48 protein-coding genes (1 of these 48 running past the window's edge) are annotated in these 57,671 nt (G+C 53.2%); 22 read left to right on the forward strand and 26 right to left on the reverse strand.

The features are described from left to right. On the reverse strand, positions 1 to 1,486 hold a 1,486-nt coding region (locus ACO2Q8_RS26430; protein WP_423347900.1), incomplete at its 3' end, for a ligand-binding sensor domain-containing protein. 154 nt (positions 1,487 to 1,640) lie between these two features. On the opposite strand from ACO2Q8_RS26430, the gene ACO2Q8_RS26435 reads away from it, so the two are divergent. The 3 genes from ACO2Q8_RS26435 (at position 1,641) to ACO2Q8_RS26445 (ending at position 4,084) form a co-directional block, all read left to right on the forward strand. Next, the gene (locus ACO2Q8_RS26435) at positions 1,641 to 2,630 is read left to right on the forward strand and encodes a glycoside hydrolase family 5 protein (protein WP_423347901.1); all 990 of its coding nucleotides are present in this window, start codon (positions 1,641 to 1,643) and stop codon (positions 2,628 to 2,630) included. A 104-nt stretch (positions 2,631 to 2,734) separates the two neighbouring features. Then, the gene (locus ACO2Q8_RS26440; RefSeq protein ID WP_423347902.1) at positions 2,735 to 3,211 is read left to right on the forward strand and encodes a hypothetical protein; all 477 of its coding nucleotides are present in this window, start codon (positions 2,735 to 2,737) and stop codon (positions 3,209 to 3,211) included. A 111-nt stretch (positions 3,212 to 3,322) separates the two neighbouring features. Continuing rightward, positions 3,323 to 4,084, forward strand: a complete 762-nt coding sequence (locus ACO2Q8_RS26445) for a TssN family type VI secretion system protein (protein ID WP_423347903.1) — start codon at positions 3,323 to 3,325, stop codon at positions 4,082 to 4,084. Positions 4,085 to 4,091: 7 nt separating this feature from the next. Here ACO2Q8_RS26445 and ACO2Q8_RS26450 read toward each other — a convergent pair whose 3' ends face one another. The 17 genes from ACO2Q8_RS26450 to ACO2Q8_RS26530 form a co-directional block, all read right to left on the reverse strand. Then, positions 4,092 to 5,888, reverse strand: a complete 1,797-nt coding sequence (locus ACO2Q8_RS26450) for a type VI secretion system Vgr family protein (protein WP_423347904.1) — start codon at positions 5,886 to 5,888, stop codon at positions 4,092 to 4,094. Positions 5,889 to 5,891: 3 nt separating this feature from the next. After that, a complete protein-coding gene (gene tssD, locus ACO2Q8_RS26455) occupies positions 5,892 to 6,398 on the reverse strand; it encodes a type VI secretion system tube protein TssD (protein WP_423347905.1) in 507 nt (168 codons plus the stop codon). 16 nt (positions 6,399 to 6,414) lie between these two features. After that, a complete protein-coding gene (gene tssD / locus ACO2Q8_RS26460; RefSeq protein ID WP_423347906.1) occupies positions 6,415 to 6,786 on the reverse strand; it encodes a type VI secretion system tube protein TssD in 372 nt (123 codons plus the stop codon). A 19-nt stretch (positions 6,787 to 6,805) separates the two neighbouring features. Beyond that, positions 6,806 to 7,354 (reverse strand): type VI secretion system tube protein TssD, encoded by a 549-nt coding sequence (tssD, locus tag ACO2Q8_RS26465; protein ID WP_423347907.1) that lies wholly within the window; start codon positions 7,352 to 7,354, stop codon positions 6,806 to 6,808. A gap of 21 nt (positions 7,355 to 7,375) precedes the next feature. Next, positions 7,376 to 7,774, reverse strand: a complete 399-nt coding sequence (tssD, locus tag ACO2Q8_RS26470) for a type VI secretion system tube protein TssD (RefSeq protein ID WP_423347908.1) — start codon at positions 7,772 to 7,774, stop codon at positions 7,376 to 7,378. 62 nt (positions 7,775 to 7,836) lie between these two features. Beyond that, positions 7,837 to 8,394, reverse strand: coding sequence for a type VI secretion system tube protein TssD (tssD, locus tag ACO2Q8_RS26475; protein WP_423347909.1), 558 nt, complete (start codon positions 8,392 to 8,394; stop codon positions 7,837 to 7,839). 27 nt (positions 8,395 to 8,421) lie between these two features. After that, positions 8,422 to 8,799: a type VI secretion system tube protein TssD gene (gene tssD, locus ACO2Q8_RS26480; protein WP_423347910.1), complete on the reverse strand. Its 378-nt coding sequence runs from the start codon at positions 8,797 to 8,799 to the stop codon at positions 8,422 to 8,424. Between the two features lie 30 nt (positions 8,800 to 8,829). Further along, positions 8,830 to 10,191, reverse strand: coding sequence for a DUF5458 family protein (locus tag ACO2Q8_RS26485; RefSeq protein ID WP_423347911.1), 1,362 nt, complete (start codon positions 10,189 to 10,191; stop codon positions 8,830 to 8,832). 142 nt (positions 10,192 to 10,333) lie between these two features. Continuing rightward, a complete protein-coding gene (locus ACO2Q8_RS26490; RefSeq protein ID WP_423347912.1) occupies positions 10,334 to 10,780 on the reverse strand; it encodes a hypothetical protein in 447 nt (148 codons plus the stop codon). 43 nt (positions 10,781 to 10,823) lie between these two features. Then, on the reverse strand, positions 10,824 to 11,126 hold the full coding sequence (locus tag ACO2Q8_RS26495; protein WP_423347913.1) for a PAAR domain-containing protein: 303 nt from the start codon (positions 11,124 to 11,126) through the stop codon (positions 10,824 to 10,826). Between the two features lie 3 nt (positions 11,127 to 11,129). Continuing rightward, complete coding sequence (locus tag ACO2Q8_RS26500) at positions 11,130 to 13,676, reverse strand: ATP-dependent Clp protease ATP-binding subunit (RefSeq protein ID WP_423347914.1); 2,547 nt, start codon at positions 13,674 to 13,676, stop codon at positions 11,130 to 11,132. A 19-nt stretch (positions 13,677 to 13,695) separates the two neighbouring features. Beyond that, positions 13,696 to 14,616 (reverse strand): hypothetical protein, encoded by a 921-nt coding sequence (locus tag ACO2Q8_RS26505; protein WP_423347915.1) that lies wholly within the window; start codon positions 14,614 to 14,616, stop codon positions 13,696 to 13,698. A gap of 136 nt (positions 14,617 to 14,752) precedes the next feature. Beyond that, a complete protein-coding gene (locus ACO2Q8_RS26510) occupies positions 14,753 to 15,910 on the reverse strand; it encodes a hypothetical protein (RefSeq protein WP_423347916.1) in 1,158 nt (385 codons plus the stop codon). Between the two features lie 16 nt (positions 15,911 to 15,926). Further along, on the reverse strand, positions 15,927 to 16,859 hold the full coding sequence (locus tag ACO2Q8_RS26515) for a hypothetical protein (protein WP_423347917.1): 933 nt from the start codon (positions 16,857 to 16,859) through the stop codon (positions 15,927 to 15,929). Positions 16,860 to 16,870: 11 nt separating this feature from the next. Beyond that, on the reverse strand, positions 16,871 to 18,733 hold the full coding sequence (locus tag ACO2Q8_RS26520; RefSeq protein ID WP_423347918.1) for a type VI secretion system baseplate subunit TssF: 1,863 nt from the start codon (positions 18,731 to 18,733) through the stop codon (positions 16,871 to 16,873). 3 nt (positions 18,734 to 18,736) lie between these two features. Continuing rightward, positions 18,737 to 19,168: a GPW/gp25 family protein gene (locus ACO2Q8_RS26525; protein WP_423347919.1), complete on the reverse strand. Its 432-nt coding sequence runs from the start codon at positions 19,166 to 19,168 to the stop codon at positions 18,737 to 18,739. A gap of 6 nt (positions 19,169 to 19,174) precedes the next feature. Then, positions 19,175 to 20,101, reverse strand: a complete 927-nt coding sequence (locus ACO2Q8_RS26530; RefSeq protein WP_423347920.1) for a hypothetical protein — start codon at positions 20,099 to 20,101, stop codon at positions 19,175 to 19,177. 765 nt (positions 20,102 to 20,866) lie between these two features. Between ACO2Q8_RS26530 and wecB the strand changes: the two genes are divergently transcribed. From wecB to ACO2Q8_RS26620, 18 genes are all read left to right on the forward strand, one after another. Next, on the forward strand, positions 20,867 to 22,006 hold the full coding sequence (gene wecB / locus ACO2Q8_RS26535; protein ID WP_423347980.1) for a non-hydrolyzing UDP-N-acetylglucosamine 2-epimerase: 1,140 nt from the start codon (positions 20,867 to 20,869) through the stop codon (positions 22,004 to 22,006). A gap of 95 nt (positions 22,007 to 22,101) precedes the next feature. Continuing rightward, positions 22,102 to 24,432 (forward strand): SLBB domain-containing protein, encoded by a 2,331-nt coding sequence (locus ACO2Q8_RS26540; RefSeq protein WP_423347921.1) that lies wholly within the window; start codon positions 22,102 to 22,104, stop codon positions 24,430 to 24,432. Beyond that, positions 24,432 to 25,538, forward strand: coding sequence for a lipopolysaccharide biosynthesis protein (locus ACO2Q8_RS26545; protein ID WP_423347922.1), 1,107 nt, complete (start codon positions 24,432 to 24,434; stop codon positions 25,536 to 25,538). The genes ACO2Q8_RS26540 and ACO2Q8_RS26545 overlap by 1 nt, the downstream gene beginning before the upstream one ends. 77 nt (positions 25,539 to 25,615) lie before the next feature. Continuing rightward, positions 25,616 to 26,938, forward strand: coding sequence for a lipopolysaccharide biosynthesis protein (locus ACO2Q8_RS26550; protein ID WP_423347923.1), 1,323 nt, complete (start codon positions 25,616 to 25,618; stop codon positions 26,936 to 26,938). Between the two features lie 29 nt (positions 26,939 to 26,967). Further along, the gene (locus ACO2Q8_RS26555; protein ID WP_423347924.1) at positions 26,968 to 27,750 is read left to right on the forward strand and encodes an FkbM family methyltransferase; all 783 of its coding nucleotides are present in this window, start codon (positions 26,968 to 26,970) and stop codon (positions 27,748 to 27,750) included. Between the two features lies 1 nt (position 27,751). Then, a complete protein-coding gene (locus tag ACO2Q8_RS26560) occupies positions 27,752 to 28,723 on the forward strand; it encodes a glycosyltransferase family 2 protein (RefSeq protein WP_423347925.1) in 972 nt (323 codons plus the stop codon). Continuing rightward, positions 28,724 to 29,938: a glycosyltransferase family 4 protein gene (locus ACO2Q8_RS26565; RefSeq protein WP_423347926.1), complete on the forward strand. Its 1,215-nt coding sequence runs from the start codon at positions 28,724 to 28,726 to the stop codon at positions 29,936 to 29,938. It abuts the gene before it with no gap. Between the two features lie 3 nt (positions 29,939 to 29,941). Further along, positions 29,942 to 31,078, forward strand: a complete 1,137-nt coding sequence (locus tag ACO2Q8_RS26570; protein ID WP_423347927.1) for a glycosyltransferase family 4 protein — start codon at positions 29,942 to 29,944, stop codon at positions 31,076 to 31,078. Continuing rightward, entirely contained in the window at positions 31,075 to 32,427 is a 1,353-nt protein-coding gene (locus tag ACO2Q8_RS26575; protein ID WP_423347928.1) for an O-antigen polymerase, read from the forward strand. The genes ACO2Q8_RS26570 and ACO2Q8_RS26575 overlap by 4 nt, the downstream gene beginning before the upstream one ends. Then, a complete protein-coding gene (locus ACO2Q8_RS26580) occupies positions 32,393 to 33,559 on the forward strand; it encodes a glycosyltransferase (RefSeq protein ID WP_423347929.1) in 1,167 nt (388 codons plus the stop codon). The genes ACO2Q8_RS26575 and ACO2Q8_RS26580 overlap by 35 nt, the downstream gene beginning before the upstream one ends. 28 nt (positions 33,560 to 33,587) lie before the next feature. After that, positions 33,588 to 34,322 carry a hypothetical protein gene (locus ACO2Q8_RS26585; RefSeq protein WP_423347930.1) on the forward strand — a complete coding sequence of 245 codons (735 nt, stop codon included), beginning with the start codon at positions 33,588 to 33,590 and terminating at the stop codon, positions 34,320 to 34,322. Between the two features lie 265 nt (positions 34,323 to 34,587). Beyond that, entirely contained in the window at positions 34,588 to 36,501 is a 1,914-nt protein-coding gene (asnB, locus tag ACO2Q8_RS26590; protein WP_423347931.1) for an asparagine synthase (glutamine-hydrolyzing), read from the forward strand. Continuing rightward, entirely contained in the window at positions 36,498 to 38,675 is a 2,178-nt protein-coding gene (locus ACO2Q8_RS26595; RefSeq protein WP_423347932.1) for a bi-domain-containing oxidoreductase, read from the forward strand. The genes asnB and ACO2Q8_RS26595 overlap by 4 nt, the downstream gene beginning before the upstream one ends. Beyond that, the gene (locus ACO2Q8_RS26600; RefSeq protein WP_423347933.1) at positions 38,672 to 40,231 is read left to right on the forward strand and encodes a heparinase II/III domain-containing protein; all 1,560 of its coding nucleotides are present in this window, start codon (positions 38,672 to 38,674) and stop codon (positions 40,229 to 40,231) included. Before ACO2Q8_RS26595 ends, ACO2Q8_RS26600 begins: the two co-directional genes overlap by 4 nt. Then, complete coding sequence (locus tag ACO2Q8_RS26605; protein ID WP_423347934.1) at positions 40,228 to 41,475, forward strand: glycosyltransferase family 4 protein; 1,248 nt, start codon at positions 40,228 to 40,230, stop codon at positions 41,473 to 41,475. The genes ACO2Q8_RS26600 and ACO2Q8_RS26605 overlap by 4 nt, the downstream gene beginning before the upstream one ends. Next, on the forward strand, positions 41,408 to 42,343 hold the full coding sequence (locus tag ACO2Q8_RS26610; RefSeq protein ID WP_423347935.1) for an NAD-dependent epimerase/dehydratase family protein: 936 nt from the start codon (positions 41,408 to 41,410) through the stop codon (positions 42,341 to 42,343). Before ACO2Q8_RS26605 ends, ACO2Q8_RS26610 begins: the two co-directional genes overlap by 68 nt. 2 nt (positions 42,344 to 42,345) lie before the next feature. Continuing rightward, positions 42,346 to 43,587 carry a glycosyltransferase gene (locus ACO2Q8_RS26615; RefSeq protein ID WP_423347936.1) on the forward strand — a complete coding sequence of 414 codons (1,242 nt, stop codon included), beginning with the start codon at positions 42,346 to 42,348 and terminating at the stop codon, positions 43,585 to 43,587. Next, a complete protein-coding gene (locus tag ACO2Q8_RS26620; protein WP_423347937.1) occupies positions 43,565 to 44,557 on the forward strand; it encodes a UDP-GlcNAc--UDP-phosphate GlcNAc-1-phosphate transferase in 993 nt (330 codons plus the stop codon). The genes ACO2Q8_RS26615 and ACO2Q8_RS26620 overlap by 23 nt, the downstream gene beginning before the upstream one ends. Positions 44,558 to 44,985: 428 nt before the next feature. Here ACO2Q8_RS26620 and ACO2Q8_RS26625 read toward each other — a convergent pair whose 3' ends face one another. The 4 genes from ACO2Q8_RS26625 to ACO2Q8_RS26640 all read right to left on the reverse strand — a co-directional run bounded on the left by ACO2Q8_RS26625 (position 44,986) and on the right by ACO2Q8_RS26640 (position 52,299). Then, positions 44,986 to 46,572 carry a capsule assembly Wzi family protein gene (locus ACO2Q8_RS26625; protein ID WP_423347938.1) on the reverse strand — a complete coding sequence of 529 codons (1,587 nt, stop codon included), beginning with the start codon at positions 46,570 to 46,572 and terminating at the stop codon, positions 44,986 to 44,988. A gap of 19 nt (positions 46,573 to 46,591) precedes the next feature. After that, positions 46,592 to 49,954 carry a C25 family cysteine peptidase gene (locus ACO2Q8_RS26630; RefSeq protein WP_423347939.1) on the reverse strand — a complete coding sequence of 1,121 codons (3,363 nt, stop codon included), beginning with the start codon at positions 49,952 to 49,954 and terminating at the stop codon, positions 46,592 to 46,594. 474 nt (positions 49,955 to 50,428) lie between these two features. After that, complete coding sequence (locus tag ACO2Q8_RS26635; protein ID WP_423347940.1) at positions 50,429 to 51,730, reverse strand: hypothetical protein; 1,302 nt, start codon at positions 51,728 to 51,730, stop codon at positions 50,429 to 50,431. A 107-nt stretch (positions 51,731 to 51,837) separates the two neighbouring features. After that, on the reverse strand, positions 51,838 to 52,299 hold the full coding sequence (locus ACO2Q8_RS26640; RefSeq protein WP_423347941.1) for a sugar 3,4-ketoisomerase: 462 nt from the start codon (positions 52,297 to 52,299) through the stop codon (positions 51,838 to 51,840). A 210-nt stretch (positions 52,300 to 52,509) separates the two neighbouring features. Between ACO2Q8_RS26640 and ACO2Q8_RS26645 the strand changes: the two genes are divergently transcribed. Then, entirely contained in the window at positions 52,510 to 53,448 is a 939-nt protein-coding gene (locus ACO2Q8_RS26645; protein WP_423347942.1) for a sensor histidine kinase, read from the forward strand. Between the two features lie 9 nt (positions 53,449 to 53,457). Here ACO2Q8_RS26645 and ACO2Q8_RS26650 read toward each other — a convergent pair whose 3' ends face one another. The 4 genes from ACO2Q8_RS26650 to nirB all read right to left on the reverse strand — a co-directional run. Beyond that, positions 53,458 to 54,147 carry a response regulator gene (locus tag ACO2Q8_RS26650; RefSeq protein ID WP_423347943.1) on the reverse strand — a complete coding sequence of 230 codons (690 nt, stop codon included), beginning with the start codon at positions 54,145 to 54,147 and terminating at the stop codon, positions 53,458 to 53,460. Further along, positions 54,144 to 55,604 (reverse strand): ATP-binding protein, encoded by a 1,461-nt coding sequence (locus tag ACO2Q8_RS26655; RefSeq protein WP_423347944.1) that lies wholly within the window; start codon positions 55,602 to 55,604, stop codon positions 54,144 to 54,146. The genes ACO2Q8_RS26650 and ACO2Q8_RS26655 overlap by 4 nt, the downstream gene beginning before the upstream one ends. A gap of 9 nt (positions 55,605 to 55,613) precedes the next feature. Then, positions 55,614 to 55,967 carry a nitrite reductase small subunit NirD gene (gene nirD / locus ACO2Q8_RS26660; RefSeq protein ID WP_423347945.1) on the reverse strand — a complete coding sequence of 118 codons (354 nt, stop codon included), beginning with the start codon at positions 55,965 to 55,967 and terminating at the stop codon, positions 55,614 to 55,616. A gap of 131 nt (positions 55,968 to 56,098) precedes the next feature. Next, positions 56,099 to 57,671 carry the 3' portion of a nitrite reductase large subunit NirB gene (gene nirB, locus ACO2Q8_RS26665; RefSeq protein WP_423347946.1) on the reverse strand. It continues 965 nt past the right edge of the window, so only the last 1,573 of its 2,538 coding nucleotides appear in the window; its start codon lies beyond the right edge, outside the window; its stop codon occupies positions 56,099 to 56,101.

Here is a 57,671-nt window from a genome sequence, read left to right on the forward strand (position 1 = left end):
TATTGTTCCGATGTAAAGCCGTGATCGTGGAATCGGGCCAGTACGGCAGCACCCGGCCCGTACGGGTGTCGATGACCCGCAGCCCTTCGTCGTTGTTGCCCACCCAAAGCCGCCCCCGGCGGTCCATAAAACCGTGGTCGACAAACGGCACCGAGAACAGGCGGCTCGTCCGCTGGCCCGCCGGAGTTCGGACGAAGCGCCCGGCTTTCGGGTCGTACACCAGCACGCCGTCGCCCTTGTAATCCCAGCGTCGCAGCCCGATCCAGAGCCGTCCGTCGTCGGGTTGCTCGATCCACATGGTTTCGGGAGCTTCGTCGGGGTAGCGGATCAGCGTGAACCGGTTGGTCGGGCGGTGCCAGCGCAGCAGCCCTGTGTGCGACAGGCCGAGCCAGAAGGTTTGCCCGGACGTATCGCTGCGGTCGGCGGCAATGACTTTGACAACGACCGGCTGGCGAACCAGCGCGGGCGGCAGGGCAACGGTCCGGATCAGGTTATCGCGGGCATTGTATTTCAACACGCCGTCGGAGGTGCCGACCCACAGAATACCGGTTTCTGCATCCGCGTACAGGGTGTTGACGCAGAACGGTTCCGGCCGAACGTCCGTCAACCTGAAAAACCGGTTTTGTTCCGGCCGGAACACCAGCAACCCTTTTTCGTCGCCCACCCACAACAGCCGCCGACCGGTTTCGTCGCGGCCTTCCTGTACACACAGAACCCGGTTGAGCGGTTCGGGACTCCTCAAAAAGGTGTATTGTTCGGTTCGCGGATCGACCCGCAGCAGCCCTTCCCCGTACGTGCCGATCCACAGAATGCCTTCCGAATCGACACAGCCCCGACTCAGGTACAGCAAGATCCGCCGTTTCGGATCGGGGCAGTCGATGCCCAGCACGCAGACGAAGCGATTGGCCCGGCGGTCGAAGCGAAACAGACCGTTATCGCTGCCGATGGCCCAGAGCGTATGTTGTGCATCTTCCACGAACCCGAGGGCTTTCAGCCCGAAATAATTGGTTTGCCGGAAGGGATACTGCTGCACGACGCCCGTGCGGAGATTGATGCGCCCGACGCCCTTGGTGTCGCTGAACCAGCCGTCGCCGTTTGAATCCAGAAACAAATAACCGGTGGCTTTGGGTGTGTTGGGAATGGCGGTTAACCGAAGGGCATTCGGGTCGATGCGGCAGATGCCCTGCCGATCGCTGGCTACCCACATCCGGTTGGCCGAATCGGCCGCCAGGCCCGTAATCAGGTACGTTTCCGGAAACAGAAACGGTCGGAAGCTGACGCCGTCGTACCGGGCCGGACACCGGCGGGTGCCAAACCACAGAAAGCCCTTGCGGTCTTTGGTAATGCTGTACACCGCACTCCCGGGCAGACCGTCTTTGACCGACAGGTGCTCAAAGGTAATGTTGGGAGCCTGGGCACGCAGATTGGGCGTGCCCGCCAGAAGGCTTAGCCAGCAAATGAGGACGGTCGATAAACGCTTTTTCATAACCGGATGGCCTACTCTATAAAAGTAACCGATTAGGGCGGTTTTAACCAATGATTTGTAACCGCTTGGTAAATAGATGGAAAAGAGGGCTGAAGTATTGAGTGAAAGGCTGGATTTTTACCGTCATTGCTTGCCATCAACCTCACTTCTGCTCATGGACTTATTGAATCCGCCCGCCAAACCCGGCTTTTTCGTGCAGGGTCGGTTTTTGCACGATGCCTCCGGCCACAAGGTCACGTTACGGGGCGTTAACAAAATGAACTTCTGGATGGACCGAACCGGCGCTTCGTTCCCCGAAATTGCGCAGACCGGGGCCAATTGCGTCCGGCTTGTCTGGAAAGCCCGGGAAGACAACGGCCAGCCCACCCCGGCCGCCGAACTCGACCACCTGATTACGCAGTGTGTCGCGCAGAGAATGATTCCGATGGTGGAGGTTCACGATGCTACCGGCGACTGGAGCAAGCTGGGTGAGATGGTGGCCTTTTGGCTACGCGCCGATATCCTGGCCGTGATTCAAAAGCACGAGCAGTATCTGCTGGTGAACATTGCCAACGAATGCGGGGACGATCAGGTCACGGACGCGCAGTTTACGGAAGGTTACGAAAACGCGGTCCAGCAACTCCGGCAGGCCGGTATTCGCACCACGCTGGTGATCGATGCGGCCGATTGGGGCAAAAACCTCGAACAACTGGTGCGGGTAGGGCCGGGGCTGATTCAGGCCGACCCGGAACATAACCTGCTGTTTTCGGTGCATACCTACTGGCCGATCCTGTTCGGAGCCACACCGGAGTTCATCCGCGACCAGTTCGACGCGGCTGTTGCGGCCGGTTTGCCGTTCATCGTGGGCGAGTGGGCTGCTTTTGGGGCCTTTGCCGGGGGCGAAAGCATCTGCGGGCCAAGCGGGCGCATTGAGTATCAGGCCATTCTGTCCGAAACAAACCGGCTCGACATCGGCTGGCTGGTCTGGGAGTGGGGGCCGGGAAACGAGGGCGGGGGCGACCCGCTCTGTACGATCATGGACATGACCACCGACAGCCGGTTTGTCAACCTGAAACCGTGGGGGCGGGAGGTGGCGCTGGAGCATCCGCTCGGAATTCAGCAAACCGCCGTTCGGTCGCCGTTTCTGTTGAACCTGATCGATTGAAAAACCGGTTGCCGTTTGCTCAGTGGGTATAAAGGGTTATGGACAAAGGGTTAGAGATTGGGGAAATTTGAGGGAACCATACGGGAAATTCCCACAAGCGCACCATGAAAAACCGCACCCTGTACCGGCGATTGCTGCTGGCTGGCCTGCTGCCTTTGTTCAGTCTCGGTTTTGCGCCGAACACTCCGCCCGATGTAACCGGCGCCTGGCGGATGACCGCTCACCGGATTAATCCGCCGATGGACGGTATTACGGACCTTTACACGCATTTCAAAGACCTCTACGGCGGTTGCCGGGAGGATATGGGGCTTACCCTGAATGCCGATGGAAGCCTGAAAATGACGCCTGTGAAGGGTTGCCAGAATCCGCTGGGGAATATGATCATGAAAGCGGCTTCGAAGTTTATGCCGTCGGGCAAAGCCTCCTGGGAAACCAGCGGGACCAAAATCGTTTTGCAGGATGGGAAAGGCCAGCGCAAAGAGTATGACCTGCAACTCAACGGAACCACCATGCAGTGGGGCTTCGATGAAACCGACAAACAGACCACCGTGCATCATACCGTCGAATTCCGGCGCGAATGAGCGCAAGGCTCCGGTCGGCGTCCAAAACCAGTTGGGGGATCTGTCGTTCCCGCCGAATGGCCGCCGACCGTCCGTTGTCAACGTTGTAACTACCCAAAATCCATTCCGCCAATGCCCATTTTATCCATCGTCAAACGATCTCCGGGGCTGCTGTACTGCATTGTGATCGGCCTGGGGCTGGGTGCATTGGGTCTGGCAGGTACCCTGGATGGCGCTGCTTTTCAATCCTATTATTTGCTGGCCCAGGTGCTGGCGCTGGGCCTGGGCGTGTTGCACCCGTGGCTGGGCAGGCGGTTTGCTCCTGCGCTGTTGGCGACGTTTGGACGGGGTTTTCTGGCGACGGCGGGCATTCTGTTGCTCGCCGTCGGTTTTGCGCTGGTGCTGCTTCGGCAAACCGGTCATCTGGCCGACCGCTGGCCGTTCGTGACCAGCCTGCTGCCGTTTCTGATTCCGTTTCTGGTGGTACAGGCTTACCGGTATTACCGGCTTATTCCACCTGCCGACTACCGAAAGTGGTATTATCCGGTTAACGGCGACATGCCCGACCTGGATCTGCTCGACCTGTCGAAAATCCTGGTCATTCAGTTTGAGTTTCACAAGACGACGGAGGATGCCAACTTCACTAACTTTAAGGCCAAAGCGCCCGTCTCCATGACGCTCGGCGACCTTTTTCTGGTGTTCATCAACGATTACAACGAGCGGACACCCGCCAGCCCGATTCAGTATACCGACCAGGCCGGTCGGCCGTATGGCTGGGTGTTTTCGCGAAAAACCGCCTGGTGGAAGCCACGCCGGTACCTCGATCCGGGTCTTGATTTCAACCAGAACCAATTGGCTGACAACGACACGATCCTGGCGATGCGGGCGGCTTAAAACCGGGTTAGTTGAGCATAATGACGCCCCCTTTCACTTCCACCATCGCGTCGCCTTTCAGCGAGGTTTGCGTTCCTTCGAGCGAAAGCTGGGCGTTGGCCTTGATTTTGGCCGTTGCGTCAGCTTCTGCTTCGATCTGAGCGCCTTTGATCCCGACGCTGGCGGTGCCTTCAATCGTCACGGCATTGCGGGCCTTGAGTTCAAGGTTGTTTTGCGCTTCGAGTGTCAGGTCGTTGGCGGCTTTTACCTGAATATCGTGCCCGGCAATGACGATGTTGCCCTGCGTTTCGATGGTGATACTACCATTGTCGGCAAACGACAACAGCACGCGCGTATCGGTTTTTTGGGTGTTGGTCAGTTCGATGTGCTGCTCGCCGTTTTTGTCGTACAGGCTGATCTGGTTGCCGCCTTTGGTCTGAATCACCTTCCGGACATTGCCCGATTCGGTGTAACGAATGCCCTCTTTTTTGGGGTACAGGCTCGTCAGCACGAACGGGTATTCGGCCAGGTTCGATTCGTACCCGATCATCACCTGGGCGTCTTCCTCCGGCACAAACCGCATGCCTTCACCGTCGGCGGTGTAGGCATGGGCCACCCGCAGCCAATCCGATTGGTTTTTGTTGCCCGGCCAAAGGAATTCCACCTTGACCCGGCCCAGTTTTTCCGGGTCCTGATTGTCGATGACACGGGCCAGTTCGGGCTGGCCGACCGGGAGTTTGAACGACGGATTCGGCGGAGGATAGGCGACGGAATCCGGGACGGCCCGGAACGTGTTGGCGTAATTCCCGCTGCTGTCCAGCGAATGAGCGACGTGCGTCACCCGGTACCGGCCAAAGTTTTCTTCGGACGTACCGCGCTCGGTAATCCGGCTGCCTTTGACCGAAACGACCGTGCCGACCGACACGTCCGGGTTTTCGCCGAAGCCCTGAAAATCGACCAGCCGACTGGCTTGCATCGCCTTCTGCGTTTTGGTCACTTCATCGAGTTCGCTTTGACCGTGAACGAGCTTCGGCAGCGGCAGTTGCGATTCCTGGCCGAACAAATTTTCCGATTCATCCAGCGCAAATTCGCCCCATTGTCCCAAACCGCTCACCGACTGATCGTTGGAGTGGCTTTCGTAGGTCTGGTCGGCGGTGTAATCGTAGCGGCTGTAGAGAAACTTGGCGGGCTGAAGCCGGAGCGACATGGCAAAGGTCTGCACCCCGTCGACCCGGAATTCCACTTCGTGGTCGTCGGGCTTGCCGAACACCAGTTGCTGGCCGTCGTAGAAACACCATTCGCCGTATTCGGCTGCCAGCCGCGTCAGAAACTCGAAGTTGGTTTCGTCGTATTGCACGACGTACTTCAGCGTGTTCGTATGGTTGGGCTGCACCGACCGCCGGAGCAGGTTGTTGGGATACGGATTCAGCACCTGGTTGACAATATCGCTCAGGCTGCATTGCAGGAACGTCCGGCGCACCCGGCTGTCTTCCAGCAGAATCGTCAGGCTGCAGCCTTTCAGGATAAAAATGTTGGAGGTGGCGCTGGTGTTTTTCAGGGCCAGTTCGGTCACAATCCCTTTAAACGTAAAGTCGAACGATCCTTTTTCGAGCAGCGGTTCGAACGAAAACTGGACGGTTTTGCCGACCACGTTCCGGTGCGACTCGTGGAAGAACAGTTCGTTGGGGTCTTCCAGCTCCTCGAACGGCACGGCGAGTTCAAACCGGTGGTGGCCGAACAGGTCCTGCTCGATGGTTAGCAAGGATACGTTTTTGAGTTCCTTGCCGCCTTCGAGTTCAACGTGGGTGATGACCTGCTTGGCCATGCGTCAGGTGTTTTGGTGGTCAATGCCGTCGAGCTTGATTTTGGCCGCCGATAACCGGATCAGGATGCAGTTGCTGTGGCGGGTCCGTTCCGCAAAGCGGAGAAGTTTGACGGTGTTGTTGATAACGCGCTGCTCATACTCATTTTCTTTGGTAATATCGACACTGATAGTTTCTTGCAGGACTTCAACCATAGCGTCGACCTGATCGATGTATCCCCTCGACATAAACTCGAAGTAGAACGTGGCATACGCATCTTCAAACTCCAGCTTCTGCAGCGACGACCGCTGATCGACCCGGTCGAAGACGATCTCACCGTTTTTTTTGACCGTGGTCCCCGACACCCAATTGCCCAGCAGGTCGTCGTCGGTGCCGTCCAGAATCAGAATGATGACACCCCCGCGCACGCCCGAGGTCGTGCGCCCGCGCTGGTACTTCTGAACCAGCGTGTGGGTGCATTGCAGCACATCAAATTTTTTGCCTTCTACGGTTAATGTGGCCTTGAATGACATACCAAAAAGTTAAGCGCTACACCTGGAGGGTGGCCTTGTTAAAGTGAATTTCACTGCCTGTAATGTTGACAGTGGTGTGGAGGTATTCCATGTCCGCGTAAAATTCATCGTGGTACCAGACGCAGTACGCCTTTTTAAGTTCAATTTCCTTGAACTTGCCCTCTTCGTCGATGCGTTGTAACGTGATCTTGGCGTCTTTCTGCATGGTCGGGTCGAACATCCAGTTTTTAATGGTGCTGTCTTCCATCGCATCCAGACTGATCACAATGGCCCATTCCGGGCGGGAAGCGGGTTCGCCCCGCTGGTTTTCACTCCGGACTATCCGCAAAAACAGCCAGTTGATCGGATAGTCGGTTCCTTCGACGGTCAGCGTTCCTTCGTAAGCCATACGGTATTGTGGTTAACGGTTATTCGTCGCTCGTACCACCCCATTCATTGTCGAGGGGAATATCGCGCAGTTTGATTTTCTCGCAGGACATCGTCACGAACAGGCAGTAGGGAATCCCGGTGCGTTCCTGAAACTTCCGGACGCGTTTCCACATGTTGCGGACGAGCACGTTGTCCTGTTTGTTGAGTCGGCTGGCATTATAACCATACTCGTACGCGTCTTCGCTTAGATCTTCTGCTGCGCTCACTTGGTTGAACTGCGTCTTGATGGCACCAGTATTGTCGAAATAGCTTTCGGAAACGTCGGTGACAAACGCATTTTCGAAGTCATACGTGAGAAAAGCCTGGTCGTTGTGGTAGGTCTTGATGGTTCCTTTTTCCAGCCGGTCTTCATCGACCAGCCATTCAAAGAAGAAATCCGAGCCGCCTTCGAGAATAAGGTAAAAATCGCCCAGATAAACCCCGGAAGCCGGTTTTCCCTGGTTGTTCACCGCCTGTTTGAAGGAAACCAGGAATTCAAGCGCCAGCATGTCCTGCTGGGCAATCGTTATAATCGCTTTATGTGCCATGGTGTTGTTCGTCAATGAGGCTTATTCATCCTCGTGTTCCAGGGTGGCTTTTTGGTTCGATACCGATTTTCCGCTGAAGAAAAAGTTCGTGGTTTCGAACGATGCATCGGCGATAAATAACTCGAGCAGCCCGAAGCAGAAAACCGCGTTCAGCTTCCAGGTTTTGACTTTGGTTTCGCCCTGGCCGTCGTTCTGATTGGCAAAAAAGGTGATCGTGACATCTTTCTGCATGTTGGGGTCGAACATCCAACTGGCAAAGGTGCCCTGTTCCATGACGTCCATGGCGACATAAACCCGCCAGGTTGTCCCGGAAGCCGGTTTGCCTTTTTTGTCCCGTTTTCGGGATGCGGTGAAAAAAAAGCGGTTTAGAATGAACAGCTCATTATCGACCTCCATTTCGGCGCGAAGTGTTGCATCCATGAATGAAACGGTTTAGAAGTGAGTGAAACAGAGAGAAAAAGCTTGATAAAGCCGAAAACCGGTCAGCGTTGGGTCCACATGTTATCGTGCATCAGGTTCCGGATCGTGATCTGTTCGCAGGACATCGTCACCATCAGCACGTGGGCAATACCGGTTCGCTGCTGAAACTGCCGGGTTTTGCCGACCGAATTCGACAAAGCATGGGCCGTGGCGCTGTCCCCGGTCGCCTGTTTGTTCAGGGAGACGACATTGGTCCAGAATTCAAAATTCTCGCTCAAATCCTCGGAGGTGCTGACCCGGTTAAAACTGTTGTCGGCCTGGTCGTTTTCGTAGTAGTTTTCCAGGATCGTGGTCACAAATCCCTTGACGAAGGAGTACTCGACAAAAGGCGATTGTGCCTTGTTGTAGTAGACCTTGACAATGCCGCTTTCCATGCGTTCGGGATCGCTTAACCAATCGAAAAAAACATCGTTCCCGCCCGGCATCAGGAAATAAAAATCACCGAGGTAGACGCCGGAAGCCGGTTTACCCTGGTTATTAATTTTCTGAACCAGGCTAACGTTGAACTCCAGCAGTTTGAAGTCCCGCCCGCAAACGGATAGGATTGCTTTTCTTGGCATGGTTGTAAAGGATTAAGACCAAGCAGCTTACGCTCCCCAGTCGTACTTGATTGTCGCGTTGCCGTTGTTGACGGATTCCCCCGTAAGAATGATGACGGTTTCGAAAACGCCCAGGTCTTCGATGAAGCTTTCCTCAAAACCGACGCAGAACACATCCTCAAAATCCCACCGCTTGACCGTGTCCATGCCCTCGCTGAAGATGATGCCAATTTTGTTTTTCTTCTGCGGATCCAGCATCCACTCGGTAAATACTTCTTCCCGAATGGCATACAGCGAGATCATGAGTGTCCAGGCGGTGTTCGATACCGAGCGGGCCTTGCTATCCCGTTTGCGAATGGCGAAGAAATTAACCCGGTTTAAGGTGTGGGAGACATCTCCAAGCTCCATCAGTGCCCCATAAGCCATAATCGTACGTGTTTAGATGAATAAAATGCATTACTCCTGACCATAATCAGCTTTCCATTCGGCCGAATCCGGGTCGTCGCCTTTCTGCCCGTCGAGCTTGATCAAAAAGGTCTTCGACGGAAAGTAGGGCACCATGTGAATGTCGAGGTAGATGCGGTCTTTCTTCTTCGGGTCCTGCTCGAACCGCATGAGTTTGAACTTCTCGATGAGCTTGCCCGGCCCGGTGACGCTGTCGAGAAACTTGACGATCTGCTTCTGAATGTCCATACGGGTATTCGTGTTGAAGTTTTCAAACGCCCGGCGGTTCAGAAAGTCGATCAGCACTTTGGTGATGTAGTCGAAAACCCGCACCACCGAGTAGGTTTGCAGGCCGACGTTGTCGCCGTTGAAGAGTGTTTTGGCCGAAAACGGCATCACTTTTCCGTACTCGTTGACCATCGGAATCAGGCCCATTTTCTCCAGCGTCGCGATTTCGCTTTTCTTCAGCGGAAACCGCACCCCATCGGCCTGGTTGAGCGCGCCGTGTTTCCGCCCGGCCGTCACCTGCGACATCACGGTTCCGTAGACTTTCCCGGCCAGGGCGCTCGATCCGGGCACGTACAGGTCGTCTTCTTCGCCCACGTCCTGGTATCGCCCCCGGCCCGCCAGCCAGTTGCAGGTCATCATCACGTTCGAGAGGTAGGCGTCGCCCCCGGTCAATTCCGCCGACTCGAACAGGTCCACGACGTCTTCCGCAGCGTCCAGGTGCTGGAAATCCGTCACTAGCATCACCTTGTTTTTGTGGGCAATCTGCGCCCAGGTGTCGACCACTTTTTTCGAACCCAGATACCCCGGCAATACCAGCAGCGAGTAGCTGTCGCGCAGGTCGAGCCGGTCGTAATTGCGGGCGAACTCTTCGGCGACGGCGTCGATGAACGTCGTGTTGTCGAGGTCCGTAATCTGCTCGGGTTCGGCGTTCAGGATGTTCACGTTCCGGACCTTGTCCTGATCGGTATTGGCGTAGAAACTGGCCACCGAGCGGTACGAGCGTTCGAGGTCGCGGTTGGCTTCAAAAGCCCGGCGCAGGTTTTCGCTCAACAACGTCTGGGCCCCTTCGGCTTTCGATTGCGCCGTTTCGACCAGTTCGGCCACGGAGTCGGCGCTGGTTAGTAAATCGAGCAACAGGTGCAGGCGCTTGCTCAACTCGGCGCGTTCGGCCTGTTTGGCCTGTTCAGTCAGGAAGATTTTCTTCCGGGCTTTCTTTTCCGGGTTCAGATTCTGAACACCTTCCAGCGTCGTTTCCAGAATGCCGAAACCGCCGTATTTCGCCAGTTTGGCGCAACTTTCATCGAGCGAAAGAACCGCTTCGGCGGTTTTCTCACCCACTTTCAAGGGTTTGTCCTGTGCTTCCATGTGATTTGTTTTCGGTTTTCCGTTTACGGTATACGGTTTTCTGTTTTCGGTATACGGTTCGCCTACCTTTCGTTATTCGGTGTTCATTATTCAATGTTCATTATTCATTTTACGCCAACAGCCCACCGAAAACCGTACTCTTCTAAGCCGCTTCTTCCAGTTCGCGGATCATGGCCTGAATGGCCGCGATGTAAGCCGCTTTGCCGTCGGGGTTTTCGAGCAGGGTTTTCAGGATTTTGTTCGACTTGAGCTGCCGGACATACCGTTGAAAATCCTCGAAGGTCATGTTGAGTTGTTGCAGGTACTCGCTCTGGGCAATGATGCCTTTCTTGCCAAAATCCGACAGCGACCGGAATTGCAGGGTTTCGCTGATCGTACTGCCGTCTTCGGTTTCAAACTCAACCCCCTGTTCCGGCTGGAAATAGGCAAAGACCTCATCGACGGTTTTCAATCCACCGACGACCTCCGGGCGGATCGGAGGGTCGGCGGTCAGTTTCTCGATGAGCAGGGTTTTGTTTTGCGGGATGTCAACGATGCTCTCGCTGACGTTGAGCTTGCGCTCCTGACCGCCGATTCCGTAATCAAACATGGCTTCTGTTGTTTGTTAAGTGGTTGTTAATGAGTCTGTAAGCTTATCCTCCCATCAATACCGTTGGGCAACCGGCCACGATACTGCCGCCGTGGGCTGTCATATCGCCCATCCGGGCCGCCGGTTTTCCACCGATCAAAACCGTTGCCGAGCCTTTCGTAATGATGTCGGGTGGCCCCACGCAGGTGCAGAGGTCGCCGACGGTCGCGGCTGGTTGTCCGCCGATCAGCACCGTCGGCATGCCCGGCCCCATGATCGGCCCGCCCACGTGCGGAATCGGGACGACGGCGGGCGTCTGCATCGGGCAAACGTGCATATCCATCAGGCGGGCGGCTGGCTGGGACATGGTTCAGGCGGTTGGGGCTACAAGGGGTTGTTGCATCGGTTCGGGAATCGCCGGTTGATCCGAGGTGATCGTCCACGTCAGTTCCTCGTTTTCCAGACCGACCTGCACCGTTGTCCCTTTGGATACCTCACCGGCAATGATCATCCGCGACAACGGCCGCCGTAACTGGTTCCGAATCACGCCTTTCAGTTGCCGCGCACCGTACTGGGGTGTAAACCCCGACAAGGCCAGGTGACGGCGGGCGTCCGGACTGAGGTCGAGCGTGATGCCCTGCCGGGCGAGCTGGTCGGTCAGGCCCCGCAGGTGCAGCGTGAAAATTCGGACGGCGTTCTCCTCCGAAATGGGCGCAAACGGCACAATCTCGGTCAGCCGGGCCAGAAATTCCGGGCGGAAGTGGCGGCTCATGGATTCCATCAGTTCGGTGGTCGTCGGAATCTGCCCCGCGCCGAACCGCTCGATGACCAATTGGCTGCCAATGTTGGACGTGAACAGCACGACCGCGTCCGAAAAGTCGCCTTCCTTGCCCAGCCGGTCGTGCAACCGGCCTTCGTCGAGGATTTGCAGAAAGATGTCGAACACCGATGGATGCGCTTTTTCGATCTCGTCGAACAGCACGACGGAATACGGTTTTTCGCGAATTTTATTCACCAGCAAACCGCCTTCTTCGTAACCCACGTAGCCCGGAGGAGCGCCGTAGAGCAAAGCCGCCGAATGTTCTTCCTTGAACTCCGACATATCGAACCGGATCAAAAACGATTCGTCGTTGAATAGAAAATCGGCGAGTGATTTCGCCAGTTCGGTCTTGCCCGTGCCGGTCGGACCGAGCAGAAAAAACGAACCGATGGGTTGCCCGGCTTTGGTCAGGCCCGACCGGGCTTCCAGCATGGCGTCGGCAACGGCTTTGACGGCGTGGTCCTGCCCGATGACGCGCTGCTTCAAGACCTCGTCCATCGCCAGCAGTTTGTCGCGCTCCCGGCTCTGAATTTTCCCCAGCGGAATCCCGGTTTTGTGCGAGATCACGGCGGCCACATCCTGCCGGTCCACGCGGCTTTTGGGTACGGTGGTGAGTTCTGATAACTGGTTGATTTTCCAGTGAATGTGATCTTCCAGGGCCGATGCCGACTCGAACGGGTCTTCCTCCGATTCGGCGTTTGCTGCGGATTCGATGTTCAGATTGGCCAGCAGAATGGGGCTGATTTTCTGCTCCAGTTCCTTGTGCAAAAACCGCAGGTCGCGCAGTTGATTCGTTCCGGTGCCTGAATCGGTGATTTGTTCCAGTCGTTCGCGGAGTTTGGCCAGTTCGGCGGGTGTCCGTTCGCTGATCATGCGGACGGCCGACAGCGTGCGGTCGAGCAGATCGACGGCGGCATCGGGCAGACGGCGGTGGCGGCTGTAGCGTTTCGCCAGCACGACGGCTTCCGAAACCGCATCGTTCCCGACGGCAAGCTGGTGGTGGGTTTCGTAAAAAGGCACCAGCCGTTCGATCATCCGCGTGGCGGTTTCGACATCCGGTTCTTCCACCCGCAGCACGTCGAACCGGCGGCTGAATGCCTCGTCGGTTTCGATGTATTTGCGGTATTCGTCGAGCGTCGTGGCACCGATCACGGTCAGGTTTCCCTTCGCCAGTTCGGGTTTGAGCAGGTTGGCAACGCCGGTTCCCAGCGGCCCCCGGCTGTCGAGCAATTGGTGAATTTCGTCAATGAACAGAATGACTTTTCCGTCCTGCTTCACTTCCTTCAGAATGCTTTTGAGCCGGTCTTCCACCTCGCCTTTGTACGAAGCTCCGGCCACCAATGCGCCCAGATCCAGTTCGAGCAGCCGGGCGTTCCGGAGGTGGTTCGGCACTTCTCCGGCCACGATGTTTAAGGCAAAACCGTCGGCCAGAGCGGTTTTGCCGACGCCCGGTTCGCCCACCAGAATCACGTTCGGCTTCGTCCGGCGGCCCAGCGTTTCGGTCATCATCCGCACCTCCCGGTCGCGGCCCACAATCGGGTCCAGACGCCCTTCGGTGGCCATCGCCGTTTTGTCGACGCAATACCGCAACAGGGCCTGCGTAGCCGAACCCGTCGGCGTAGCGGAGCGTTGTCCGGCATCCGGTTTTTCGGCGGCTACGGCGGTTTCCACGTCGGTGTCGGCTAGGGCGGTTTGCATCAGTTCGGCCTGCGTCAGCGGAAAACTGCGCAATTGTTCGGCCGTGAAGCCCACGCCGGGTTTGAGCAAAGCGGCCAGCACACAAACTGGGTCGGTTTGCGGTTTGCCCAACTGCATCGCAATCAGGTCGGCCAGTTCCATCGCCAGCTTGACCTGTTCATCGCCCGGCGGATTGGTCGACAACCGACTGGCTTTCGGGCTGGCTTCGATGCGGACTTCGGCCCATTCTCGCAGGTACGGCACATCCTGCCCCTGCACGGCCAGCCACGAAGCCAGCCCGACCTCGTTGTGGAGCAACCCCATGAGCAGGTGCGCCGGGGCGAAGAGTTCGTTCTGGTACTCTTTCGAGAGGGCCTGGGCAATCTGGATGGCCCGTTTCACCGGTTCCGTGTACGCCATGTGTGTAAAGGGTTAAGAATCAGTCGGAGCCTAAACGCCGAAGTTTGTCGTGAATCGTCGTGATACGTTGCTTGGCCTCGGGGCGCGGATTTTTCTCGAGCGTCTCCATCGCAAACTCGTAAAGCGGGCGTCGCCAGAGCGGAGGCCGGTTGGTGGCATCGGCTTTTTTCTCGCAGCGTTCGGCCAACTCCATTTCGATATCGGCGCGTGAGACGCCAGCCACAACGGGGGCCGGGGCCGCTGGAACCGGATTGCCCGTAGCCCGGAGTTGCTCCTGCAACTGGTTGATGCGGGTTTGGGCCGTGGCCAGTTTTCCCGAACAGTCCTGATACTGCGTCAGGTAGTTGGGGCCACCGCCACCGCTGGCGGGGGCTGGAGCCGGTGCGGTGGCCGATTTAGCCGCCAGAATCTTGAGCAGTTCGTTTTCCTGCCGGGCCTGGAGGAGCGCAGCGGTCAGCTTATCGACCTGACTGGCGTCGATACCGCGTTTTTCGAGCAGATCGCGCAGGGAGCTGATGCTGTTGCGGTAGGTCAATACGGCGTCGTAAGCCCTGATCAGACCATTCGAAAGCTGCTTGTTGAGTGGCTGCAACTGCGCCGTGTCGGCTTTCAGTCCGTTGACCTGTTGTTGCAAGCCGTTCTCCAGACCCGATAATTGGGTTTTCAGGCTGCCTTTTTCCAAATCGGTGGCTTTCAGGTAGGCCTGATCGGTGGTTTGCAGGGTTTTGAGGTCGGCCGTCACGCCGTCCATGCGTTTCATGAGTTTCTGGCTCTGTTCGGCGAGAGTGGCCGTTAGTCGGGCGTTCTCCTGCTTCAGCACGTAATTCGGCGCGCTGAACAGCAGGTACACCGCCAGCAGCGGCACACTGAGGGAAAGGCAATACACGCCCACAAATCGGCCCAAAGCCTGCTGTCGTTCGGGTTTATTCAGCGGTTCCATGTGGATGGGTTTACGGTTTTCAGTTTACGGTTCGGCGACACTTCGCTATTCGTTATTCAGTGTTCGTTATTCGATATTCCCTTTTCAACAGCCTACCGTATACCGAATACTGTATACCGTAAACTGAAAACCGTTCTCACCCCAACGGACTCCAGCGGGAGCGCGGTTTTTCGGGCGGGTTTTCCTTCACTTCGTGTTCGATGATAAAGACGTTTTGTCCCTTACGCTTGCCGATAAAGTCCAATTGGGCCAGCTTATAAAAGACGTTCGTCAGCGTTCGGTAAAAGGTATCCAGTTCGGTCAGCAGCGTGCTGAGTTCGGTGTGTTCGTAAGGCAGTTGGAGCGTCGCGTTGAGCTGAGCTTCCAGCGCGCCGGGCGTCAGGTCGGCCCACTCGCTGATGTAGCCCACAAACTCCTCGCGCTCCCGTCCGCTGAGCATGTTCATGACTACCCGCCCGGCCTGCAGCGGCCGCATGAGCAGCTCGGCCAGTTGAATCGGCGGCTCGTACGGAATGATCCAGCTAAACCGGGTGCTGAGGTCGGCCAGGATGAACGCCATGCGCTCGGCCATGAGCAGCGTGCTGTTTTGCAGCGCATTTTTCGGGTCGCGGTCTTTGCTCTTTTGCAAAATCTTGAAGGCGTTGGTTTCCAGCGATTCGAGGTGTTTGCCAAATTGCTGGTGCCATTGTTGCAACCGGGGCAGGCTCTGAACGGCCGTACAGGCCGGCAGGTAGTCGGCGTCCGGCTGCACTTCGCCGTTGTTGTAGCGCACCCGCCCGATGATCAACTGGTAGTTCAGTTCGGCTGGCCGAACCTGCGACGAAGGCAGGACGCTGAGCTGGTAGCCGGGCCGGGTGTGCGGATGGCGCGGGGGCGTTTCGGTCAGAATCGGTTCGCCGGTCGGCACGCGGTTGAACGGATCGACCGTCAGCACGACATCGAAGGTCTGCGGTTTGCCGGTTTGCAAACTGTAGGTTTCGGCCAATTTAGGAAACGACGTCGTGCAGGTCAGCGAGTCGGTCAGGTTGTGGTAATCGATCCGGCCCCCGTGCGGACTGATGGCCCGGCAACTCCGCAGCAGCACCTTGATCTGCTGGTTGTAATCGCACTGAATCTGAAGGTCCAGCGCGTCCTGGGCAGGCAGAATACCGTATCGGAATTTGGACAGACCGAGTGCGTGACTATCGCGCAGTTGATCGTGCATGAAGTTTTCCCATTCGGTAAAATGCCGCCGGGCGATCTTCATGCCGTCGATCCAGTTGACGGGCAGGTAGGTGAGTTCAGGAACAAGCATACCAGAAACGAAAGCGTTAAAGACAGGTTGTGAAATCCAGCCGACCGGCGTGGTCGTCGCTGGTGAACAGAAAAGCATCGGGCAATTCCGAGGTGTCCAGGTCGATCCGAAGGCCCACATCCAGCGGAATCAGATACCCCGCCAGCCATTCGAGCAGCCGCAATCCGTTGCCGCCCGGCCGGTAAGCGGCAATCCGCCCGGCCTGGTTGATCCGGACCGTGATCCGTACCTTTGGTTCTTCGTCGGACAGCCAGCCGTCGAAAACCGAATTCGTGCCCAGTTGCCAGTCCCCCAAAGGGGCGGTATCCACGGCGACGTTCGTCAATCCGGGCGGAATAATTTCCAGATGGATCGGCTCTTCAATCACCTCTTCAAAGCAGGAGCGCACGGCCGACCAATCGCCCGCCATCCGGTGCATGACCGGCAGCAGGTACATCAGACGCTGGAACTGGGCCGGAGTCAGAAAATCCGGTACGTCCCAAAACTGGCCCAGCAGGTCGTCGGGCCGGGGCTCCGAATCGAACGGAAACCGGCGTTGTTCCTGCTCGATGCGGATGCGCTGCCGAAAAAACTCCTGCTCGATGGGCCGGAAAAACCGGCGGGCTGCCTGTTCGCGCTCCTGCTGTAGCTGCATCTCCAGCAGCAGGGCTTCGGTCGAAACCGCTGTCTGGTTCGACGTAGGCTGGTGCGCAATACCCTCGGGCAGCAAATCATACAAACCGTTGCGGTTCAGGTCGATTTGGAGCCAGCGTCGGGCGCTCTGCTGCGATTCGACCCACTCCGTCCGGGCCAGGTCGCGTCCGAATGCCCGTTTAAAACCGCCCACCGGATTCAGAATCAACGCATCGGGCGAAATGCCGTCTTCGAGCATGTCGGCCAGCACCACCTCGGCGCGCAAGTCAACAGGCAGGTGGTTCAGGCGTTCGGCGTAGTGCGTGAGCGGTTCCATGCACAGATCGGTTAAGCGGGTGAAACAACCAGTTGATACGGTAGCGAAGCGACCGACTGGTCTTCGAGCCGAAGCTGCAAAAGCCGGGTCTGCTGTTCCCAGTCGGCGGGGGTGTACGAACTCGTGGCCGAAGGCACCAGCCTGACGCGAAGGCACCGCTCAAAACCGCTGGTCGAATCCGTGCTGACGCGGAACGTGCGTTCGACGGTGACCTGCTGCAGGTGCGTTCCCAATTCGGTCCGGCAAACCGTTCGCACATCTTCCGGCGTGACAACCCGGTTTCGGGTCAGCAGCGCCTGTTTGTAGTGCATAATCTTCTCCGACTCACCGGGGCGTTCGCGGCCCCCGAGGGTGCTGCTGACCAGAAAACCGGCATCCCGACGGAGGGTCGTATCGTTGTAGGGATTCAGCCGACTCCCCACCGGCAACCGGTTGACCGTCTCGCCGTCGCAGGTCCAGTATTCGATAAAAACCGTTTCACCCGGTCGCTTCGGTTTGATGACCAGATACGGAACGGCGTCGCGTTTGGGCATTTTCTGATCCACCTTGGCTTCGAGCCGGGCCAGCGCCTGGTTCAGTTCCCGAATGGCCGACGCCAGAAAATCTTCGCCCAGGGCGCTGAAGGCGGCACTTTCGTCCCGCAGTAACTCCATCAGGTTGACGAGCACCTGCCGGGCGTCGCGGTCGTCGAAGCGACCCAGGCCGTACTGCACGGTGTACGTATCCGTTTCCAGTTCCGATGGATTGGAGAATGGAATGGCGGTCAGCGGTCGGTTCTGGCTGTTTCTAACCTCGCGGACGGCCAGAAAACAGCGGTCGGTTTCGAGCGGAATGATATTCAGGTTTGGTTGTAGCCGGTACGTAAGCCGGTTCAGTCGCCGGTTGATGACCGGAAAACCGTTCAGGCCGCAGAACACGCCCGCCAGTGCCGACGAACCGATGGTATGGGGCAGTTGCAGTTCGATCCACCAGAGCGGTTCCCGCAGCGTTCGTAAATCCCGTTCGGCGAATAATTGCCCAAAAACCGTCGGATAGGGCTGGCGCTGCACCCCGACCGACTGGAAATCCGGGGCGGATTGTATGGTGACAAAATGCCGGTCGCACGCCCGTTCGGCCAGTTTTTCCAACTTGTGCATCGGATTGAACGCCTGTTCCGGCAGCGGAACCGAGCTTCCGTCGTTCGTTGCCAAACCGGTCTGCACACTGAGGGTATGGCTGCCCAATTGCCAGGGGCTTAATGCCAGCAGCGGTTGGCAGGTCAGCCGGTCGGCTTCGGTCGGCCAGTCGAAAAAGAACGAAATCCCGGTTAGCGACGGCACATTTTCGTCGAGTTCCAACCCCAGCCATAGGGATTGGTGCGCCCGGATAGCCGGTGCATGCTGGCGCTGGGCGAGCGGTATTTTCTGGTTGTTTTCGTCTACGCCAAACAGCGTTTCGGACGTAGCGATGTACCGAACGGCCCCATCCAAAACCGGATACGTGCCGACAGGCGAAAAATAAATTTCCTGGTTCGTGGTACTCCCGCCGGTTTCGGCTCGGGCGGTGCGTTTGTAAGCCAACTGGGTGGTGGGCGATACCGAAGCCCGGGGTTCTACCGGACGAACCTGTGCGATGCCGAATGCCGGTCGGGCCACGGCCGGTTCGGGATGCAGCACCTGGGCCAGCCGGTCGAGCAGTCGGGTTTGGGTATTCCCGATTTCAACCCCGATCCGCTCGAATTCCACGGCACAGGCTTCGATCAGCAACGCCACCAGCGGATCGAAGCTGTCGAGGTCCGTTTCCGTGTACCCCCATAACTCGGCCGCCCGGCGCAGCATCCGGTTTTTCACCCGTTCGCGGGCGAAGGTATCCGTCACTCGGTTGGCAGTAATCATCGTTTATTCCGTCGATAAGGGAGCCAGAAACAGGCTGCGTTGAAAGGAAAACCGCTCGTTGGTACGTGTCAGAAGGCCATCGATCCAGATGGTCAGCCGCCGTTTGACCCGGTGGCTGACGCGGCCCAATTGCATTTCTTCATCCGTCAGATCTACCCGAACACGCACCTGCGTCAGGCGTTTTTCGCGCTCCAGAATGGTCGTTTCGATGGATTGCCGAATATCTTCCTTCCAGCGGCTGGTCGACTGATTGGCAAAATCATCCTCCCACAGGCTGCACCCGAACGTTTCGTCGTACCGGGATTCGGCAAAGTGCGTTGTCAGCATCAGGTACAGGTGCTGGGCAATCGACTGTGGCAGCGAGCAGGTCGGATGCGGTTTTTGCTGCAACACGTCATCAAAGCGCAGGGGCAGGGCGTAGTAGGGGTGCGGCATGGCGTGTTAAAACCGGAACACAATCCCCGCCCCAACGCCTACACTGTTCATCGCCACGTTGTAGCTGGGCCCCTGGTACACCTCGTCACCATCGCGATTCGTCGTGGTGTATTCGCCCTGGTCTTTGTATTCAACGTAGTAACTGCTCTGGTTCATAATTCCCCCATTTCGGGTGCTTACCGAGACATTGTGGAGTTCTCGGGGCTTGAACGACTGGTTATAAGCCACCACTTCTACAAAGCCTCGCAGGCTTTGACTCAACCGGAACTGAATACCCAGCGCAGCCTGATAGCCCAGAGCCAGCGTATTTTTGGTGTATTCCTCCGTTGTATTGCTGATCGTGCTGGCACCCGCAGCGGGAATGTTTTCGCTGTCTTGTACCCCCTTGTAATCCATCACTTTTCCGACGACAACCCCCAGGCGATTGTAAATGTAGTAGGCTGGCCGCGACAGCGCTTTGAAGGTAATGTTGGGCGTAATCGACAACACCCGGAGCGTCGTGGAGCTTGTATTATTATAGGTGTAATTGGTACCCTTATAGCTGTTGGCCGTCGAAATTGGTGCCCCGAACAGCATGTCAGCATCAATGCCAAGGTTGATAAAGTCACTGATAATCAGGCCGATGCCGATCCCGGTCCGGGGGCCTGCTCCTAAACCCCGCTTATTCGTTTTAAACGAGGTGGACGTTGATCCCGACGAATTCGAGGTTGAACTGGACGTAATCTGCGATCCGGGCGTCAGCAATCCGTAAAAACCGTAGACTTTTACGTAAACCGGTGATTCCGTGGCTTTCAATTTGCGCGGACTGGATACGGCCGTTTCCGGATCGGTTGGCGTAGTGGCGCTGTTTCGGGTTAGCAGGGATTGAGCGTGGGTGGCGGTTAACCCCGCTACCAAGCAGCCTAATACAGTAAAAAGACGAAGCGTAGTCATGGGATTTGTGGTTAGGGCCAATTCAATGGCTGGGTTGCAACTACTCCTGAATGATTGGGTTAGCTTCGATTCGTTTTCTGAACCTTCGCGACAGACGATTTTGGCTGTTTCTGAAACGGTCCGACCGGTTTCCGGCCAGCCTTCGAAAGCAGCAAGGCGATGGGCTAGTTTACTGGGCGAATTCCTTCTGGTTTCTGCGTTGTCCTTAAGTATGACAAAGTTTGGCGGTAGGGCTTACTGATACAATAACCCTTTACACACATTGACGGAACGGTACAGTTGGGTACCGTCGGGTTTCGGAAGAAAAACCGGCTAGCCAACCGGGCGGTGGTTGCTCGACCTTTTACCTGTATCCCGACGATGAAGGGGCTATTGTGGTGCGGACTAATTGGTTGGGATCTTTCTGTTGAGCCGGGGGAGTTGAAGAAAGTTTAAGCTCTATGTGTCGCCGTATCCGCAAAGCTGGAATGTGTCCGACAGCTACGGGGAAGCGTTGGAGAATGGTCAGAAGGGAGAAAACATTGCCATGTACCGGAGGTCGGTTGAACTTAACGCGGAGAATCAGGGTGGGAAGGAGGTGGAGGAGGGATAATTGAAGTAGGAGCGGAACAGGCTTGTGACGTGAACAAATGAAAACCGGACATTCCCGCGTAGGCAGTGAAGACAGGCAGTGTCTGATTATTCCAAAAATTTCTACAAGCTTACGGTTTTCGGGTTTCAATTTTTGTACGGACGTCTTATTCGATCCGTATCATGCCAAAGCCAATCAAAATTCTGAGTATCGTCGGAGCCCGGCCCAACTTCATGAAAGTGGCTCCCCTGCATCGGGCCTTTCAGCAATGTTCGGACGTACGATCGGTCATCGTGCATACCGGACAGCATTTCGACGCCAGGATGAGCGACGTGTTTTTCAGCCAGTTGGAATTGCCTAAGCCTGACTATTATCTCGGCATCGGCGGAGGGTCGCACGCGCAGCAAACGGCCCGGATCATGCTGGAATTTGAAACCGTCGTGGAAGCCGAAAAACCGGATGTCGTGCTGGTGGTGGGCGACGTCACCTCCACGATTGCCTGTGCGCTGGTGGCGGTCAAAATGCACATTCCGGTGGTGCATGTCGAAGCCGGTTTGCGCAGTGGCGACCGGCGGATGCCCGAAGAAATCAACCGAATCCTGACCGACAGCATCGCCGACCAGTTGTTCGTGACCGAACAGGCAGGCCTGGAGAACCTGAAACGCGAAGGGGTTGAGGACCGGAAAGTGCATTTTGTGGGAAACGTCATGATCGACTCGCTGATCCATTACCGCCGGAAAGCCGCCGAAACCCGTACCGTCGAAAAACTGGGTCTCAAGTCCGGAGAATACATTTTGATGACCATGCATCGCCCGGCCAATGTCGACTCGGAAGCGGGCTTGCGCAGCATTTTGCAGATCATCGAAGACATGGTTCGGTATAGAAAGGTCCTGTTCCCCATCCATCCGCGTACGCTCAACAACCTCGGTCGGTTTGGCTTACTGGAGCGGCTTCAGGCCACCGATAACCTGGAATTGATGGAGCCGCAGGGGTACCTGGAGTTCCTCAACCTGATGGAATACGCGGCCGTACTCGTAACCGACTCGGGCGGGATTCAGGAAGAAACGACGTACCTGCAGGTGCCATGCCTAACGTTCCGTGACAGTACTGAACGGCCCGTCACCGTCGATCTGGGCACCAACCAGTTACTAACCGATCTGAACCCCGAAACCGTTCACCGGAAAGTAGTTGAAATTCTGGAAGGACGTGCTAAAAAAGGCGTGATTCCTCCGCTTTGGGACGGAAAAGCCGCCGATCGGATTGTCGAAATTCTGGCGGGCAACTACCGGAAAACCGAACCGGCCCAACGCGTCGCCGACCCGACATTTGGCTAGTTTTCTACACCCCGGCGCTGACCGCGCCGTCTATCTTTACGACTGGCAGCCTGAGGCAAATTCTGGCGGTTTCGAATCTCTATTTCATTTTCAACGTGGTTTTATTGCGTTTAATAACGTACGACAAGCTGGCGCTGATAGGCGTGGTACTGAGCCTTGGTTTAGGGGCGATTGCGCCTTCTTTTGCTCAGAAAGTCAATGAGTTGACCGACGAGCAGGTGCAGCAGTTCGTTCAGCAGGCGACAGCGAGTGGTCTTTCGGAAGCCCAGATTGAACAAATGGCCCTGTCACGGGGATTTACGCCGACCGATCTTACGAAAATGCGCCAGCGAATCGGTAATCTGAAGCCCAAAGAACCCACGGCAGAGGTCCGGGATTCGGGGGGCAGTCGTAGCCAATCAGAACCCTTGCCGGTGTCACAGCCTGTTGCCAGCCCAACTGCATCGCCGGTTTTTGGTGCTTCGCTATTTACCAACGCCAACCTGACCTTTGAACCCAACCTACGGATTCCGACGCCGAAAAACTACCAGCTTGGCCCTGATGATGAGTTGATTGTCGACATTTTCGGCAACGCTCAACAAACCTACCGTGCCAAGATTAACCCCGAAGGCAGTGTCCGGCTGGAAAACCTGAGCCCGATTTATGTCAACGGACTGACCGTCGAGCAGGCCGAGCAGCGCATCATTGGCCGCCTTCGGCAGTTGTACACGGGCCTGAACTCACCCGCCAGTGGCATTCAGGCCCAGGTGTCGCTCGGGAACGTCCGGAGCATCAAAGTGACTCTGATCGGCCAGGTCGTTAAGCCCGGTACGTATACGCTTTCGTCCCTGGGAACGGTTTTTAATGCCCTGTATGCCGGTGGTGGCCCAGACCCCAATCGGGGCTCGTTCCGGGATGTACGGGTCTACCGCGCCAACCGGCTCATTCGCACCCTCGATATTTACGATTTCCTGCTCGGGGCCGATCAGAAAGACAACATCCGGTTGCAGGATCAGGACATTGTATTCGTGAATCATTACGACACCCGGGTTGAGTTGAGCGGGGAGGTCAAACAACCCGGTATTTACGAAGTAAAAAAAGGCGAGGTGCTGAAAACCGTACTCGCTTTCGCCGGTGGATACACCGACCGGGCCTACACAGCTTCGCTGACCCTGCGCCGGAACACTGCCAAAGAACTGGAAATTGGAACGATACCGGCCACGGAGTTAGCTGCGTTTGTCCCACAGGCCGGTGATCAATACGTGGTGGGCAGCATCATTGAGCGGTATGCCAACCGGGTGTCGATCAGCGGAGCCGTGTTCCGCCCCGGCACCTATGCGCTGCAAAAAAGCCCAACCCTTCGGCAACTAATCACGGCGGCCGAAGGCTTGCGGGAAGATGCCTTTCTGAACCGGGCAACCATCCAGCGACTGCGGCCCAACCTCGATCCGGAACTGATTTCGGTGGATTTAGGAAAGGTCATGCGGGGTGAAATGGCGGATGTTACCTTGCAGCGTGAGGATGTGGTGACGGTGGTAGCCTATAGCGATTTGCGCGAAAAAAGAACTGTCTCATTACAAGGGGCCGTGAACAAACCGGGCGTGTTCGCCTATGCCGACAGCCTGAGCGTTGCCAATCTGATCGTGCTGGCGGGCGGTTTTGCGGAAGGGGCTATGCCGTCGCGGATTGAGATTTCGCGTCGGTTGCGCAACGATACTACCGGTCTGCCAGGCAACCAGAACGTTCGGATATTTCAGTTTAACGTAGACGAAAACCTGCGGCTGACCGAAGCCGATGCCCGGTTTAACCTTCAACCCTTCGACCAGGTGTTTGTGCGTACGTCGCCCCGGTACGAAGCGCAAAAAGTAGTGACCATCACGGGCGAGGTCCGCTACCCAGGCCGGTATGCCATCCGGGACAAGTCTGAGCGCATTGCGGACTTGATCACGCGCGCGGGCGGTTTGCAGCCCGAAGCCTTTTTGCAGGCGGCCCGGTTTGTGCGCAAAGGCGAAATCATTTCAGTCGATATTCACGAAATTCTGCAAAAACCGTCCGATACTGGCAATTTGCTGCTGTTGGCGGGCGACTCTATCACCATTCCGCGGAAGGTGGAACTGGTCCGAATTGGGGGCGAAGTCCTGAATCCTTCGACGGTCGACTACAATTCGGCCAAATCGTTCCGGTCGTATGTGGATGAAGCAGGCGGTTTTACCTCAAAGGCACAACGGCGAAAATCCTACGTCGTTTACGCCAACGGGAAAATCCGTCGGACAAAGCAGTTTCTGCTCTTTCGCTCGTATCCGAAGCCGGAGCCGGGCATGGAGGTGGTCGTACCGACCAAGCCCAGGCGGGAAGACAGCAAGCTATCACCGCCTGAGCGTGTAGCTGTCATGACCGGTATTTCGTCCCTGGCAGCCGTGGTCTTAACTCTTATCCGGCTTTTCTGATGAACGACGAGACGATCCGAACAGCCTCCAATCATGTTGCCAAACACCCGGTTCCGGACAGCGGCTATTGGCTGGGTCTGTCGCCCGCCCGCATTGGGAGCGCTCTCTGGCGGTATCGAGTTCGGCTGCTGGTCATTACGGGGCTGTTTGCCGTAACCGGAGTTGTTGTGTCTCTCCTGACCCCTGCCGAATACACGTCGGATGCCCGGATTATGCCGGAGATTACGGAAGGAACGGGGGATGTGCTGCAAAAGCTGGCATCGGTCGCTGGGTTTGCGGGGCTGGAACTGGGCGAAAGCGGGAGCGTTGATGCCGTCCGGCCCGACTTGTATCCCAATGTCCTGCAAAGCACACCCTTCGTCTTGTTTTTGCTTGATGAGCAAGTACCGACCAAAGACGGCCAAACTGTTACCGTGGCCGGTTTGCTGGCCAAAACCGGTTCGTGGTTTTGGAATCAAAAAACAACATCCGCCGAAAAACCGGCCGCGACGCTCGCAAAAGACAATCCCGGAACCATTCGACTGACGCAGGAGCAGCAGGATCTGGTGGAGGAGATTCAGCAGCGGGTTTCGGCGAAAATGGACACACGCTCCGGCATTATTACGGTATCGGCTCAAATGCCGGACCCCACGGCGGTGGCTGCGGTTACGCAGATTACACTGGATTACCTGACCCGCTATGTGACCAATTACCGGACAGAAAAAGTCCGTCGCGACCTGGATTTTTACACCAACCGGCTGAAGGAAGCTAAACGTCGTTTCGAAAAGGCGCAGTATACGATGTTCCAGTACAACGATCGGCATAAATACATGGTGGTGCAGGCGGCTACGATGGAAAGACAACGTATCGAGGCCGAATTGACCATTTCGCAGGTGGTGTACACCGAACTGGCCAAGCAGTATGAACAGGCTAAAATCAAAGTACAGGAGAAAACACCGGTTTTTAAAGTGTTGGAGCCTGCTAAAATTCCCCTGAAACGGTCGTCGCCCCGTCGGACGATGATGGTGGTGATGTATACGCTGGCGGGTTTTGCGGTGGGGAGTGTATACTGCATAGCCAACAGCTTGGGTTTCTGGCAGCAGCTAAGGCACAACAGGATTGGATAAGCAGGAAAAGCATAGATTCTTCATAGACGAACTTAGGCAGCATGTTTCGGCGTGTTTTACATTCAGTCGCAGCCAGTATGTTGGTACAAGCCAGTACCCTCCTGATTCAATTGATCAGTGTGCCGGTTCTGATCCATTTTTGGGGCGTAACGTACTATGGAGAATGGTTACTGCTGGTCACAATTCCTTCTTACTTAAGCCTGAGTGATGTGGGTTTGGTGTCGGCGCTTTCCAACGAACTGTTGATCCGTGTGAGTAAAAATGACCGTACCAAAGCAACCCGGTTGCTCGGAAGCGGTCTTACGGTGGTATTCGGGGTGGGGAGCCTGGTTGCCAGCGGGTTATTGCTCGTATTATACCTGACTGACTTCACGGGCTGGTTAAAGTTTACCCAGATTGCGAAGCAGGATGCCTGGTTGACGCTTTCCTTATTAATGCTTTATGTCATCTTATGTTTACAGCAGGAACTGATTGCTGCGGTACCCCGGGCTGAAGGGCATAATGCCCGGGGGCGGGTCTGGATTACGCTGACAAGGCTGCTTGAGTTTGGAATCATGGTAGGACTGGTCAGTTTAGGATGCCCAATCTGGTCGGTGGCGATCGGGTATGTAATCATTCGCGGGTTTAGTAGTTGGATGATGCTTCTTCACTATCGGATGACCTATGAGTGGGTCCGTGGGGTAGCGATTGGCTACTTTTCTGCCCGCGAAATGCGCCCTCTGGCTACTCCTTCACTATCGTTTTTAGGGTTTTCAGTAGCGAATGCCGTCGTTTTGCAGGGAAGTACGTTGCTGATCGGGATTTACATGACGCCGATTGCGGTGGTACTTTATACCACATTACGCACACTGAACAATTGTGTCCGCCAGGTAATTGGGATGGTAAGTTATGCGCTTTGGCCTGAATTTACGCGTGCCCTGGCAGCCAACGACATCCCGAAGGCGATAATGCTCCACCGCAGGCTTTGTCAAATTGCATTTTGGGGAAGTTGCCTCCTGCTGGTGGGACTGGAAGCCACCGGAACCACTATCCTGGCGGTGTGGACGAAAGGAGCTGTGCAGCCACAGCAACCGGTTTTTAGCTTTCTATTGCTGGCAACATTGCCTTATAGTCTGTGGAATACCAGCGCAACCACCCTCATTTCTGTAAACCGCCATCAGCGTATTTCCTTTTTTTTCCTTTCAGGCAGTTTGCTGGCCCTGGCGTTGGCGAGTTTACTACTACCACGATACGGTTTAGCAGGGTTGGCAATCAGTTTGTTAATAAACGACTGTATCGTGTTAATCTGGGTATTTCAAAACACCCTGCGGGTCCTGTACGGCGAACGAGTCAGTTCATTGCTTCACGCAATCGTAACTGATTTTAAGTGGATTGTTTATTTGAAAAAGGCAGTTTGGTAATCATTGGTTGACTCAAAACTACAGAAAAGGTGGATAAGATAAGTAACCGTTCGAGAAAAATACTATCAGCCATTATTGTATTAATTAATCACATTAAGCAGTTCGGGTATCGAATTGGAATTTCAATTTTTTTTAAAACTAATTTTAAAAAAGAGGGTCTACTATCCATAAAATTGCCTAACCTTTCAAGTCCTTTTTATCTCCGTGCCAGTACATCTGATATTCGAACGTTCTGGCAGGTTATGTTGAGCAAAGAGTATGAAATTTCGCTAGACTTTGTTCCAAAAGTAATTATTGATTGCGGAGCAAATGTTGGTTTGTCTTCACTTTTCTTTATCAGTAAATATCCTAACTGTAAAATTATTGCTATCGAGCCTGAGGATTCAAATTTTGCGATTTTAAAAGAAAATCTAAAGAGTTATCCCAACGCTATTCCTGAAAAGTGTGGTATTTGGAATAGGGTAACTAATTTGGTCGTTTCAGACGAATACAATCTGGGAAAATGGGGGTTTACCGTGAAAGAGGCAACCGAAGAAATGGCCAGTACTGTTTCCGCTATTACTCTTGCCGACGTAATGAATCGGTACAATATCGAACAGATCGACATTCTTAAAATTGATATAGAAGGGTCTGAAACCGCCCTTTTCTCTTCAAACTACGAGTATTGGCTATCCCGGACACGGGTATTGATTATTGAACTACACGATTGGCTCAAAAGAGGAAGTAGCCGATCGGTTTTAAAGGCGATAACACGCTATGACTTTTCAGTCATCATACAGGGAGAGAATTTAGTATTTATCAAAAATCTGTAAGATGGGAACAGAAGCTAAAGGGATACCTTCTCCGAGTGTTATTCCCGCCTGTATCAATCGGGTACAAGTTATTATTTCAACCCGTAACCGGCTTGCAGACTTGCGGTATACGATTGACCATTGCCTGGAATTGGGATTAAAGTCCGAACAAATCATGGTTACAGATGATGCTTCGACGGATGCGACCCCGAAAATTATTCGCCAATATTATCCGGACATTAATTTGTATATAAATACTACCCCGCAGGGTTATATCCGGAATCGGAATGCAATGATGAAAAGCTCTACTCGTGATTTTATTTTATCGCTCGATGACGACTCTAATTTATTATCCTTGGCGGATTTGTCAAGAGCTATACAACTTTTGGATTCTGATAACGATTATGCGGTTTTTAGTTTTGGCGTTATCGAACAAAAAGAAATTACTTCGTTGTCAATGGTAGAAGAAAAAAGAGAATTCTATAAAAATTATATCGGTTGTGGTCATATTATCAAGAAGGCGGTTTTGGATAAAATCGGTTACTATAGAGAAGAGTTGGTTTTTTACGGAGAGGAGATCGATTTTTCGATCCGGTGTTATCAAAATGGTTATAAAGTAGTAGGTATATCAGGGTTATTTGTACAACATCGGGTTGATCGGAAAGAACGGGAGCATCAACTTAAAGCAAACGTTAGCAGGGGAGAGTACAGTGTTCTGTGGCGGTCTTCATTCTCTGTTTCGAATACGTTGTTGAAAATAGTTATGTACTATCCCCTGAGTCTGTTGCCGTTTTATTTAATCAGATCCTTACTGGGCCAGTTTTATTTCTATCATATCAAACGAAACCAGGGGAGAAGCTATTGGAAAGGGTTGCGCCGTTGGCTTCGAATGTATTCCTACGGCTGGCAGGAACGAAAACCGTTTTCAGTAGAGGAATTTCGGTCCTGGTCCAGATTACCCTTGTATGTTACTCATCAGCTAACGACCCATTAAATGAGCCCGATCGCACAAGCCGTAACGGCCCATGCGGGGGCCCGCGACCAGTACCAACTCAGTCTGGCATTGCACGAAGCGAACTGGCTGAACCAACTGGTGACTGAGCTCTACGCACCAGACTGGATGTATGTCCGTTTGCCGATGCTCGCTCAAAAGCGGCATTGTTCCGGCTTGCCCGCAGCAAAAGTTCACCTTTCGCCGACAGCATTCTGGCGAACCGGCTGGGCGCACGCGCTGAAGCGGAATGAAAGTCTAAAGATCGATCAGGCGCTAAGTCTGGCCGCGTTGCGAGCTGCCAGGGCGTCGGGGAGCAACTTATTTTTGTACAGCTATTATGCCTTCCAGGCCTTTCAGGGTGCCGAGCGGGCAGGTATTCCGCATCGCCTTTTGTTTCAACTCCACCCTCATCCCCAGTCGGTTCGGGCCTTGCTGGAGGAGGAAATTGGTCGGTTACCATTTGCCAGCCAGTCTATCCAGGCAGAAACGGAATTTGCGCTGGCCGATGAGCGGCTGGAAAGTTTGGGGGCCGAACCGCAATTAGCAACCAGTTGCGTAGTCGCCAGTCAGTTTACACGCAGTACATTGATTGAGAATGGAATACCGGCTAGCCGGATTCAGGTGGTACCGTACGGCGTCGATACGTCGGCTTTTGTTCAACGGGAGAAGGAACCGGAGTCAGACCGTTTTCGGGTCATCTTTGTGGGGCGGATGAACCAGCGGAAGGGGCTGGCCGATTTGCTGCAAGCGGTGCGGTTGCTGAAAAGTTCGGCGATTGACGTGGTGCTTTGCGGACGCGGGTTTATCGACCGTAATATTCTAAGGGAATACCAGGATTTGCCCCTCCAGATTCACGAAGCCATCGCTACCCGCCAGTTGGTGCAGGAACTTCACCAAAGCGACGTTTTTGTGTTGCCGTCGCTGGCAGAAGGCTTCGGTCATGTGATTCTGGAAGCGATGGCGGCCGGTTTGCCTGTGATCACAACCGAAAACACCTGCGGGCCGGATGTGATCGTGGAGGGGAAACACGGTTTTTTGACACCGATCCGGAACCCGATGCGGCTGGCCTCCCTGCTCGACGCGGCCATCACAAACCGGGAAGACTGGTTCGAGATGGGACAATTAGCGGCCCGGCAGGCCCGGACGTTTACCTGGAATCGATTTCGGGAAGAAATTCGGGCAGTTTATCAGAATGTGACGCAGGAAAACAAGTGAATGATGGCTAGACTTCGACTAAGCTTTTACACGAACATCCCAACGCCCTATCAGCAGGACTTTTTTAAAGCCTTGGCGGAGTATTTTGATCTGACGGTCGTGTATTATGCTCAAACAGAAAAAGGGCGTCAGTGGACTATAAATAATGAAGATAAATCCTATCAGGTCAGCTTTTTAAATGATACTTTAATGGCTAAGGCTATCCAGAATAAAATCAAAGACTATCATTTTAGCTGGTCAATCATTCGCCAGGTATTAACGGATCGGTCAGACTATATTATATTAAGCGGTGCTTATTGGATACCCAATACGATGGTAGCTTTACCTATTCTGAAAGCAAAAGGAAAGGTGGTTTCTTTTTTAGGAGAGCGACTGCAAGTTCCCAAAACAAAAATACAAAAACACCTTAAATCATTCGTTTTGTTACCACTTAAATTGGGAATTAATCGATTGCTGCTGGGTGGTAAAAATGCTATCGATACTTACTCCGAGTTTGGTTTTAATTTGCCATACGCATTCATCCCCTATAATATCGATGTGTGCCGGTTTGATAAAAACTATTTAAACAAGCAGAAAATAATTTCGCTACAATTGAAATATAAAAGTCAGGGTGAGTTTCTTTTACTCTCTTCCGGTTCACTCGATTATCGAAAAAATATGGAAAGTTTAGTGCGGGTCGTAAAGAAAATAAATGGCCCTATAGGTCTGATCATTATCGGGGATGGCCCAAACCGGAGTGCACTGGAAAACGAGGTGGCTGATGTTAAAAATATTCATTTAGCGGGCTTTGTTCAGGCGGATGAATTACCCTACTATTATGCCATAGCAGATGCTTTTGTTTTTGCTTCTCGCTACGATGGTTGGGGCGTTGTGATCAATGAAGCAATCGCTGCTGGATTACCGGTTGTTAGCAGCAATCAAGTAGGAGCTGCTCAGGAATGGATCAAAGATGGCCTAAATGGCTATATCTGTGATGCCACCAACGAAGAGAGCTTTAAAACGGCGATCGAAACGTTGCTGAATGCCCCGGATATACGTCAGAAACAGTCTGATTATAATCGGGTTTTTAGTGAGAAAACAAGCTCGGCTTACTATGCAAAATACTTATATGAGCTCGTTAAACAGGATCTAAGAAGATGATCTGGTTCTATGTCTTGATCAATGCGGCCGTATTGCTGGGGGCAGTCCAGTACATGGTAAAGACTGGACCTCGGCAGATTGTTCCTTTTGCACTTTGTATAGCCTTATTGTTCATTTACTGCCTGATAACACCGGTATACTTCTATGCAATAGATCGTCAAACACCAATCGGTGATGAAGGCCTTTTCGCATTTGTGGGGAAGGATATTAGAGGATATTATGAGAAAGGAATGTTCTTTTACATGCTCGCTAATATCTTGTTTGTGTTTGGATTTATCTGGAAGAAATTGGCATTTGATGCCGAATTGTACAAGATTAGAGAAGAGGGTCTTTTAAGCTTACAAAAAAAAGTCATTAGTTTATATGGGTTATTTTATCTAATTGTGCTAACAGATATTGCAGTTAGTGGTATCAATCCGTTAACTATTTTAGTAGGCAGTGCTGATGAGAGTCTGTTTGGGCATCAAAGTGCAACTAATTCCTATTATTTTCGGAATTGTGCGGATTGTATCATTACAACCATTGTTCTTTTCGCCTACCTGAAAGGGAAAAGACACCTCCTAATTTTAATAACCCTAATGGCCTTTCTGTTATTTGTAATTATGGGATTTCGATATCGTATTATTCTAACTATCATTGGCTTGATAATGGTATATGGAATGGATATAGGTTCAAAGTTGTCAGCAAAAAAAGTGTTATTGGTGTCAATGACGATTTTTTATTTTCTGTTTTTTATAACCTATAATCGCTGGAATTTTATATACGGTCGTTTTAATGAATTAGCCTATAATCCAGCCGATTTTAAGTATGAATTATTTTTCGATCAGACCCGGGGATCACTGACTGACTTTAATCTGATGCGTTATTATGAGCAAAATCCTGGATTAGACCATGACTATGGCTTAACAATGTTTGGGTACATTTTTGTTAAAGCTTTGCCAAAATTTGTCTTCCCAAAGGGTGAGAAACCTTATCCACCTCCCGCTTTACAAACCCTGGATTACTCACAGGAACTGCCAAGATATTGGGCTCGTACCGGAGAAGCTACTTTACATTATGGCGCGTTTTATGGCGCATTCGGGTGGGTAGGATTTGTCGTAATGCCCTTTTTAATGGGATTGTGGCTGCGCTTTGTTGTGAAGCGAAATCCTTCGTCTACACCATTGGGTTTTTTAAAACAAGTTGTCTTTTCATTAGCCCTTTTCCAATTCGTAACAAGGGGATATTTCCCGCAATTTGTGGATCACTTTGTGTATATCTCACTACCTGTCTGGGTGATAAGTAGATCATTGAAAAAAGCAACTATCCTTTCCCATGCATCCCATGAAGCTGCTTATAAATGCATTTAATCTGGCTTCAGCCGGTGGCCTTAACGTGGCGCTTAACTTTTTGAGTCGGGTGCCCCAGCTGAAAGGCGAAGCGGACATTATCCATCTCGTTGCTCCCAAAAACTGCGGTTATGAAGCGTTGGAATCGTCCCAAATGACCATACATTATCTCCCTCCTTTATTGAATCATTGGAGTACACGTCCTCTGACCGATCTGTTCTGGTATCCAAGTTTGCTGAAAGAAATAAAACCGGACATTATTTTCTCGATGGGTAATTTTCCATTACCGGCCGATGCCCGGCAGGTAGTGCTACTGATGCTGCCTCACCTGGCTTATCCCGAGGATCGGGTGCTCTGGAAAATATTGGGTTATGGCAATTTTTGCAAAAGTAAACTGCGGGAATGGGTCTTCAAAAACCGCTTTAAGTATGTAGATACGTTGTTGGTGCAGACTGAAACCATGAGAATGCGATTACGACAGGTTTTTCGGCAACTTCCCCCCGTCCAGCTTTTTCCGGCCGCCTATACTTTGTTGGATAGCCAGGCGATGTATCGGTTGCCGGTTGCCAAAAAGCCCGGTCGAATTTACCTGCTCTGTTTGTCACGGTATTACCCGCATAAAAATCTGGAAATTCTCGTTGACGTTGCCCAAATAATAAAAAACCGACAACTGCCTTACCGGATGCTAATCACGATTGAGGCTAACCAGCACCCCAGGTCAGCCCGGTTGCTCCAACAGATCACCGGCGCGTCACTGGATGACGTGCTGATTCCCGTCGGAAATGTTCCCATTACCTGTGTTGCCTCCTTGTATGAGCAAGTGGATGGGATGATCATGCCAACGTTGATGGAGTCATTTTCGGCCACCTATGTCGATGCCATGCATTTTGGCGTATCCATCTTTACCTCGCAGCGGGATTTTGCCGAAGAAGTCTGCGGAGAGTGTGCTTTTTATTTCGATCCGCTTTCGGCCCAGCACATTGTGGACACCATTCATGCCGGGTTTTCCGACGGAGTTCTTCGTCAACGTAAAATTGCAGCAGGGCGGCAGCGCTCAACGACATCGCCAACCTGGGCGGAGGCAAGCCGGAATGTCTGGAGTCTGCTGAAAACACTTCATGAACGGGCTGAAACAGAAATCCCAAGCCCGTAGTAATTCATTAGACCTTATTTCTCTGATTATGAGCTGTTTGTTTGCTTTTCGAAAACTCCTGTCCGGCTTGTTATCCTTCTTTGCCCTGGCATTTGTTGGAAGCCTGAATGCCTGCCAGACGGCGACCGAATTGCCTGATTCCGGCTACGGGTACCAGCCGCTGGAAAAAGCAAACTTCTGGATTTATGAGGTGACCGAACAGCGATTTGCCCTAAACGGTACGTCAACGACACAAACTTACCAATGGCGGGAAACCATCGTACAGGTTTATACGGACTCGACAGTCCGGTCTTTGCCGGAGGGACGCGTATACCGTCTGGAACGGTACCGCCGGGCTAGCGACAGCCAGCCCTGGCAACCCGACTCGGTGAGTAGCCTGCGGATTACAGATAATCAACTGATTAAAAATGAGAATAATATATCGTACGCCAAGCTGGTGTTTCCGGTAGTCGACCAGTTTCAGTGGAACGGCAACGCTTATAATGCAATCGGGGAAGATTTGTACCAGTTCAGAAACCCCGGTAAGCCGTTTACGGTACTGAACCAGCCCTTTGCTGAAACCGTGACGGTAGTGCAGCAAAACGACTCAACGCTGGTTTCCCAGGACAAACGACTGGAAATTTATGCCCGGCAGGTCGGGTTGATTTACAAGGAAAAAGTGCAGCTTCAATTTTGTTCTTCAACCCCGTCTTGTGTCGGAAAAGCCCAGATCGACTTCGGCATTCGCCAGTCGATCCGGCTTCGTTCGTACGGCAGAGAATAAAATCCTGTCCATTCACAAGTTTGAGATAGACCGTTAGCAAACGAAACAGGGGTTTGTTTTGATGAGTAGGGGATTAATTCGTTATGTGTCCATTTTTCTGTTGTCGGATACATAAATGGATGATTTTCTACAGGCTGCCCGCTGCACCTCTGGCGATCTTTGGTAAAAGACAATAAACGGTTGACCACGGCATCGAATGTGTCGAATAAACTGTAGGACCGTTTTTGCAAAACCATCGTCTCGAACAGGATAATTGCATGCTCTTATGTGCGGTATTGCAGGCATCGTAAGCACTTCTATTCCAGCGTTTTTCGACTGCCGACCAACCATCCGTCACCGGGGGCCGGACGGGGATGGGCTTTTTCAGGCACCCGGTATTCAACTGGCCCACACACGCCTGGCGATTCTGGATTTGTCGCTCAACGGACAACAACCGATGCAAACGGCCGATGGTCGGTACATTCTGATCTTTAACGGCGAAATCTATAACCACCTTAACCTTCGGACCGGACTGATAGGGCGGTACATTTTCCGGTCGACATCCGATACCGAGACGCTGCTATACGGTTTTGCCGCGTACGGAACGGCGGTTTTCCGGAAACTGAATGGCATTTTTGCCTGCGCCATTTTCGACACCCACACGCGTGAGCTGGTGCTGGCGCGGGATCAGTTCGGGGTAAAACCATTGTATTATTACCACAAAGACGACTTATTGCTCTTTAGTTCAGAGCTAAAAACGATTGCCGGTTATCCCGGCGTCGACAAAAGCATTGACCACTCCGCATTGGTCAACTACCTGCATTTTCTGTATTCGCCGGGAACGCAGACACCTTTTCAACACGTCCATAAACTGCTGCCGGGTCATTATCTGCACCTGTCCATCGATCAGCCCAAAACCATCACGCTCAAGCGGTATTACGATTTGCCGTTTCAGGGAACGTACTCGGAGCAGTCGGAGTCGCAATTGCTGGAAGAACTCGATGAGCGCTTGTTTACGGCGGTAAAACGACAGTTGCAGTCGGACGTGCCGCTCGGTTTTTTCCTGTCCGGCGGGCTGGACTCCAGCCTGGTCGTGGCAATGGCCCGGCGTGTGCATCCGAAAGAACGGTTGGCCGGTTACACCATCCGGACGGCGACGCAGGGCCGTAATTTCGAAGGTTTCGAGAACGACTTGCCCTACGCCCGGCAGGTGGCCGCCCACTTGAACATTTCGTTGATCGAAGTGGAGGCCGAAGCCGACATGGTACGCGATTTCGACCGGATGATTTACCACCTCGACGAGCCGCAGGCCGATACTGCTCCTTTTAACGTCCTGAACATCTGTGAGCAGGCCCGGAAAAACGGCCATACGGTTTTATTGGGCGGCACCGCCGGGGATGATGTTTTCTCGGGGTATCGGCGACACGAAGCCCTGAGTATGGAGCCGTTTCTAAACCGGATTCCGCCCGTTGTGGGGCGGTTACTGAACAACACCGTCAGGCTGGGGAGCAACGGGATGCCGCTGCTCCGCCGACTTCGGAAGTTGACCGCCGGGATGGGGCAGCCGCAACACGAACGCATGGTCGATTACTTTGCCCGTTTGCCCATCGCAACAAATCACAGCCTGTTTGAGAACACCATTGCGCCCGCCGTGTACCAGTACCAGCCCAGCCACCAGCTTCTGGCCGCGCTGGAACGGATTCCGAACGAGAAGAACTTGCTTAATCAGTTGTTATTCTGGGAGTTGTCGTATTTTTTGCCTGACCATAATTTGAATTATACCGATAAAATGAGCATGGCTGTGGGCGTTGAAGCCCGTGTGCCGTTTCTGGATACGGAACTTGTGGAATTTAGTACCAAACTGCCACCGTCGCTGAAAATGCGTGGGCGGACGACGAAATACCTGCTGCGGAAAGTGGCCGAGCGGTATTTACCACATAACGTGATTTACCGCCCGAAAACCGGTTTTGGTACCCCTTTGCGGGAATGGCTCCGGAAGGGACGACTGAACGCTATGTTGCAAAACTATTTGTCAGAAGACAGCCTACGGCACCGGCGCATTTTCGATCCGGGGGCCGTCCACCAACTCATTCGGGACAACCAAAGCGGGAAATTGGATGCCGCCTATTCGATCTGGGGCCTGATGGCCATCGAGTCATGGTTTCGGCAATTCGTTGATTCCGAATTTACGAAACCATGAAGCAGCTAATTTTACATCTTAAAACCGGAAATACCCTTCTGGAAGACGTACCGGCTCCGCAGGTTCGGCGCGGGCAGGTGTTGATTCAAACCCGCCGGACGCTGGTTTCGCTCGGCACCGAACGGATGCTGGTAGAATTCAGCCGGGGAAGCCTGATTTCGAAAGCCCGCCAGCAACCCGACCGGGTAAAGCAGGTGCTGGAGAAAATCCGCACCGACGGCCTGATTCCAACCCTTGAAACGGTTTTTAACAAGCTTGACCAGCCACTGCCCCTGGGTTATTGCAACGTCGGGAAAGTAATCGCCGTGGGCGAGGGCGTGACCGACCTGGCCGTGGGCGACCGTGTGGCATCGAACGGCCACCATGCCGAGGTGGTTTGTGTACCCCGAAACCTGGTCGCCCGCGTGCCGGATGGCGTCAGCGATGACGAAGCGGTTTTTACCGTAATCGGTTCCATCGGCTTGCAGGGTATCCGGTTGCTGAACCCAACGCTGGGCGAAACCGTCGTCGTCGTTGGCCTGGGCCTGATTGGCTTGCTGACGGCCGATTTGCTGCGGTTGAACGGTTGCCGGGTAATCGGGTTGGATGTGGATGAGAAGAAACTCGAACTGGCCCGGAGCCGGGGTATTATTGCATTAAACCCGGCGGGCGGCACCGACCCGGTGAAGGCGGTTTTGTCGCTGACCCAAAACGTTGGCGCGGACGGTGTCGTGATTACAGCTTCGGCCAAGGGCGATGAGCTGATTTCGCAGGCGGCCCAAATGAGCCGTAAACGCGGGCGGATTGTGCTGGTGGGCGTCGTCGGCCTGAGTTTGAGTCGGGCCGAGTTTTACGAAAAAGAACTGACGTTCCAGGTATCCTGCTCCTACGGGCCGGGCCGGTACGACGAGGGTTATGAACAAAAAGGGGCCGATTATCCGCTGCCATTTGTGCGCTGGACCCAAAACCGCAATTTTCAGACGATTCTGCAACTGCTGGAGTCGGGGCAACTGGACGTAAAACCGCTGATTACGGAAGTGGTGCCCCTTGAACAGTTCGAACGTATCTACAACGCCATTTCGCACTCGGGTTCGATCGCTTCGTTGCTGCAGTATCCCGAAATACTCGACCGAAAATCCGTGGTACGGTTGCGGGATAGCCACTATGAGGGCGTCAACCAAACCATCGTGGGATTGATTGGTGCCGGTAATTTTACGAGTGCGGTTTTGTTACCGGCTCTGAAGGGAACGGGGGCTAGCTTGAAAACCATCGCCAGCGCCAACGGCCTGAATGGAACCTTGCTGGCCAAGAAACACGGCATTGCGCTCAGTACCAGCGACTACCGGGATGTGTTGAATGACCCGGACATCAATCTGGTGGTCATTACCACGCGCCACCAGCAACACGCCCGGATGACGCGGGAAGCCCTGCTGGCGGGTAAGCATGTTTTTGTTGAAAAACCGCTGGCGATCTTCGAAGACGAACTCGATGAACTGGTCGAGACGTACCAGCAAACCGATAAAACCGTCCTGGTGGGCTTCAACCGGCGGTTTTCACCCCACGCGCAGAAAATGAAGGCCTTGCTGGGCGGTTCGGTGTCGGGTGATGTGCCCATGAATGTGATTGCAACCATGAACGCGGGTTTCATTCCGGCCAACTCCTGGGTCCACGACCGGGCCGTGGGCGGGGGGCGGATTCTGGGTGAGGCCTGTCATTACGTTGACTTCATTACGTTTCTGACCGGGAGCCGGGTGGTGTCGGTCTGCATGAGCGCAATGGGGCGGCAACCGAGCGAAACAGGCGACTCGGCCTCGCTGCTGTTACAGTACGAAAACGGTTCGACGGGCGTCATCAATTACTTTGCCAATGGCAGTAAATCGTATTCGAAGGAGCGTTTTGAAGTCTATTCGCAGGAAAGAACGCTGATTCTGGACAACTTTCGGACCTTGAAAGGCTACGGTTTCAAAGGGTTTTCGAGTCTGTCGACGAGCCAAGATAAGGGGCATAAAACGCAATTTCAGCGCCTGACCGATCAGGTCCGCACGGGTGGAGCACCCCTGATTCCGTTTGATGAACTCGTCAATACGTCTCGCACAATGCTGGCGGCTTTGCAGAGCCTGCGAACGAAGCAGTGGGTAGATGTGGTGGCTGGCGTAGCCGAAATGCAATCGGCAAAACAACCGTATACAGTATGAGAAACTGGCAGCTCTATTGGAACACCGTCCGGTATTTAAAGCGGCAACAGCTTGTTTATCAGGTTGTTAATCGGTTTCGGGCGAGACCGTCGCTGGTACTGGATGACGTGCCGCCGGTGGGTCATTGGCTGGCGGTGGTAGCGCCGGATAAACCACGCAGCCTGAACGGCCGGACGTTTACCTTTCTGAACCAGTCGGCCACCTTCCCGAACCAAATCGACTGGAATTATTCAGCCTACGGCAAACTCTGGCAGTATAACCTGAATTATTTCGATTTTCTGAATCAGCCGGGGATGGATGCGCAGCAGGGCGTCGGGCTTATTCAGGAGTTTATGGACCAGACCGCAACGGTCAGCGCCGGTTTGGAACCGTATCCGGTTTCCCTCCGTATCATGAACTGGATACGCTTTCTGTCGCATCATCACTTGCTTTTACCAGACATTGACGGATGCCTTTGGGCGCAGGTTCGGTTGTTGGAACAGCGGCTTGAATACCATCTGTTGGGCAATCATTTGCTGGAAAATGGCTTTGCCTTGCTGCTGGCGGCTTTGTATTTTCAGAACCGAAGTCTTTATCAGAAAGCCGCTAAACTTGTAAAGGCCCAACTAGGCGAGCAGCTTTGCTGCGACGGTGGGCATTACGAACGGAGTCCGATGTACCACCAGATTTTGCTGGATCGTCTGCTAGATTGCTGCTATGCGCTAAAAAAAGACTCCTGGCACAACGACACGGCTACCGATGCGGTTTTATCCGAGCACGCCAGCCGGATGCTGGGCTGGCTGGAAGCGATTACCCTGGCAGACGGTACCATTCCATTGATGAACGATGCGGCTGAAGACATTGCGCCCACGACGCACCACCTGTCTATCAAATGCCAAACCGTTGGGATTTCGGCCGAACAGATGGTTTTGTCGGACAGCGGGTTTCGACAGTTTTGTACTCCCGCGTATGAAATGGTGGCTAATATCGGGTCGGTCGGGCCGGACTATCAGCCGGGGCATGCTCATGCCGATACGTTCAATTTCGTGTTGCAAGTTCAAGGCAAGCCGGTGCTGATTGACGCGGGAGTTTCAACCTACGAAGCCAGCGAACGGCGGCAATGGGAGCGGAGTACGGCGGCTCACAACACCGTTCAGATCGGAAACCTGGACTCTTCCGAAGTCTGGGGCGGTTTTCGGGTCGGTCGGCGGGCGCGGGTAACGATTCTGGAAGACCAACCGGCTTCCTTGCGCGCCCGTCACGACGGCTATCAGCATCTGGGCATCGCCCACGAACGCCATTGGTTGATCAACGATACGAAACTGGACATTATTGATACGATCACCGGCGACCAAATCGCAACCGCCCGGTTTTCCCTGGATCCCGAAGCCAAACCCCTGGCGACTGGGTCAACCAGCATTCGTTTTTCATGGGGAACAATGGCCTGGGAAAACGCTTTGACAATCAGTCTGAAAACTATACGGATTTCCCGACAATTTAACCAGCTTTTACCTACGCGGGTGATTGAAGTGGAATTCAAAAATCGAGTACGGACAACCGTTAGCTGTGCTGCATGAAGATTATATATTTCTACCAATACTTTTCGACGCCGAAAGGCTCCTGGGGAACCCGGGTGTACGATTTTGCCAAACGCTGGACCGAAGAAGGGCATGAAGTAACTGTCGTGACCAGCATTTACGCCAAGTCCGACCTAAAAGCCAGCCGCTGGTCGGAGGAGCAACTCATCGACGGCATTCGGGTGAAGGTTTTGAATCTGGAAATCAACAACAAGCAATCGATTCTCCGGCGTATCTGGACGTTTCTGGTGTTTGCCGTTTGGTCGAGTTGGTACGCGCTGACACTCCCGGCCGATGTGGTCGTGGCATCGTCGGGGCCGATTACCGTAGGCTTGCCGGGTTTGCTGGCCCGCTATGTTCGGGGCCGGAAACTGGTGTTCGAAGTCCGGGATTTGTGGCCCGACACGGCCATTCTGATGGAGGCCTTACCGAATAAACTGGCACAAAAACTGGCGTACTGGTTCGAACGGCAGTGTTACCGGGCGGCTCATCTGATTGTCGCCCTGTCACCGGGAATTCAGCAGAATATTGCGAAACGATACGGTTTTACACACAGCATTTCGGTGCCGAATGCCACGAACCTGGACCTGTTCGGAACGCCCGTTCCATCGGTTAACTTACCCGATGCGTTGTCCGGTAAAAAGGTTGTTATTTATACCGGGAATATCGGGGCAGTCAACAATTCGGGCTTGCTGTACGAAACTGCCAAAGTCCTGCAAAACCGCTCTGACATTGTGATGCTGCTGATTGGTGACGGTCAGATGAAACAGGCGTTACAGGATCAACTGAAGCAGGATGCGCTACCCAACTTTCTGCTCTACGATTTGATGCCCAAAAATGAACTGGTGGCCTATGTGCAGCGGGCCTGGCTGGCCATCGTGCCGTTAAAACGCGCTCCGCTGCTGGATACGTCGTCGCCGAATAAGCTCATGGAAGCGCTGGCGGCCGGTGTGCCGGTGATTCAAACGACGGAAGGCTGGATCAAACAGTTTCTGGAAGAACACCAATGTGGGTTCACCTTCAGTTCGGATGATCCCAACGAACTGGCCAACCTGCTCATTAAACTGGCCGACGATCCAGCCTGGCGGCAACCGATGGGCCAGCGGGCGGCTCGTGTGGCCCGACATTTGTTTGATAAAAACCAGTTAGCTATCGGATACTTAACGGCCTTACACCATGTCTGCCAATCCAACGAACGATACACCAACCGCCCTGCTGACCGGACACAATGGGTTTCTGGGTAAGTATCTGGACCGGGGGCTGGTCAGAGCCGGATACCAGGTAATGCGCCTGGGTCAAACAGCAGGCGACATGGTATGCGATCTGGGAACGCAGCAGCCTGATTTATCGGAGGAGTCGTTTGAACTGGTCATTCATGCCGCTGGGAAAGCGCATAGTGTACCGCGAACGGAATCGGAAAAAGAAACTTTTTTCCGGGTGAACGGCGACGGAACACTCCGGTTGCTGCGGGCGCTCGATGGGTCGAGAGTCCTGCCCAAAGCCTTTGTGCTCATCAGCACCGTGGCGGTTTACGGCTGTGAGGCCGGTTTTTCGATCACGGAAGATATCAGTCTGATGGGCAAAACGCCGTATGCCGAAAGCAAGATTCAGGCCGAGCAGTTCGTACTGAACTGGTGCCAGCAGCGGGGCGTTCGGTACCTGATCCTGCGATTGCCGCTCATTGTGGGCGATGCGGCTCCCGGAAACCTCGGTAAACTGGTGGAAACGATCCGGCGGGGGCGTTATGTCCGGATTGGTTCCGGCGCGGCCCGTCGGAGTATGGTGCTGGCCGAGGATGTGGCGCAGCTCATTCCGAAAGCGGTTACCGTCGGCGGAATTTATAACCTGACCGATGGCGTTCACCCCTCGGTGCAGGAACTGGAAGAGGCCATTGCGCGGCAGGCCGGTCGGCGGCTGTCTTGGTCGGTTCCGTACGGAGTGGCCCGGGTAACGGCCTGGGCAGGCGATGGCATCAACCGGGTTGTTGGACGGCGGTTTCCGCTCGACTCCATCGCGCTGACCAAAATTACGAGTTCGCTGACCTTTTCGGACGAGCGGGCCCGGCAGCAACTGGGTTGGAAACCTAAACCGGTTATCACTTATTTTTCCTGAAAATGCCTTTATTTTTGGGTGCCATCGATTACCTCAATACCCCGAAGCGAGATGCGGGGAGCGCCGTACGTTCAGTTCAAGTGCCAGTTATGAAAGACCAGCGAAAACGGGTAGTACACATCAGCACGGCTCACCCGCCTTATGATCCGCGCATCATGTATAAATACCTGCCCGCGTTGGCTGAACGGTATGACGTTTACTGCGCCGTGCCACGCGCCGATCCGGCGGTGTCGGCTGGTGTACAGTTCATTAAGCTGCCGTATTTTAAGCGGGTTCTGCTGCGGTTTTTGATAACGTGCCCGGTCATCCTCTGGAAAACGTACCGGCTCCGACCCGACCTGATTCATGTGTATTCCCCGGAGTTTCTGCCTTTTGCGTACCTGTACCGGCTGCTGGGCACTACCGTAATTTACGAAGTACAGGAAAACCTGCATAAGAAAATCCATCTGAAACGCCATAACCGGGGCTGGCTGCTTGAACGGGGTTTCCAGTTTTTCGATTGGCTGGCCCGGCGGCATTTTTCATTGATTTTTACAGAGCATGGATACCTAAGCACGTACAGCAACCTGGCAAAACCGCATGCCGTGATTTACAATTTTCCGTTGTTGCCCTTCCTGAATGGATTTCGGCAACCGTACCGGCGGGCGACGGATCCGATCGAGTTTTTTTACATCGGCTGGCTGAGCTTCGAGCGGTCTATCGTGACGCTGCTGGAAGGTCTGGCGCAGTTAAAAACCACGCATCCGGATTTTGCGATGCATCTGTTCGGCCATCGGTCCTTTTCGGAACAGGATCTGGAAGCCTTGCCCGCTTATCAGGCCGTGAAAGATAACTTGATTTTTTACGGCTACACCGACCAGGCCAAAGCCTTTGCCCGGGCAAACCGGGCCGTGGCCGGACTGGCGTTGCTGAAACCGATCGGCGATTATCCGGAATCGTATACGACCAAAATGTTCGAATACATGGCGCTCGGTTTGCCCGTAATCACAGCCAATTTTCCGTTGTATCAGGCCGTGATCGAAGCACACGAATGCGGTTTTTGTATTGATCCGTCCGATTCGGTCGCCCTGGCAGCGCGGTTGCGGTATTTGATCGAGCATCCGCAGGAAGCCGAACAAATGGGTCGGCGCGGTCGGCGCGCCGTCGAAACTACTTACAACTGGGCCAGTGAACAAACCAAATTACTGGATCTGTATTCGTCTCTGCTTTGCCTTTCCGCCTATGAACTGGATGTTGTACGCTAGTGTGGCTGTTCTATTGTTCGCTGCCGAACGCATGTACTTATGGGTGGCGACTCGTTTTAATATCGTCGACCGGCCCAACCACCGCAGTTCGCATACCCGCCTGACCGTGCGCGGGGGCGGAGTCATTTTCTGGCTGGCGGCTCTGCTGGCCTTCCTGGTCACGGACTTAGCAACGCCGTATTTTTTTGCGGGTCTGACGGCTGTGGCTCTGATCAGTTTTCTGGATGATGTCAACTCCATCTCCAACCGGGTCCGGTTGCTGGTTCAACTCGTTGGGATGGCCCTGCTGATGGGGCAAGCCGGTTTCTGGCCGGAATGGTGGATGGTATTCGCGCTGATCGTAGGGTGCGGGGTATTGAATGCTTACAACTTCATGGATGGCATTAACGGAATTACGGCATTTTATAGTTTCGTAACTGTAACTACATTATCCATTATTAATCAGGGATTTACTTTTTTTGTTGCCCCTGTTTTGCCCGGTTTTGTTTTGCTGAGTCTGGTGGTTTTTTCCTTTTTCAACGCCCGGCGGAGCGCCCTTTGTTTCGCGGGCGACGTAGGCAGCGTCTCGATGGCCTTCATCATCATCTTTCTGCTTGGTATACTAATGCGAAAAACCGGTCTACTTACCTATGGATTGCTGTTAACGGTCTACGGAATTGATAGCGTCATGACCATTCTGTACCGGCTCTGGCGGGGTGAGAATATTTTCCAGCCCCACAAACTTCACCTGTTTCAGTTGCTCGTTCACCGGCTCAGGTGGCCGCATTTACGGGTTGCCGGTTTGTACGCTTTCGCGCAGGCTCTGATCAATGTGCTGGTGATTGGGTTGGCGCAGCAGAACGTGTCAACGCAGTGGATCGGCGGTGCCGGACTGGTCGCTGTGTTAACGCTGTTCTATTGGCTGATTAAAAAAGCACTGCTCAAAACCGAATCCCCAGCGCCGGTGGTGGCCCCGGTACCCCCGAGATAAACCAAGCCAGTGCCATGTTCTTTTTGAGAAAATTTATTCAAGATAAACAAAAGAGGTCAAACCATCATATCACCACAGAAAACAGAACCCGGCATTATCTGCCGGGCCTGTCTTACAAAACTTGCAAGTTATCCTTGAAGTACTACCTCCATACTACTCCAATTGGATGCAAGAAACTAGGTGGAGATGGGATTGATTGTAGTTAATCATCCCATTTTGATCCCAAAAACAAACCCCGACACAAAGTGCCGGGGCTGTAACGCGGAAACGTGTATGATGACGGTGTTTTCCAGTTCACCGACAACTGTAAGACGTAGGCATTTTCTCAAAGTCACCAATGCTCGAAAAAATATATTTAAAGTTTATGATAGTTTGTTTTTGGAAAACAATGGCGTTCAGGCTTTTGATGAACGGACAGGCAGGATGTATTATCTGTCAGGGCGGGTAACGTCCCAGTTTTTTCGCAAACTGACCCGAAAACCGGTGTTGTTCGGATAAAGGTTTCCCTGATCGTGGGCCAGAGCAACGCTGGCCTGCATGCTGCCCCACCAGGAAACCGGCCGGGCGACCAGTAGAAGGGTGGAAAACTGCCAGGTGCCGGACGGAAACGGTAGGGCGTAGGTGCCCAGGTTCTGGCTCAAAGAGGTTTTCACCTGGAAGATATACCGTTCGTGCAGGCTTCCCGCCAGACCCACATGGAAAACCTTCACGCGGTTGTTATTGCTAAAAGACGGGAATGTTGCCGTTTGGGGGCGGGGAAGATCCGTTCGCGACAATCGGGCGGGCGAGATAAACGGGGTGCCGAGGGTTTGTCCCTGATACGACCAGCCATCGATGTATTGCGTATGATTGAAGTAATTGTCGTTGCCCCTGAATTTCTCGTTCTCGGTGAAAGCCGCCCCGCCCTGGCTCAGGGTGTACAGAAACTCGGCTACTACCGTCTGAACGTGTAACCCGTGCGTAGCCGGACGCCGGTTTTGGAACCGTATTCCGTTTAGGCCGTCGGCAATGTTGGTCAGGTAAAACAACGAACCGTCTTCGAAAATGCTCTGCCGGTACAGCAGCAACGAAAATTGTTTGGCCTTGACTTCCAGGCCAATATCGACACTACCCAGGTGGTTGCCGACGCGGTTGCCCCGGTCAGCTTTGCTGAATTCAGTCGTGTCGATGTTGTCGCCTTGGGCCGCCAGCGACGTACCGAAAACCGCGTTCAGGTAATTGTCAAAACCGCTCGGAAACCGTCCGTTTTTGATCTGGTTTTCATTGGTAATGACCTCACTCCGCCCCGCCCACTGGACCTGGTGATTGAAGCCTCCATAAAACCGCACCGGCCAGCTTGTCTTGCCTATTCGGCCATACAAGGCCTTCTGGTGCAGGTACGAATGCGTGACGGCACTCCGGTTGTCGAACCAGCCGTGGGCGTATAAACCCCGAAACGAAAGAACGCCTTTTGTAAAGCTGATGGGCGTGTAATCGGGCAGGGATAGCTGAATTTTGGGCAGGGGGAGGGCGTTCCCCGACCAGACCAGGGGGCCGGTTCCCAGGGTCGAATCGGCCAGCCCGACCACCTCCCGGCGACGACCCACCAGCAGTTCGAGGCCCCATAGATGCCCTTTTGCGTACAACTCCGGTACCAACACTGCCGACTTCCGGCCGACGTTTCCGACCACATCCAGCCCGTAACCCCAGCCAATCAACCGACGTTTTCCCTGGATCAGATGGGCCGGTTTACTTTTATCGTACACATAATCAGCGGTTAAACTACCCCGTAAACTGGCAAATGGCGAAGCGGTCGGCACCATGCCGTATTGATTGGTGCGTAGCCAAAACGGCGTTTGGCTGGCAGTACTAGCCGAAAAGGCGGTTTCGGTAATGATTCGAAACTCTTTTTTTCCAAGATTCGGAATCGTAAGGTCCGTCGCTGACATTTGGGCCTGAGCGGGTGCAATCGTCATGGCCAAGCCGATGAAAGTCGGCATCAGGAAGCGGCCATATCGTTGCAGGAAGTGCATCATGCCCTTTTTTAGTCCTCTTTTAGCGGTTCAATACCACCCGCCCGTCGAACTGGCGTCCGTCTCCCAGGGTCAGCCGGAATACATAAAGCCCATTGGGAAGTGTTATGCCCCCCTGATCGGTTCCGTCCCAATACAGCCCGTTCTCGCCCAGCCGGAGCGCTTGCCGGAGTGTTCGGACCACCTGTCCGTTGAGGTTTCGAATGATCAACTGTCCGGTTCCGGGAGCCTCTTTCCCGCTTATGGTAAACCGAAAACGGGTGTCGGTCCGGAAAGGATTAGGCGTCGGTAACACGGCCGATAAATTGGCTTCGTTCCGCACCCGAAAACGGATCTCGTACGGAACAACTCCGGCTTTGTTGCCGCTGACATCCGTTGCCTGTACCCGCAGCGTGTAAACGCCATCCGCCAGGTTTTTGGGTAAATAGTTCAACGTGAACCGGTTATTGGGCCCAGCCGGGGTCCAGTTAACATCCGGACTACTCAGTGCGATTCGTTCAAAACGGCAGGATTCACACGGTTTTCGGAGCAGCAGGTCAAGCCCCAGCGTATCCTGCCTAATGCGGTACAAATCTTCGTCCAGCACGGTAATCTGAATCGTCGGATTGGGCGAAACTACGGCCCCATCGGGAATCCGCACTCCATCGAAAGTCACATCCAGCAAGGGGTTCAGGTGATCGGGCGGCAATCGCTGGCTGGAATCGGGCAGCACGACCGTAAACTTGTCGGCATTCGGTGCGATGGTAAACACCAGCAGATTGTTGGTTTCGTCCAGTTCGGCCACCTGATTGTCGGCATCGAGAACCAGTTCATACCGTGTCGGACCGTTGGCGTCCAGCTCGGGCCGGAAGCGGTAGATAATGGTATCGCGGTAGGCGACAGCCGGGCGCATGACTGTACCGTAGGAACGAATTTGTCCATCGGCGAGCCGTTTCCGGATGGTCAGATTCAGCCGCTCGCGTTGGTCGTATCGTCCGGCGTTGATCACCACCACCCGCAGCCGAACCGAATCGGCGGCATCGTCGAGCCGCGAAATGCCGGACGATTGAATCTGAAAGTCGGCTTTGGGCAATGGAAAAATCCGGAGAGCCGGATCGCCCTGCAACACCATCTGGTGCGCGTTGGAAATCTGGAAACCGTCCTGCGTTGTGGCCAGCACGCGTCGGGTCGTTTCCTGATGAATGATGCCAATCGGTTTGGTAAAATACGTGCTGTCCGTAAAAAGCGTTTTGTAGAACTGAATCGTGAAGGTGTTCAATGGCCCCGTGTAGCCCGAAAAACAATGCGCCAACACCGCAATGGCCCCTTTATCGGGCGACAGCACCCAGTTGGTGCTCAAAACCGTGCCGCCGTAGAAGATGTTGCCTACCCCGCAGCCGTTGAAAAACATAAGCGGATACCTTCCTTTGTTACGGTACCCGAAAACCGGGTCGGAGGCATACCCAATGTCGAGGTCGGTGGAGGTGGGGGAGGAGTGGCCGAAAAACGAGATCATCGAAACGCCGTCGTTGACCGCGCGGCTGATGTCGATGCGCTCGACCGGCTCGTCGGTTTTCTTCGATTGGGTTGTGACCGCCGAACCGAGGTATTGGCGTTGCACCAGTCCTTTGGCTTCGTCCAGAATGCTCCGGAACGCGGTTTGTTCAAACTCGGAGCGTCCACCGGTCAGGTGCAAAATCTCTTTTCGCCAGGGAACATTGGCTGCACTGCTTTCAAATTCCTGCACTTTCGTTAGGTAGTTTCCCACTTCGAAGGGATTTAGCACGTTTAAGCGGCCGGTGGGCAGGGCTGGTACATTTTCGGGAAAACCGGCCAGCCCGGCCGTTAGCAGCACATCCGAACCGGGAACCTGGCCAACCGTCGGCACCAGGTCGAGGTAATACTGGTTGGCGTTCTTCCGAAACGGAAAATACACCGACGAACGGCCCAGCAGAAATAGAAACTTGTCGGAACCGCCCGTGAGCATGTAATCGGCAAAGCGCCGGATGGCCAGCGGAGTTCGTTCGCCAAAACTAAACTGATTGAACAGGGCTTTCATCGTAACCACCAGCGTGTCGTAGCGCCCGCCCGCTGCCGATGCCCGGTAAGCAGCAAACGCGCGAACCGGATCGGCCACCTGTCCCGTCGGTTTCATGAGGGTCTCGTGGCTGACGATCAGGTAATTAGCTCTGGCTGGATCGAATTTCCGAAAAACAACCCGTTCCAACCGGGCTGGTGTAACCACATCCGTGCTGACCCAGAGCCGACGCCCGGTAGCGGTGTTCGGAACCACCAGCCGGAGCAAGGTGCCTTCCCAGGTACCGCTCAGTCGCCGGGCCGCTCCGGCATCTGTGATGTCGTAAATGACGGTGCTTGTCGGCGCATTCGGGATTTCGAGCAGCGAACGGCCGCCGGTTCGGGGCAGCAGCCGGAGCAGTTGCTGCGGTCCGTTTTTGACACTAATCGTTTGTGGAAACCGAACCCGAACCGTGCTGACCGAATACCGGTCGAATTCGGACGGACCGTGCGAAAGCGTGGTGAGGGCCAGTTCGGCGGCTTGCCCCTCGCCGGTAGTGGTCAGGTCGCTGGCTTCGAGGGTTGTGGCAAACCGGGCAGTCTGGAAGGTGTTGAACCGGAGCGTGTTGAGCAGGCGGTTGCCTGGGCCGACCAGCAGATCGACTTCGTGCGAGAAATTGTCCCGCCCGTTTAGCAACACGTCCAGTTCGGGTTTTTCGGGTGCCCGCCTGAACCAGCCGGGTAATTTAAGGGTCTGGGTAAACGGTTTATTTTTCGGCTGCATGGGGCCGGTCCAGCCCTCACCGGCTTCAAAAAAGACTTCGTATTGGGTCACAAAAGGCGTCGGGCCGGTCGACGGGTTGGTCGACATTTCATCCTTCAGTACCAGCAGGTGTTCGGCCAGGTGGTAGGTTTCGGGCTGGAGTCCGGCGGTATTGGTTTCCTGTACCAGCGCGACCCGCTTGCCGGGCTTGCCGTCGGTCCGCCAGGTCAGGAAGTAAGCCGCCGTGTCCGAGTACATACTATAGTACGGATGGGGCTGGGCGCTCATGGGCCGGTAGAGCAGCGTATCCTGCAATCCGTCGTTGCCTTCACCCACAAATTCGAGGTAATCGGGCGCATCAAGCTTTTTATCCTGTTCTCCGGCTACCCAAATGGCCTGTTCGATGCCCCGTCGGAAAAGCTGGAGCGTGGTGGGATCGATGGACGAAACCGGAACACCGGCTTTTTGCAAATCACTCGTCGTCAGCCGATAAACCGCCCGTTCCGTTACCGGAATCCGGTAATAGGTTTGGTCATAGGTAATCCATTCATTCCCAAAACGGATATTCTGGGCCTTGGTACAGAAACTGCTTATTAACAAGAGTAAAACAAGAACTTGTTTCCTCATAAAAGAGTCGGGTAATTTAGAATAACAATTTTTGTTTACGCAGGCAAAAAACAAGAGATTAGTAAAATATTTATATTGAAACTTAGAATATTGACTTCGTTTCTTTGTCAGCCTGTCGAGTATAATTAGTCAATAGATTGCTTATGAGTTAACCTGCAATGAATCTGAAATATTCACTAAGAAGAGTTTAAGATATATTATCTGGTTATTTTGATTCAAATGAGCTATACATCTGCATTGGTGGTCGTTTTTTTTGTATAATTCGTTTGTGATCCTTCAATAGTAGTATAGTCGAAAAAAAACGTCCCATATCACATTTTTCTCCAATCAGGATAAAATGGTTTACTTAAAACGGCTTCGGATTGATTTCAAAAATTCCTTTCTGGATCCATTATTTCTATTTTTATTTAGTTTGAAATATAGCTATTAAATCTCTAGTTTTGATGTTTTGTTAAATAAAATTCTATTATTTAGCTAATAAATATGATTTTGCTGTAAAGAAACCAAATATAAATAGAATGAAAATGACAAATATTTATAGTATTTTAATTTATTGCTTGTGATATAATCATGGTTCTTTATAAAGAAGTAGATTACTAAAGATGGGATGCTTAGTACAATATATCTCGAGCTTACTTGAGATATTGCTATTATTGGTGTGATTGATAAACAAGCAGTCCAAAGCCACAAAAATTGTTGTGCATTATTTTTAAGTGAACTATAAAGCTGTTGGAGTATGTGCCTAATGAAAATTATAGAGATAAATAAACAGTTGCCACCAATAAATAATAAAACAGTGTAACTATAGCCTTTACCTAATAATGAAACAATTAATGACAGGGAAAATTTGACTTTTAGTTTTAGAAAGAAATAGTTAAAAGATAAAACGGAAATATATATTAATATATATAATAATATAGTATTACGACTTATTCGATAAATTTGCGTTTTGGAGCTAATAAATTTTAATATTATATAATAAGCCATAAAGTAAGAAAAGCCATGTGATATGAGTTCGATATCTAACGTATCAGCTTTAATTTTTATATTTTTAGGAGGGACAACTCCTTTCCATACGTAAACAAGAGGGGCGAGAGAAAGTGCTAAAGCTAGAACTAATGCTATGTGACTTCTATTTAATGTTAATCTTTTTTGCTTATAAGTTTCAAGAATAATATTTCCTGTAACTAAACCAACTGGAATGGTAATTAAAGTTATTCTTCCATACAAACTAAAAGCGAAAAATAATACCGAGAGGCTAAAATACAGGTAGTTAATTGAGCATTTTGATTTTATTACACATAAATAAGTAAACAATACAGCGCCTACTAAAGCCATCATAAGCGACGGCGCTTCCGTTAAGGCTAAAACACTTATTGTCCAAAAATTAGGTATTGAAAAAAATAGGCAAAACGTAATTAAAAAATAAAAATAATAATTTCTAGATGATATTTCAAATGTTAAAATATTAATAATTTTTGCAGTAGATGCAATGATAAACAAAGAAAATGAAAGGTTAATAATGCGCATAGTAAGTGGACTATATTCATCGTACCTTGAGGTTAGAAAATGAAGAATTTGATAAAGAGGTCCAGGAGCTTGGGATTCCATTTCTTGCAAAAACTTAGCAGATAATCCATACTTCTCTAATAATAGTATGTTCTGATAAAAGAAAATTTCATCATAGACAAAACTATCCGGGCTAATAAGAATAAGTAATAATAATAATACCAACGCTATTGTGCTCAAAATTGCGAAGTATTTTTCGGTACTCATGTGGTTTACTTTTAGGTACATTTATTAGGCCTCCGTAAGCTTATTAAATTGAGTAAACATACCTTTAGTATTATATAAAAACATATAGGGAAATAGACAACCACATTTCATTTAATTTCAATACTCTCAGTAATTTCCAGGGCCGTCGACCGGTAGGGTTTGGTAACATAATCAAACGATGAATAATAATGACTCGCCAACGCCAGAAGCACACAGCCTGGCGAGAAATTATACAGCATCCGCCAGTCCGGCGGAAAGAGATGCAACGCCTGGCCTCCGGCACTCAACTCATAGACGGAATCCTGCTGGGCCGACTGAACAAACACCGTGACTGAACCGGCCAGACACAATAAGATACTATGGTTTTTCCGATGCCGGTGGTTCCCCCGCCGGGCCTCGGCGGGGACGTTGTAAATCAGGTACGACCGCTGAAACGTCAAGCCTGTAGCTGCTTCCAATTCCGGAATCAGGTTGGTGGTTGATCGGATCGTGTATAACCTTGCCATCTTCAGGGCCCGGACGTTCTTTCCTGTCGCCGACGGGTTGCCAACAGTTGATGCCCGAATCATCTCGCTTGATCACAAAGCAAAGAATCAAGTTGAATTTATTATGTAGAAAAATATCCATTTAAACCCGCTGAAGAATCGCCAGACGTGTGCCAGACGCAGATTTTTGGGAAGAAAGACGACGAAGAATGTACATAAAATACACGTTTTTCTACAAAGACCGACCGGCTGGATTCCTAAGTTTGAAGCGATTTTCCGGTTATCCGCGATTGTATGGTTACTGTTTCCCTGTACACGTACACCTCCCCCTGGATGGGTTTCCCTTTGGCTCATCCAGTCTGGTCGTCTCTGTTTTTGGCTGCGTTTTTTGCGGCTGTTGCAGGGGTCATTTTTAGCCTTCGTTACCGGCTTTTGCAACGGCAACATCTTAAAGTAAATGATGAGATCGAGGCCCGTATTTTACAGCAGCAACAACTGATTTCTGAATTGCAGTTGCGCAACGATCAGCTGAAAATATCTCAGGAGAGCCTGGATCTATCCATGACTGAAAAAGATCGGTTTATTTCCATCCTGATTCACGATTTGCGTTCGCCCTTGCGCTATTTATACAAAAATACCGCTTACCTGTTTCGAAACTGGAAACGCGACTCGCACGCCGAACTGGACGGCCTGATTGCTGAAATTAATCATTCGACCCAGCAGATTCATTTCCTGACGGAAGAAATGATGCAGTGGATTGCTACCCAGAATAAGGCGTATCGTGTTCGTAAGGAGGAATTTTTTTTGTCTGATATTATTGCAGAGCTGGACGTTTTCTACGGAGGTAATATTCTTCAGCATCAAAATCGGTTTGAACTGGATATTCCTTCGCATTTGAAGGTTGAAACCGACAGGTTACTGCTAAAAATCCTTCTGCGCAATCTGCTGGATAACGCCAACAAAAATACCGACGAGGGGGTGATTCGCGCCGAGGCCCGGCAGGCTTATCAAAAGGTGGTGATTACAGTTTCGGATACGGGCGTTGGCGTCTCTCCCGCGTTGTTGCAGGCCATCAATCACTATTTTAACACGTCGACGCCAATACCGGATTTAAACACCCAATTTGGCCACAAGATCATTCGGGATTTTACGCGGTTGCTCAACGGAACCATTGTGTACGAATCGCCTGAAAGGGGCGGGTTACGGGTCATATTGACGTTACCGACTTACTAAAACCGGCTTTTAACTGGTCGCTCCGCGTGGTTTTTCGTCCAGCGCCAGGCGGATGAGTTCGACGGTATTTTTTACGCCCGCTTTACGGAGAATGCTGGCGCGCTGATTGGCAACGGTATTGGCGCTGATATCGAACCGTTTGGCGATTTCCTGGCTGCTCATGCCTTCGGTCAGGCAGGTCAGAATCTGGGCTTCGCGCGAGGTGACCTTGTTCCAGATCGAGGAGCTTTTGCGGGGCGTGTAGTCTATTTCTTCTTTGGGCATCGACGTACCAGGCTGCACCAGATGCCGGATAATGACCGAGGATGCACTGGGCGGATAATAAAATTCGCCACTAACCACCGCCCGGATCGCCCGTAGGATTTCTTCGCGGTCGGTGTCTTTGGACAAATAACCGGCGGCTCCGTATTGCACCGACTTCAGAATATAGTCCTTGTTGTTGTGCATGCTGAACATCAGAATCCGGATTTTCGGGTACTGCTGCGTGATGATTTGCAGGGCTTCAATACCCGACATGCGGGGCATGGTGATGTCGAGAAACAGTACGTCCGGTTTAACAACCGGAATGAGGTCAATGACTTCGTCGCCATCGGGTGCTTCGCCGACGATCTCGATATCGGTTTCATCCTCCAGCAACAAACGGACGCCTTTGCGGACCACCGAGTGGTCGTCGGCCACCAGAATTCGGATCGGTGTCATGCAGAATGTGGGTCTGGTAAAAGGACCGTAACGTTCGTTCCTTTCTTCGGTTTTGACGTAATCTTCAGTTCGCCGTTCAACAAACGGGCCCGGGTATGCATATTTTCCAATCCATTAATGGTTGGTATGCCCCGGTCGGCTCGGGTAACAGCCTTGACCTGAAATCCTTTGCCATCGTCGTCGATTGTCAGCTTAATTTTACCGTTCTTCCGCTGCCATCGAAGCCGGATCTGCCCGGCTTCGGCGTGTTTGACGGCATTGTTCAGGGCTTCCTGCGCAATGCGGTACAGCCCAATTTCGATGGCAGGGCTAAGCCTTCTTTCGTCCGGCTCTCCGTCAAAGATAACCGCCAGCCCGGACGAACGGGCGGTTTGCTCGGCTAAAAATTGCAAAGCCGCCACCAGCCCAAAGTCGCTCAGCACCGACGGCATCAGGTTATGTGAGGTCTGACGCGTGGTCTGGATCACGTCGTAAATCAGTTCGCAAAGTTCCTCAAACCGCTGGCGGTGTTTCGGTTCCGGAAACGGAACGACTTTTAACTTCTCGGCGTGAAGTTTCAAACCGGTCAGCATCTGGCCAATTCCATCGTGCAGTTCACGGGCAAACCGGCGTCGTTCTTCTTCCTGCCCTTCGAGCAAAGCCGCCGAACGCACGGTTTCTTCGGTCATTTGCAACTGGTATTTTTCTTCGGTCGCCCACAACAGCTCCCGCTGCGTAATCACCAACTGCCGGTTGGTATTTTCCAGACTGGCATTGGCAACGGCCAGATTTTCGTTGGCAGCCCGCAGGGCTTCGTCGGATTCCGTCAGTTTGCGAATGACCTCTTTGGTGTGATTGACCACCGGCCGAAAAATCAGCAGCCCTTCGATCAGCAGCGTCAGCAGCGTCGCCAGCGTCAGTGCCCATTCGATTTGCTCGAGTGATTCAATTCGCTCAATACTTTCGTAGTCGAACTGAAACACGATGGCGTTCATCTGCTCCAGAAACAGCGGCTCGGCCCGTAAAACCGTTTGTAAGGCGGCTTGTCGTTGTTCCGGCGTCGCCCGCGCGTCATTGATTTGCACCAAGCTCCGGTACATCGACTGAAAAACCGGCTCCAACTGGCTAAACATGCGGTCGATCTGTCGGCTTTTCCGAACGGCATACTGTTTTTCCATGCGCAGCAAGCCATTCCGAAGCTGAATCTGGCTCTGGCTCCAGGTGTCGAGCAAGGCCGCAAACGAAGCCGTATCGGCCGTCGGTAGGCCGGTTGTCCGGAGCAGCGCCAGTTTGGTCAGCCGCTGACTCAGCATCCGTTGCCGCCCGGCCACGTTTACCACCCGGCTATCGTCATAATGATCGCTCAAGGTGCGCCGAATGAACAGCAGGCCACTCAGCGACAGCACGGCGATGACCGTGAGCGCCAGCACATAAAACCGGGTTAACCGCCGGGCAACTTGCTGATCGAGTTGACTCATGCTACGGGATTAAACCCCAATATAAACGATTCCGTCGGTTATTCTGACCGGGAACGTCGCAATTTGGTAGCCGTCGTCGTTCAGGCACTGGCCGCTCCGGAGCGAAAAGGTCTTCTTGTGGAACGGGCAGGCCACCTTCGGCTCGTCGCCTTGGCTCCCGATCATCCCCCGCGAGAGGGCCATCTGCCGGCGGTGCGGGCATTCGTTGTCGGTGGCGTACCACTCGCCCCGGCGGGCAAAGTTGTAAATGGCAATCTGGTGGCCGTTGAGCAGCACACACGCTCCGCCATCTTCCGGAACATCCTTGACCCGGCAGGCTGCGTGCCAGGTCATTTCTTCTTTTTCAGCAACTAAAGCTTCCATTGTAGAGTACCCACGGACTGAAGTCCGTGTTTTTAAAGTGTTTCAATCCAGATGATTATATCAACTCACACATACGTTATTCGTGTTTCGTGAGTTTATTTTAGCTGTCTGATTATTCTAACTCACACGGACTAAAGTCCGTGGATACTAGTAGACCACTCTTTGGCCCGTATTTGACCGCGCATGGTTTCAAAGGCTACGGTGGGGTCTTTCTGCTCGGGGACGTTGACGAAGTGGGCAAACCGCTTGCGGAGTTCGGGACTGTCGACCACCTCTTTCCATTCGCACTTGAACGTATCGACCAGCAGTTGCATTTCGCGCTCCAGGTCGTCGGCAATGCCCAGTACGTCATCCACCACAACGGCTTTCAAATACGTCAACCCGCCTTCCAGTTTGTTGAGCCAGGTGGCCGTGCGGGTCAGCGGATCGGCGGTTTTGATGTAAAACATCAGGAAGCGGTCGATGTAGCGAATACAGGTTTCTTTGTCGAGGTCCGACGCCAGCAGTTGGGCGTGTTGCGGTTTGGAGCCGCCGTTGCCGCCCACGTAGAGGTTCCAGCCTTTTTCGGTGGCAATGATGCCGAAATCCTTGCTCTGGGCTTCGGCGCATTCGCGGATGCAACCCGACACGCCCGACTTGATTTTGTGCGGAGACCGAACGCCCTTGTAACGCTCCTCGACTTCAATAGCGAACGACACCGAGTCCTGGACGCCAAACCGGCACCAGGTGCTGCCCACGCAGCTTTTGACCGTTCGCAATGATTTGCCGTACGCATGACCGCTCTCAAAACCGGCGTCGATCAGTTCTTCCCAGATCAGCGGCAAATCGCCCACGTGCGCGCCGAAAAGGTCGATGCGCTGCCCGCCCGTGATTTTGGTGTACAGCCCGTATTTTTTCGCCACCTGACCAATCACGATCAGCTTGTCGGGCGTGATTTCTCCCCCCGGAATGCGCGGTACGACCGAGTAGGTGCCGCCTTTCTGGATGTTCGCTAAAAACCGGTCGTTCGAGTCCTGGATGGTCGCCCGGCCCTGTTCCAGAATGTTTTCGTTCCACAAACTCGCCAGAATCGACGCCACCGCCGGTTTACACACCTCGCAGCCGTCGCCTTTGCCGAATTTATCAAGCACGTCGTTGAAGGTTTTCAGGCCGTTTATTTTAATCAAATCAAGTATTTCCTGACGGGTGTAATCGAGGTGTTCGCAGAGGACGTTCCGGATGTAGTGCCCTTTCTGCTTCAGAACCCCCTGAATCAAGTCTTTGACCAACGGCGTACAACCCCCGCAACCCGTGCAGGCTTTGGTGTTTTTCTTGAGTGCGTCGATGCTGGTGTGGCCGTTTTCGCCGATTTCGTGGCAGAGCTGGGCTTTCGTGATCGCTTCGCAGGAACAGATCAGCGCGTCGTCGGGCAGACCCATTACTCCGGCGCCCGCTTCTTCACCCCCGCGCGAGCCTAAGATCAGGTCTTCGGGGTCGGGCGGCAATACGGTTTTGTTCTTGCAGGTTTGCAGCAGCATGTTGTACTGCTCGGCATCGCCCACCAGAATTCCGCCCAGCAGGGTTTTGCCGTCCGGCGCGAGGTTGATGCGTTTGTAAACGCCCTTGGCCTTGTTTTCGTAGACAATCGTTCGCCCGTTCGGTTCGCTCACGAACGGATCGCCGAAGCTGCCCACGTCGGTGCCGATCAGCTTGAGCTTGGTCGAC

It is taken from the genome of Larkinella sp. VNQ87, from assembly GCF_049445795.1.
In the GTDB taxonomy this organism is placed as follows: Bacteria; Bacteroidota; Bacteroidia; order Cytophagales; family Spirosomataceae; genus Larkinella.

Coding starts and splice junctions, on each gene's coding strand:
- ACO2Q8_RS26435 (WP_423347901.1), top strand. CDS start 1,641: ATGGACTTATTGAATCCGCCCGCCAAACCCGGCTTTTTCGTGCAGGGT.
- ACO2Q8_RS26630 (WP_423347939.1), bottom strand. CDS start 49,954: ATGAGGAAACAAGTTCTTGTTTTACTCTTGTTAATAAGCAGTTTCTGT.
- ACO2Q8_RS26605 (WP_423347934.1), top strand. CDS start 40,228: ATGAAGATTATATATTTCTACCAATACTTTTCGACGCCGAAAGGCTCC.
- ACO2Q8_RS26655 (WP_423347944.1), bottom strand. CDS start 55,604: ATGAGTCAACTCGATCAGCAAGTTGCCCGGCGGTTAACCCGGTTTTAT.
- ACO2Q8_RS26545 (WP_423347922.1), top strand. CDS start 24,432: ATGAACGACGAGACGATCCGAACAGCCTCCAATCATGTTGCCAAACAC.
- ACO2Q8_RS26615 (WP_423347936.1), top strand. CDS start 42,346: ATGCCTTTATTTTTGGGTGCCATCGATTACCTCAATACCCCGAAGCGA.
- ACO2Q8_RS26520 (WP_423347918.1), bottom strand. CDS start 18,733: ATGATTACTGCCAACCGAGTGACGGATACCTTCGCCCGCGAACGGGTG.
- tssD (WP_423347906.1), bottom strand. CDS start 6,786: ATGGCTTACGAAGGAACGCTGACCGTCGAAGGAACCGACTATCCGATC.
- ACO2Q8_RS26620 (WP_423347937.1), top strand. CDS start 43,565: ATGAACTGGATGTTGTACGCTAGTGTGGCTGTTCTATTGTTCGCTGCC.
- ACO2Q8_RS26570 (WP_423347927.1), top strand. CDS start 29,942: ATGGCTAGACTTCGACTAAGCTTTTACACGAACATCCCAACGCCCTAT.
- ACO2Q8_RS26640 (WP_423347941.1), bottom strand. CDS start 52,299: ATGATTCGGGCATCAACTGTTGGCAACCCGTCGGCGACAGGAAAGAAC.
- ACO2Q8_RS26530 (WP_423347920.1), bottom strand. CDS start 20,101: ATGACTACGCTTCGTCTTTTTACTGTATTAGGCTGCTTGGTAGCGGGG.
- ACO2Q8_RS26445 (WP_423347903.1), top strand. CDS start 3,323: ATGCCCATTTTATCCATCGTCAAACGATCTCCGGGGCTGCTGTACTGC.
- nirD (WP_423347945.1), bottom strand. CDS start 55,967: ATGGAAGCTTTAGTTGCTGAAAAAGAAGAAATGACCTGGCACGCAGCC.
- ACO2Q8_RS26610 (WP_423347935.1), top strand. CDS start 41,408: ATGTCTGCCAATCCAACGAACGATACACCAACCGCCCTGCTGACCGGA.
- ACO2Q8_RS26500 (WP_423347914.1), bottom strand. CDS start 13,676: ATGGCGTACACGGAACCGGTGAAACGGGCCATCCAGATTGCCCAGGCC.
- ACO2Q8_RS26485 (WP_423347911.1), bottom strand. CDS start 10,191: ATGGAAGCACAGGACAAACCCTTGAAAGTGGGTGAGAAAACCGCCGAA.
- ACO2Q8_RS26645 (WP_423347942.1), top strand. CDS start 52,510: ATGGTTACTGTTTCCCTGTACACGTACACCTCCCCCTGGATGGGTTTC.
- ACO2Q8_RS26560 (WP_423347925.1), top strand. CDS start 27,752: ATGGGAACAGAAGCTAAAGGGATACCTTCTCCGAGTGTTATTCCCGCC.
- ACO2Q8_RS26625 (WP_423347938.1), bottom strand. CDS start 46,572: ATGATGCACTTCCTGCAACGATATGGCCGCTTCCTGATGCCGACTTTC.
- ACO2Q8_RS26575 (WP_423347928.1), top strand. CDS start 31,075: ATGATCTGGTTCTATGTCTTGATCAATGCGGCCGTATTGCTGGGGGCA.
- ACO2Q8_RS26565 (WP_423347926.1), top strand. CDS start 28,724: ATGAGCCCGATCGCACAAGCCGTAACGGCCCATGCGGGGGCCCGCGAC.
- ACO2Q8_RS26505 (WP_423347915.1), bottom strand. CDS start 14,616: ATGGAACCGCTGAATAAACCCGAACGACAGCAGGCTTTGGGCCGATTT.
- ACO2Q8_RS26525 (WP_423347919.1), bottom strand. CDS start 19,168: ATGCCGCACCCCTACTACGCCCTGCCCCTGCGCTTTGATGACGTGTTG.
- ACO2Q8_RS26585 (WP_423347930.1), top strand. CDS start 33,588: ATGAGCTGTTTGTTTGCTTTTCGAAAACTCCTGTCCGGCTTGTTATCC.
- ACO2Q8_RS26515 (WP_423347917.1), bottom strand. CDS start 16,859: ATGGAACCGCTCACGCACTACGCCGAACGCCTGAACCACCTGCCTGTT.
- ACO2Q8_RS26635 (WP_423347940.1), bottom strand. CDS start 51,730: ATGAGTACCGAAAAATACTTCGCAATTTTGAGCACAATAGCGTTGGTA.
- ACO2Q8_RS26595 (WP_423347932.1), top strand. CDS start 36,498: ATGAAGCAGCTAATTTTACATCTTAAAACCGGAAATACCCTTCTGGAA.
- tssD (WP_423347910.1), bottom strand. CDS start 8,799: ATGGCTTATGGGGCACTGATGGAGCTTGGAGATGTCTCCCACACCTTA.
- ACO2Q8_RS26580 (WP_423347929.1), top strand. CDS start 32,393: ATGCATCCCATGAAGCTGCTTATAAATGCATTTAATCTGGCTTCAGCC.
- ACO2Q8_RS26600 (WP_423347933.1), top strand. CDS start 38,672: ATGAGAAACTGGCAGCTCTATTGGAACACCGTCCGGTATTTAAAGCGG.
- ACO2Q8_RS26495 (WP_423347913.1), bottom strand. CDS start 11,126: ATGTCCCAGCCAGCCGCCCGCCTGATGGATATGCACGTTTGCCCGATG.
- ACO2Q8_RS26510 (WP_423347916.1), bottom strand. CDS start 15,910: ATGCTTGTTCCTGAACTCACCTACCTGCCCGTCAACTGGATCGACGGC.
- ACO2Q8_RS26450 (WP_423347904.1), bottom strand. CDS start 5,888: ATGGCCAAGCAGGTCATCACCCACGTTGAACTCGAAGGCGGCAAGGAA.
- ACO2Q8_RS26490 (WP_423347912.1), bottom strand. CDS start 10,780: ATGTTTGATTACGGAATCGGCGGTCAGGAGCGCAAGCTCAACGTCAGC.
- ACO2Q8_RS26650 (WP_423347943.1), bottom strand. CDS start 54,147: ATGACACCGATCCGAATTCTGGTGGCCGACGACCACTCGGTGGTCCGC.
- asnB (WP_423347931.1), top strand. CDS start 34,588: ATGTGCGGTATTGCAGGCATCGTAAGCACTTCTATTCCAGCGTTTTTC.
- ACO2Q8_RS26440 (WP_423347902.1), top strand. CDS start 2,735: ATGAAAAACCGCACCCTGTACCGGCGATTGCTGCTGGCTGGCCTGCTG.
- tssD (WP_423347907.1), bottom strand. CDS start 7,354: ATGGCACATAAAGCGATTATAACGATTGCCCAGCAGGACATGCTGGCG.
- tssD (WP_423347909.1), bottom strand. CDS start 8,394: ATGCCAAGAAAAGCAATCCTATCCGTTTGCGGGCGGGACTTCAAACTG.
- tssD (WP_423347905.1), bottom strand. CDS start 6,398: ATGTCATTCAAGGCCACATTAACCGTAGAAGGCAAAAAATTTGATGTG.
- tssD (WP_423347908.1), bottom strand. CDS start 7,774: ATGGATGCAACACTTCGCGCCGAAATGGAGGTCGATAATGAGCTGTTC.
- ACO2Q8_RS26550 (WP_423347923.1), top strand. CDS start 25,616: ATGTTGGTACAAGCCAGTACCCTCCTGATTCAATTGATCAGTGTGCCG.